Here is a 45,013-nt window from a genome sequence, read left to right on the forward strand (position 1 = left end):
GCTCGTAGTTGTTTTTAATAGACTGGTATGGCGACGCTGAAGATGGTGCCGGAGGAGAATGCCCCGGAGGAGGTGCGGGCGGCGTACGAGCTGATCAAGGCGGGCTTCGGGGCCGGGCGGGTGCCGGCGGTCTACCGGGTGCTGGCGAACAATCCCCGTTTGCTGGCGGCGGCAGTGGTCAACCGGGCGCGAATCATGGACGAGGGGGAGTTGGATCCGGTCCTGAAGGAGTGGCTGGCCTGGGCCACGGTCACGCTCGCGAACAACGTCTTCGGGGTGAAGGTGCACACCGCACGGTTGAAGAAGCTCGGGGTGACCGACGCGCAGATCATCGAGGGGCTGTCGGTGCTCCAGTATTTCACGGGCATCAGCGCTGTGATCAACGGGTTGGCGATGGATGATGACGTGGACCCGGAGGTGCTGGCGGCACTGGGGTAGGGAACCGGATTCGTCATCGCCCGCGTGCATGCAGCGGTGTCACCGGCGTCGGGGTCAGTCGCCTGGGTCGATCACGGTCTCGTCGGCGGCGATGTCGTCGTCGACCGATCCGGACATCGACTGCGAAAGCGGCAGGAAGCCGATCGCAAGCGACTGCTCGACGATGTCGCGCTTGACCAGCGCCTCGGCTCGCTGCAGCACGTCGCGCAGCGGGTGCTCGGGCATGGCGTGGGCGAGCATCTCCCGGACCTGTCGCATCAGGTCGAGCGTCTTGTTGAAGGTGAGCACGAGGTCGCCCTCGCTGAGCTCGATCTGCTCCAGGATGCGCGAGACCGTGGCGCCATGGCACCAGGCGCGAACCGCTCCGTAAAAGCCGTCGTTGTGACCGGTCGTGATGAAGAGGTTGTTCTGGCGCTCGGCCATCAGGATCTCGCGCTCGAGGTCGTCCAGGCGGCGCCGGAGCAGGACCAGGCGGTTCGGCAGCGAGTAGGTATTGGCGAAGCGGAAATCGCGGTCGTAGGCGAACCAGGAGAAGACCTCGGCGACGTCGGCCGGGTTGAGCTTGTCGAGGAAGCCGCGGTCGATCATCTCGCAAATGACCAGGCCGTTGGTGTCGAAGACGTTCGCGAGCGTGTCGGCCTTGGCTGTCGGGTAGCCGCGGTAGAGGTAGCCGAACCGGTGGAGCACGTCGCGGATGCCGCGGATGAGCCGGCGAACCCGCTCTTCCTCGTTGGTCAACTCGCGACCGAGATCGGCCTGAAGCGCTGCGCGTTCACGTTCGAGGTGCGCCACGCGCTTGAGGTTGTTCTGGTGCTCCTTGCGGCGCGGGCAGGTGTGGCACGGATGGTTGCGGCGCTCGGTGTTGATCGCCTGGAGCTGTTCGCGGTGGGCGCGTAGCTCCTGCTCCAGGCGGTTGCGCTCGGAAGCGAGCCGTGCCTCCTGCTGGGCGCGATGCTCGGCGAGCAGCGCGTCCAGGTCGGGAAGATCGAGGTCTCTGACCTGGCGCCAGATCTCGTCGAGGGCCGCCTGACCGATCAGCGGCCGAACATCCTCAACCGGCTCTTCGAGCTCAGTCAACTGGGAGGGCACCTCGACAGCCGGCTCTCCCGCCGCGAGGTAGTCGATCTGGCGGTACTCGGCGAGGAGTACCACCTCGTGGCCGGTGAGGAAGAGACCCACGCCGCCGCTCGCGGCGCGGCCGAGGTAGACGGCCCAGCCGCCTCGGCGGAGGTGAACGACGACCCCGGCCGGCAGTTCACGGAAAGCGCGGCGCAGGGCCTGCCGCCCCGGCTCGGGCCAGGGGCGCTGATCCAGGTTGAGCCGCAGCGCGTGCATATCGCGCTGGAGGCGCCGCTCGCGCCCACGAAGGGCGTTTATCGTGGCGTTGAGACCGCGGTATTCGTCGAGGAGCTCGTCCCCGCCGTCGAGGCCGATGAGGCAGCCCTGGGGCACTGCCTCGATCTCGCGGCCCACGTCGATGATGAGGTCTTCGATCTCGCGTACCCGCCGCGCCGTCTGGAACTGCGAGAGGCTCTGCTGGAGCATGTGCCGCACGCGGCTGCCGTGGGGCGGGTCCCACAGGTTGAGGACCGTGTTGTAGCGGATGGCGAACGCGCTCCGCACCGGCTCGAGCTCGCCGGTGGCGATCTCCAGCATCTCGCGGAAGCTCATCCAGGGACTGTAGGGAACGACGACCGAGCCGCGCTCGTCCATGCCACGGCGACCTGCGCGCCCCGCCATCTGCTGGAACTCGTTCGGGGTGAGCGGGCGGCGACGACGGCCGTCCCACTTGGTCATCCGGCCGATGACCACGCTGCGGGCCGGCATGTTGACGCCGAGGGCCAGGGTGTCCGTGGCGAAGACGACCTGCATCAATCCCCGGCTGAAGAGCACCTCGACGAGCTGCTTCAGGATCGGCAAGAGCCCGGCGTGGTGAAAGCCGATCCCGAGCTGCGCCAGCGATGCGATTTGCTGGACCTGCGCCAGCTCGCGGTCCTCCAGGCGCATCTGGCTGAGATAGTTCTCGACGACCGTGTTGATCTCCTGCCGGATCTTGTCGTCCTTGACGAGGTTCGGGCGCATCAAGGCGAAGCGCTGGGCATAGTCCTCGCAGTCACGCCGGCTGAAGAGGAAGTAGATCGCCGGAAGCATGTCCTCGGCCTGGAGCGCCCGGATGATCTCCCAGGGCGGCGGTTCGGCTTGTTCGGCCTGACGCCGCTGCTCAGAGGAGAGCCCCCCGCGCATCATCTGCCGCCGCACCTCGCCGCCGGTGTTGGGGAAGTCCGCCACCTGACGCCCGTGCTCGTCGATGACCAGATGCAACTTCTTGTCGAGGAAGTAGTAGAGCGAGAGCGGCACCGCGCGCTCGTAGTGGGTCACCAGGTGGATCGGGCGGTGGGTGCGGCTGATCCACTGGGCGATCTCGTCGGCGTTGGAGACGGTGGCGGAGAGGCAGATGAGCTGAATGTGCTCCGGGCAGAGGATGATCGCCTCTTCCCAGGTGGTGCCCCGTTCCGGGTCGGCGATGTAGTGGACCTCGTCGAAGATGATGCAGTCGACCGCGTCGAGCTCCCACGGGGTCTGCAGCAGCATGTTGCGCAGGACCTCGGTCGTCATCACAACGATCGGCGCGTCGGCGTTCTCGGTGATGTCGCCGGTGAGCAGCCCGACGTTGTCGCCGTAGATCACCCGGAGGTCGCGGAACTTCTGGTTGCTGAGCGCCTTGATGGGCGTGGTGTACATCACCCGGCCGCCGCGGCGGAACGCCTCGTAGACACCGAACTCCGCCACGACCGTCTTGCCGGTGCCGGTCGGGGCGGCGACCATCACGGAGTCGCCGGCCAGGAAGGTCTCGATGGCCTCGCGCTGGAAGGGGTCGAGCGTAAACGGGTAGAAGACGGAGAACTGCTCGATGATGGCGTCGACGTCGCTGGTTTGATGCATGCAGGTCCTGTCCTCGGTCCTTTCCCGCGTGCTGACAGCGCCTCTCCGAGACGCGGCCACCGGGTGATTATAACACCCGGCCTGCCCGTCCCAGCCGGGGAAAGCCGCGTGGGACCCGGCCCTGTGCTACGATTGCCGCGCGCCGGGCGGTCGGGCGAGACGACCACGGGGGACCGAGCAGAGTGGCGGGGACCGCCACCGTGGAGGCGCGGAGTGCGGGTTGGAGTCCTTGGACACCTCCTCTCGTTCGCCCCGGGTTACCGGCAGGCGGGCGTGAGCCGCTACATCGAGTTCCTGCTGCGAGCGCTTCCGGCCGCCGCGCCGGACATCGAGGCGGTGGTGTTCACCGGGCCGCAGGCGGGAGAATGCGGCGCGGACTTTCCCACGTCCTTACAGTGGAGACGGAGCCGTGTCCCGACCGGGCGGCCGGAGGTGCGTATCCTCTGGGAGCAGGTGGCCGGGCCGGTGGCGCTGCGGCGTGCGGGTGTCGATCTGGTGCACGGGCCGGTGAACGTGATGCCGTTGCTGGACGGTCTGCCGGGCGTGGTGACGGTGCACGACCTGGCATTCCGCATCTACCCGGAGCAGTACCCGCGGGCCAAGCAACGGTACCTTGACCTGCTCACCGGCCTGTCGGTGCGGCGAGCAGCGCGGGTCATCACCGTCTCTGAGAGCACCCGCCGCGATGTGCTGCGCTTCTACCGCGTGGATCCGGAGCGGGTCGTGACGGTTCCCAACGGCGTCGACCCGTCGCTCGCGCCGGTGACCGACCGGGAGCGGCTGGCCGCCTTCCGCAAGGAACATGGCCTGCCCGACGACTTCATCCTGTTTGTGGGCACACTCCAGCCGCGCAAGAATCTGGTGGGCCTGCTGCGTGCCTACGCGCGGATGGGCGCGCGGGTCGACGCGCCGCTGGTGGTGGCCGGCGGCAAGGGCTGGATGTACGAGCCGGTGTTCAACGAGGTCCGGGCGCTGGGCGTCGAAGATCGCGTGATCTTTGCCGGATACGCCGATCCGGAGGATCTGGCGCTCTGGTACAGCGCCGCCACGGTCTTCGTTTACCCTTCGCTGTATGAGGGCTTCGGACTGCCGGTGCTGGAGGCCATGGCCTGCGGCACACCGGTGATCACGTCGGACACGTCGTCGCTCCCCGAAGTGGCGGGGGACGCGGCCCTTCTGGTGAATCCGCGCGATGTCGATGCGATGGCGGCGGCCATCGCGCGGCTCATGGGCGACCCGGCGCTGCGGGCCGACCTGCGGGAGCGCGGACTGGCGCGGGCGCGGGCGTTTTCCTGGGAGCGGACGGCGCGGGAGACCGCGGCAGTGTACCGCGCCGCGTGCGACGCTGGTCGGGTGGAGGAGAGGAGCGAGGAGTAGGGATGCGCGTGCCGTCCGGCGGCCGGCCGGTCAAGGAGGTCGGCGAGTTTCCCCTCATCGACATGATCGACGGTGTCGTAGGCGCCGCGCTGCCGCGGCGGCTCCGGCTAGGCATCGGTGACGACGCCGCCGTCTGGCGCCCACGGCCGGGCCGCGACCTCGTCTTCACCACCGACGTGCTGGTGCAGAACGTTCACTTCCGCCTCGACTGGATGGACTGGCAGGCGCTTGGGCACAAGGCGCTGGCGGTCAACCTGAGTGATGTGGCGGCCATGGGTGCTCAGCCGCGGCTGGCGCTCGTCTCGCTCGCCCTGACCGGTTCGGAGCGCGACCGCGAGGTGACGGACCTGTTCCGGGGCATGAACGCGCTCGGACGGCGTTACGGCGTCGTGGTAGCGGGCGGTGACTTGAGCGCGTCACCCAACGGCGTGGTCGTGTCCGTCACCGTCGTCGGGGAGACCTTGGCGGGCCGTCGCGCGGTCATGACACGCGCCGCGGCGAAGCCCGGAGACGTGATTGGCGTGACCGGCCCGCTGGGAATGGCCGCGGCCGGGCTGCGGGTGTTCCAGCAGCAACTCCTCACGCTCGACGGTAGTCCGGCCATGCGTGAGGCGTACAGCCGTCCCCGCCCGCGCGTGCGTGAAGGGCGCCTTCTGACCCGCGCCGGTGTGCGCGCCGCGATGGACCTCAGCGACGGGCTGCTGGGCGACCTGCCGAAGATGTGCCAGGCGAGCGGCGTCTCGGCCGTGATCGACATCGCGCGCGTGCCCATCCCGAACTCGATCAAGTGGAACTTCGAGGATTGGTTCGACCTGGCCCTGCGCGGCGGAGAGGACTACGAGCTGCTCTTCACTGCGCCGCCGGCCGTGTTTGCGCGCGTTTGCCGGGCGTTCCGCCTCGCCGGGCTGCACGGACCGTGGCGCATCGGCGAGATCGTCAAGGCCGGGGCGAAGGGCCCCGAGGTAAAGATCCGCGAGGCGAGCGGCAAGCTCACCGAGGTTGAAACCGGGGCGTACACCCACTGGGGATAGCGGATGTCGGCCGTCTGATCGGCCGGCACCGCACCGGAACGACGATGCTGTCGCCTGTTACTACGGGGTAGTGGATTCGTCTTCCCGGCGGCGCATGACGAGCGCCACGACGATCTCTGCCACCGCGATCACGAGGATAAACAGGCCGATGCTGGGGAGCGCCGGGATCGCGAAGACGAACGCCAGCATGCCGGCGATCAGCATCATCGGCCAGGAGCGCTGGGCCGCCGCGACGAGGGCAAGCAAGATCGATACTCCCAGGATGGTCCAGAGGACCCCGGCGATCAACTCATCGGACACCCGCTGCCTCCCTCCACAGTGGGGATGACTTCACGCAGCTTCAACGCATGATGCCGATCGTAGCACAGATTCGTCGAATTCCGTGTTCGGCGTTCGAGAGCGTCAGCGGGGAGCGCGCCCGGGTGTGCTACCATGCCTCCAAGATCACAGAAGAACAAGCCAGTCGGCGCGCGGTGGCGCGTGGAAGGGATGTGCGACGGTGGATGCGATCGACCTGTGTTACCTGCCGGCCACGGAACTGCGACGGCTGTATGCGGAGCGGACGCTGTCACCGGTCGAGGTCACCCGAGCGGTGCTGGAGCGCATCGAACGACTCAACCCGACGCTCAACGCGTTCATAACCGTCACGGCCGATCTGGCGATGGATCAGGCACTGTCGGCCGAGCGAGACTACGCCGCCGGGCGGGCCGACCGGCCGCTCCTCGGCGTGCCGGTGTCGATCAAGGACCTTTCCGTCACCCGTGGGATCCGGACCACGCGCGGGTCCCTGATCTGGAAAGACTGGGTGCCCGACTTCGATGCCCCCTTCGTCGAGCGGCTCTACGCAGCCGGGTGCGTGATGCTTGGCAAGACCAACACGCCGGAGCTGGGATGGAAGGGAGACTCGGGGAACCGGGTCGTCGGCCCGACGCATAACCCGTGGCAGCACGGCCGGACGGCGGGAGGCTCGAGCGGCGGTGCCGGGGCGGCCGTCGCGGCAGGGATGGGTCCGCTGGCGCAGGGCAGCGACGGCGCCGGGTCGATCCGCATCCCCTCGGCGTTCTGCGGCATCTTCGGCTTCAAGCCATCGTTTGGGCTGGTTCCCTCCTACCCGCCCAGCGCGGTCGAGTCGCTGTCGCACGTCGGACCGATGACGCGCACCGTGCGCGACGCCGCGTTGATGCTCGACGTGATGGCGGGCTTCGATCCGCGTGACCGGCTGTCGCTCGATCCCACCACGCCCAGCTTCGTCGCGGCCTGCGACGGAGGTGTGGCCGGCCTGCGCGTCGCCTGGAGCCGGGATCTCGGGTACGCGGTAGTCGACCCAGAGGTCGGCGATATCGCTGCCCGCGCGGCGGCTGCCTTCGCGGACCTCGGCTGCGAGGTGGAGGAAGTCACACCCGGCTGGGAGGATCCATTCCAGATTCTCGACGCGATCTGGAGCACAGCCATGGCGGGCGTCTTCCGTGACAACTTCGAGCAGGTGCGCGACCAGCTAGACCCCGGTCTGGTACGGGTGATCGAAGATGGGCGCCAGATCAGCGGGGTCGATCTTGCCGCGGCGATGCAGCGGCGTAGCCAGTTCGCGGATCAGGTGCGGCAATTCATGGAGCGCTACGACCTGCTCCTGACGCCGACCATGCCGCTCGCCGCGTTCCGGGCCGGAGACGATCATCCGGGCGAGATCGCCGGCCAGCCGGTGACTCGTTTGAGCTGGACGCCGTTCACCTACCCCTTCAATCTCACGGGTCAGCCCGCGGCGACGGTGCCCGCCGGGTTTACCGACGCGGGGCTTCCGGTCGGGCTCCAGATCGTCGGTCGCCTGCGCGACGATGCGACCGTGCTGCGCGCGGCCGCGGCGTTCGAGGAGGCGCGCCCGTGGGCGGACCGGCGCCCGCCGGTGGACTGAGACCTAGCTTGTCGATCAAGAGCAACCCTGGTCGTCGCCGTCCCTCGCGACGACGACCAGGGCTCGCGTCTTGACCCATCCCCGTCATGCCCCGTGTTCCTGCTGAGCGGAATGTCCGTCTCGCGCAGAGTGGTCCCGTGTCGGCGGGTCCGGTGAGGACGGTTGCACCGTTCACATTTCCGTGACATTCCCGTCAAAGCTTCGTAGCGGCCTCCCCGTACCCTCGTGATGGTGGCTGGAGTCAGGGGTGCTCCGGCCCGCACGTTACGACGGTCTATCGGGGAGGTTCATCTATGGTGCAAGCAGTTGCGCCGACCCGCACGCACAGCCCGGCAACCGTTGCCGAGCGCCCCCCGGTGCTGCGCGCTGTTGGCCTCCGCAAGCGCTACGGGAATCACGACGCAGTGCGCGGCGTGAGCTTCACGGTTCATGCCGGAGAGGTCTACGGCTTCCTGGGACCGAACGGCTCGGGGAAGTCGACCACGATCGCGATGATCTTGGGGCTGGTCGAGCCGACCGAGGGCAGGATCGAACTGTTCGGTCTCGGGCCGGAGCGACGCGGCGAGGCGCTGTCGCGCGTCGGGGCGATCATCGAGCGGCCGACCTTCTATCCGTACCTGTCCGGGTTCGACAACCTGTCGGTGCTGGCTGCGCTGCGGGGCGGGATCCCGTCGAGGCGGATCCATGAGGTGCTGGAGCTCGTCGGCCTGGCGGAGGCGGGCAAGAAGCCGTTCGGGAAGTATTCCCTGGGCATGAAGCAGCGGCTCGGGATCGCCTGGACGCTGATTCACGATCCGGAGCTGATCATCCTCGACGAGCCGACCAACGGCCTCGATCCGGCCGGGATGATGGAGGTGCGTCACCTCATTCTCCGGCTCTCCGAGGCGGGGAAGACGATCTTCCTGTCGTCCCACCTGCTGAACGAAGTCGAGCAGGTGTGCGACCGCGTGGCGATTCTCCGCCGCGGCGAGGTGGTGCTGGAAGGCTCGGTGGCCGAGTTGACCGCACGGGGCCAGCAGACGCTGGTGCGGGTGGACGACATGCTGCGGGCAACGGAGATCCTGCGGAGCCTCCCCATGGTGCAACAGGTGGAGGAGCGGGATAGTGCGCTGATCGTGCAGGCGACGGATGGCGAGCGGGCCGCGTTGACGGCCGCGTTGGTGCAGGCCGGTGTCGCGGTTGAGGAGGTCCGGCCGGTCGGAAATACCCTCGAGGAAGCGTTCCTGGAGATTACAGGAGAACTGGGGAGCGAGGTGCGGCGTGACTAGTGGAACCAATACCCTGACCGCGGCGACGCTGAGCGCAAGCGACGCGATGCGAGCCCGGCCGGGCGTCGCCGCACTGACGCGGATGGAGCTAGGGAAGCTCCGGAAGCGTCCCATGACCAAGGTAACGTTCGGTCTCGGGATCCTGGCGGCGGTAGGCTTTATGGTGCTCGTGCTCGTCGCCGGGACCGACGGCTCGCGTGAGGCGTTCGTCTTCCCCAACATCGTTGAGGACAGCTTCCAACTGATTCAGCTCATGGGGAACATGACCCTCCCGGTGATCGGAGCAGCCATTGCCGGGTCCGAGTACGGCTGGGGCACGATGCGCCTTCTCCTGGCGACGGGCGTCGGACGCAGCACTCTGTTCACGGCGAAGTTGCTGGCGCTCCTGGTGGTCGACCTGCTCTTCGTCCTGATGATGGCGGTGCTCATTTCCGTGGAAGCCGCGTGCAGTGGGTGGCTCAGCGGCCAAGAGCAGGATCTGAGCGTCATCGACGGTGCCTGGGTGGCGGATGCCGTGCAACTTTACGCGACGACCGCCGGGCTGCTCTTCTTCCTCGTCATCGTGGCGTTTGGTGTGGCTATGCTCGGACGCTCCATGGCGGCCGGAATCGCGGTCGGAATCGGTTTGCCGATCGCGCAGCAGATCGCTGCGGTGATCGCCCCGGCGGTCTTCGGCCGATTGGGCGAGCTGATGGTCGACTTCTTTCCGAACACGAGCTTCCAGGCGCTAGCGATGCGGGCCGGATTTGATCCCGCGCCGGCGGAAGGCTTGCTCAGCCCCGAGCGGGCCATCGCGACGCTCGTCGGCTACAGCGTGTTGCTCCTCGGTGTTGCGGCACTCGTGTTCTGGCGGCGTGATGTCCCCTCCGGTGACTAGGGACGCGCGTTCGCGCGGGCGGGCCGGCACGCGACGACGCCGGCCCGTCTCATCGCCTCGGGGCGGGAGGGGCGTTGGTATACTGGCTCGGATGCGTTGTTTGCGCGTTGCACGGTTGTGAGATGCGAGGTTCTGAGGGGACGTGGCGGATATTGTCGTCGTCGAGGACGAGCGGGAGTTGGCGACCCTGGTTGAACAGGCGCTGCGCGAGGAGGGACACCGGGTCGAGGTCATCCGCGACGGGGCTGCGGCGCTCGAGCGGCTGACCGGTCCGGGCCAGCCGGAGCCGGACCTGATCGTGCTCGATCTGATGCTCCCTAACGTTGACGGGCTGGAGATTTGTCGCCGCGTGCGGCAATCCAAGATCACGCCGATCCTGATGCTCACGGCCCGGTCGACGGAGCTGGATCGCGTGCTCGGGCTGGAGCTGGGCGCGGACGACTATCTGACCAAGCCCTTCTCGCTGCGAGAACTCCAGGCGCGGGTCTCGGCGATCTTGCGGCGGGTGGAGATGATGCGGGCGCGCTCGCGCACCGAAGACGATACGACACCGATCGACCACGGCGACCTGACGATCGATCCGCTGTCGCGGGAAGTGACCTCGCGCGGGCAACCGGTGCACCTGACCGCCAAGGAGTTCGACCTGCTGCACCTTCTGGCGGCTAACCCCGGGCGGGTCTTCAGCCGGGATTATCTCCTGCACCGGGTGTGGGGCGAGGACTACGTCGGCGTGGATCGAACGGTGGACACGCACATCCTCCGGCTGCGCAAGAAGCTGGGTGGACCGGGCAGCCCGGCGGAGAGGATCGTGACCTTGTGGGGCATCGGATACAAGTACGAACGACCGCGTGACGGAGGGGCGTGATGCGGCGGGTGTTCACCGCGCCGTGGCGGGCGGTGCGGTGGTTCTTCCGAGCCTATCGCCGGCGGCTGAGCGTCCAGCTCATCGTCTCGCACGTCCTGGTGGTGTTGCTGACGGCGTTGGTGATCGAGCTTGCCGTGGCCGGGGTCTTCCTCGGTGCCTACAACGCCGGCTGGCTCCCCCTGAGCACCGGCATCGACTCGTTCGCGATCAACACCACCGTGATGGTGGCTCAGACGGCGGGTCCCGACGCGGTCAGCGCTGCGGCGCTCGGCGACACCGAACGCTTGAATTCCGTCCAGCAGCGGCTCGCGCTCGTAGCCGGCCAATACGACGTCGGCAGCCCCAAGCGCGGTGAGCGCCGGATCGCGATCACGGACGCTGGCGGCCGGATCGTGGCGACTTCGGACCCCACCTGGGCGCCGCCTGGGCAGACCGTCGACGTAATCCCGAACCCGCTCACGGTGCGCATCGCGCGACGTGGTCTGGAACTGGCGGGCGCCCCGTCGGGTCACGGGAACCTCTGGGTCACGGACGGCGATGAGAACGAGACGGTCGTGGTCCACCCCATTCTGTCGGTGGATGACGTCTTCCAGGGGCTGGTCGTGCTCGAGCGATTCGACCCGTCGTCGGGCCCGACGTCGTTGCCGGCGCCGACGGTCGCGGCAGGGCTGGTCTACATCATCGTCACGACGCTGGCGGTCCTCATTGCCCCCGCCCTCGTCGTGGCGGTGCCGGTTGGGATCCTCCGGGCCCGGCGCGTGTCGAAGCGCGTGTCGCACCTGGCCGAGGCGGCCGACGCCATGGCGGAGGGCGACCTCGGGCGCCGTGTCGCCGTCAAGGGGGAAGACGAGATCGCGCGGCTGGCCGAGCGCTTCAACGAGATGATCGCCAGCGTGGATCGGACCGACCGGGCGCGGAAGGCGTTCGTAGCCAATGTGTCGCACGACCTGCGAACGCCGGTCGCGATCGTGCGGGGCCACATCGAGCGGCTGCTGGCGAGGCGGGGCGCCGACCCGCTCTCCGGTTCGCTGGGGGAGCTGGACGACGAGGAGACGCGGTCGCTCGCGGTGATGCATCAGGAAGTGCTCACGCTGGAGCGCCTCATCAACGACCTGTTCACGCTGGCCCGAATCGAGGAAGCCGCGCTGCAGATCGAACCGGCTCCGGTGGCGATCGAGGAGGTGGCACGGGCCGCGGTCGAGGGCATCCGGCCCATGGCGTGGGACCAGCGGAAGGTCGCCGTCGAGGCGATGCTGCCGCCGGACCTGCCGCCGGTGCTGGCGGACCGCACTCGCCTGCAGCAGATCTTCGGCAATCTCCTCTACAACGCGCTGCGTCACACGCCGGAGGGAGGCCTGATCGTCGTCGGCGCCGAGCAGCGGGATGGGGTGGTCGAGGTGTCGGTCCGTGACACCGGCGGCGGCATCCCGGAGGAGGAGCTGGAGGCCGTGTTCCAGCGCCATTACCGATTGGGCGACGGTGCGGGTTTCGGCGAGTCGAGCGGGCTGGGACTCGCCATCGTCAAGCAACTGGTCGAGGCGCAGGACGGGTCGATCTGCGTGGAGAGCGTGCCCGGAGAGGGAACGGTGTTCCGCTTCACGTTGCCGGTGGCGACCAAGGGGCGCGGTTGACGACGGCGCTTGCCGGTTTCATTGAGCGCTGGCTATGATGGGGCCACGCCACAGCGACTCCGGCGCAGGCCTGCACGCTGCGGCGCGCACCATAACGGAGGACACGACCTCGATGCTGACCCAGCGCCCAGCGCTCGACGTGATCAGTCACAGCCCGGAACAGACGCGGTGGCTTGGCTCGCGGCTCGGCCGGCTCGCCCGGCCTGGCGACGTCATCCTGCTCACCGGCATCATTGGCTCGGGCAAGACGACGCTGGTGCAGGGCATTGCACGGGGATTGGGCGTGACCGGCTACGTGCAGAGCCCGACCTTCACCCTGGTCCACGAGCACCCTGGGCGAACCGCCGACGGCCGGCCGGTGACGCTCTACCACCTCGACCTCTACCGCCTGGAGGGAGATGAGGAGCTGGTCACGGTCGGCTACGAGGACTACTTCGCGGACCCGGCGGGGATCACGGTGGTGGAGTGGCCGGAGCGGCTCAGCGCCGAGCTGCCCGAGGAGTACCTGCTCGTAAACCTCGAATATATTGCCGATGCGAAGCGCCGGCTCGCCCTCTATCCACGGGGCGAGCGCTACGAGGCGCTGGTGGAGGCCTTTCGCGTGGAGGTGTTTGGTGCCCGCCGAGGACCGGCTGCTTCTGGCCATTGACACGTCGACCGAGGTCGCGGGGCTGGCGCTCTACGACGGCGCGACGGTCAGCGAGCTGACCTGGAATGCCGGGCGGAACCAAACCGCGTCCCTCCTCACCCAGATCCGGCACCTGCTAGATATCAACGGACGTGACCTGACGGAGGTCGGCGCCGTGGCCGTGGCGATCGGGCCGGGCACCTTCAACGGCCTGCGCGTGGGGATGAGCGTGGCCAAGGGCCTGTGCTACGGGCTGGGTTTGCCGCTCATCGGCATCGGCACACTGGATACCATTGCCTACCCGCATGTGCGGTCGCGCCACCCGATCCGCGCGGTTGTCCCGGCCGGTCGGGGACGGGTGGTGTACGCTGACTACCGGTACCGGAACGGACGGTGGGTGCGGCTGAGCGACCTGCGCAATGAGCGGATGGACCAGTTGGCGGACGAGCTGGTCGAGAAGACTATCATTGCGGGAGAGTTGCCGGCGGAGTTGGCGGCTCGCCTGGAGGAGTCCCCGCTCGTCATCGTGCCGCCGCCGGCTCTGCGGGTGCGGCGCCCGGCGTACCTGGCGGAGGTTGCGCACCGACGCTGGCTTGAAGGGGATACCGACCCCCTGGAGACGTTGGAGCCGGTCTACGTGCACGGCAGTGCGAGCACGGCCGCGGCGCCCGAGCCGCGCGCGTCCACGGGGTAATGCAGCGGGCGGGCTGGAGACGGTGTCCCGGGCACCGGTGGAGAGAGACAGGCATCGTGAACAACGAGATGACCGCTGGGCCTCGCCGGTACTATGTGCAGCCGATGCGCGTCGAGGACGTGCCCGAGGTGTCCCGGGTCGAGCGGCGCTGCTTCACCAACCCGTGGCCGGAGTCGGCCTACCGGCGTGAGTTGCGCAACCCGGCCAACAACTACTACATCGTGTTGCGCTGGCAGCGCGGTGACCAGGTGGAGGGTTCCGGAGCGCCCGAGCCGCGCGGGCGGCTGGCGCTGCTGCCCTTGATCCGGCGTTCGGAGCCGCAGGTGTCCGACCCGATCGTCGGGTTTGCGGGGATGTGGATCCTCTACGATGAGGCGCACATCACCACGATCGGGGTGGATCCCGACCATCGGGGCCGCGGGCTCGGTGAGTTGCTGCTCGTCAGCCTGTTCGACGAGGCGATCCGGCGGAGCGCCGAGTGGGTGACGCTTGAAGTCCGAGTCTCGAACCACACCGCGCAGGCGCTGTATGAGAAATACGGCTTCACGCGCCAGGGGCTGCGGAAACGCTACTACAGCGACAACGGCGAGGACGCCTACATCATGTGGTCACCGTCACTGCGTGACCAGGCGTCACGGCAGCGCTATGACGAACTCCGCGAGCGATTGTTCGCGCGCTTTGCGGCAGAAGGGATCGTGACAGGTCAGCATGGCGACGAGCACGGGCACCGTTATTCTGGGTATTGAAACCTCGTGCGACGAGACCTCCGCTGCCGTCGTTCGTGGCGGACGGGAGGTGCTCTCCAACGTCATCCACTCACAGATCGACCTGCACCAGCGCTACGGCGGGGTGGTGCCGGAGTTGGCATCGCGCCGGCACATCACGACGATCATCCCGGCCATCGACCTGGCGCTGGAGCAGGCGGGGGTGACGCGGGACGACATCGACGCCATCGCGGTGACCGAAGGCCCGGGTCTGGCAGGGGCGCTCCTCGTGGGAGTCAACGTGGCGAAGACGCTGGCGCTCACGTGGGGCCTGCCGGTGGTGCCGGTCAATCATCTCGAAGGCCATATCTACGCCAACTGGTTGTCGCTGCCTGGCGAGGATCCGGTTCCGCCGCCCGCCTTCCCGCTGGTGTGCCTGATCGTGTCGGGCGGGCACACGGAGCTCGTCTTCATGCGTGGACACGGGGAGTATGAGCTGCTGGGCCGCACGATCGACGACGCCGCCGGCGAGGCGTTCGACAAGGGCGCGCGCATCCTGGGTTTGGGTTACCCGGGCGGCCCGGCGATCCAGCGGGCGGCGGAGCAAGGGCGTATTGGACGATTCCACTTCCCGCGGGCGTGGCTCGGCGACAGCTACGACTTCAGCTTCAGCGGTCTCAAGACCGCGCTCCTGCGGGAGGTGGAGAAGTACCGGCGACCCGGCCCGCGCAAGCGCCGGCCGAAGGGTGACCAGCCGTTCCTCACCCACGAGCCGCCGGAGTACGCGCCCAACATGCCGGTCAACGACCTGGCGGCCGACTATCAGGATGCCATCGTCGACGTCCTGGCCGAAAAGACGATCCGCGCCGCCCGCGAGACGGGCGCGGCGACGGTGTTGATCGCCGGCGGCGTGGCCGCCAACAGCCTCCTGCGGCGCCGGCTTGCCGGTGCGCTCGACATCCCGGTCCGCTATCCGCCTCCAATCCTCTGCACCGACAACGCGGCGATGATCGCGGGCGCGGCCTACTATGTGCAGCGGCGCGGGGTGCAGGCGGGGTTGGACCTCGATGCCCACCCGCAGTTGCCGCTGGTCACCGCGACCGCATTCACGGACGACTGAGCGCAGTCCCGCCGCACGGCGGGGCGGGCGATGAGGAGCGCAGGGTGACAACAAAGACGTTGGAAGCGGCCCGGGCGGTAGCCACGGACGCGGCCCGTCGTGCCGGTGCGCTGCTGCGGAACATGGCCGGGCAGATCCACGACGTTCGTCACAAAGGTCCGGTCGACCTGGTCACCGAAGCCGACAAGGCCAGTGAGCGGCTGATTGTCGAGACGATCCGCGACCGGTTTCCCGACCACGCCATCCTCGCTGAAGAGAGCGGTGCCCTCCGCGGCGCTGACGATGCGCCGCGCTGGTTGATCGACCCGCTCGATGGCACGACGAACTATGCGCACGGGTATCCGCTGTACGCCGTCTCCATCGCCCTTGAGGTTGGGGCGGAGGTTGTCCTCGGGGTCGTCTACGTTCCAACGCTCGACGAGCTGTATGTTGCTGAGCGTGGGCGGGGCTCCTGGCTCAATGGCCGGCGCCTGCGCGTCTCTCGAACCGACACCTTGCTCGCGTCGCTTCTTGCCACGGGATTCCTGTATGATGTTGATACACGTGGGCGGAATCTTCCGCACTGGGAGAACTTCATTCATGCGACGCAGGGGGTGCGCCGCAGCGGTGCGGCCGCGATCGACCTGTGCCACGTCGCGGCGGGGCGGCTGGACGGCTACTGGGAAGAGGGACTGGCGCCCTGGGACTCGGCCGCCGGGTCGCTGATGGTCACAGAGGCGGGCGGTACCGTCACGGGCTACGGTGGCGAACCGTTCCGTGTGGACGGACCGAACTGCGTCGCGTCGAACGGACAGATTCACGCGGCGATGCTGCGGGTGTTGGCGCAGGGCATGGCGGCGCTGCCGGACTGACGGGCGCCGCTCGTGCGGTGGCATCGAGCTGGTTCGATGCCGGGCGTGGCCGGAGGTGCGTCGTGACCAAGGCGTATGTCCTTATCACCACCGAAATCGGCAAGGGCGACGACGTCTATGAGGCTCTGTCGCGCATCGAGGGCGTGACGGCGGTCAACATCGTGGCCGGTACCTACGATGTAGTCGCCGTCCTGGAGGCATCGGACGCGCGGGAGATCGGCCGGCTGGTCATGGGACCCATCCAAAAGGTCGACGGGGTCATGAGCACGGTCACACTGATGGCCATCCGCTAGGGCGGGCCGGCGCGCGTCGTTGCCGTCGCCTTGCCGGGCGGCATATACTGTGGCGCATGGACATCCCGACCGCCCTGATCCTTTCGGATCGGTTTCGCCTCCACGACACCGGGGCACATCCGGAAAATGCCCAGCGCCTGGTGGCGATCGAGCGTCACCTGCACGAGCGCGGGCTGATCAACCCGCGGACCGTGCTCGATCCGGAGCCGGCTACCCCTGACGATATCGCGCTGGTCCACGACCCGGAGTACATCCGGTTCATCGAGCAGATCTCCTACGCCGGCGGGGCCTACCTCGACAGCGACACCTACGTCTCCCCGCTGACCTACGAGACGGCGCTGCTCGCCGCCGGTGCCGCGAAGCAAGCGGTGGATGCCGTGCTCGACGGAGCGGCCTCGCGGGTGTTCGTCTTTCCCCGGCCGCCCGGCCACCACGCCCTGCGCCGGCAGGGCATGGGCTTCTGCATCTTCAACAACATCGCGGTGGCGGCTCGCCACGCGCTCGATCGCCGTGGTTTGCGCCGCGTGGCGATCATCGACTGGGATGTCCACCATGGGAACGGGACGCAGGAGGCCTTCTACGATACCGACGAAGTCTTGTTCTTCTCGGTGCATCAGTGGCCGCTTTTCCCGGGCACCGGGCACCGAGACGAAGAGGGAGTTGGATTCGGGCAAAGCTACACCGTCAACCTCCCCCTGCCCCCCGGCTCGGACGATGCCGACTACACCCGCGTGTTCGACGAGGTGATCGGGCCACGCCTCGTCGAGTACGCACCCGAGCTGATTCTGGTCTCGGCCGGTTTCGACGCGCACCGGGACGACCCGCTCGCTCTCATGGAGGTGACGGAGCGTGGTTTCTACGAGATGGCGCGGCGGGTGCGCGAGTGGGCGGATCAATTGAGCGAGGGGCGTTTGGTCCTGCTGCTGGAGGGCGGTTACAATCAACGCGCGCTGGTCCGGAGCGTGGAAGCGACGATCCGAGCGCTGGACGCGCTCCCAGCGCCGGAAGAGTGTGCAGAATGATCGCAGTCGTCGACTACGGCGCTGGCAATATCGCCAGCGTCGTCAATGCAATGGGCCGCCTCGGGGCGGATGCGTGCATCACGCGCGACCCGGACGTGATTCGGACCGCCGCGGGTGTCATCGTGCCGGGCGTCGGTGCGGCTGCGGACGTGATGGCGCACCTGTCGGCCAACGGACTGGTCGATGTGCTCCGGGAGACCATTGCCGCGGGCACCCCGTATCTCGGCATCTGCATGGGGATGCAGGTGCTCTTCAGCGTGAGCTACGAGGGTGGGGAGCATCCGTGCCTGGACGTGATCCCGGGGGCGGTGCGGCGCCTCCCCGGTGGTCAGCCGCTCCCACACGTCGGCTGGAACCAGGTGTCTCACCAGGGATCGAGCCCGCTCTTCGACGGCATCCCGGACGGCGCCGATTTCTACTTCGTCCACTCCTACTACGTCGACCCGGCGGTGGAGGGCTGGACCGCAGCGACCACGGACTACGGCGTGCGCTTCACCAGTGCGATCGCACGCGAAAACGTGATGGGAACACAGTTCCACCCCGAAAAGAGCGGCCGGTGGGGGCTGAAGCTGCTGCAGAACTTCACGCGGATGGCCGGCGCCGGTCGGTGAACGGTGGCCAGACATGCTGATTATCCCCGCGATCGACCTGCGCGGTGGGCGGTGCGTCCGCCTGGTGCAGGGAGACTTCGATCGCGAGACCGCGTATGACGACGACCCGGTACGAGTGGCTTGGCGGTGGGCGGACCTGGGTGCGCGCTGGATCCATGTGGTGGACCTGGACGGCGCGCGGGCCGGCAAGCCGGTGCAGCTCGATCTGGTGCGTGCGATCGCGGAGGTGGGGGTGCCGGTCGAGCTGGGTGGCGGTCTGCGCAGCCTGGCTGACCTGGAGGCGGCGTTCGCGGCCGGTGTCAGCCGCGCGGTGCTGGGAACCGCCGCGGTCGAGCGCCCGGCGCTGCTGGGTGAGGCGGTCGCGCGGTTCGGCGCCGAGCGGGTGGTGCTCGGGGTGGACGCCCGCGGCGGCCGGGTGGCGGTACGCGGGTGGGAGGAGACGTCCGATCTGGCCGCCGAGGATGTGATCGCCCAGGCGCGGGATGCGGGGGTCCCGCGGGTGATTTACACGGACATCGAGCGAGACGGCACGCTGACCGCGCCGAACTTCGCGGCGATCGCAGCGATCGCGCGGGTCGGTCTGCCGGTCATCGCGTCGGGCGGCGTGGCCTGCCGTGACCATGTCGAGCGTCTGGCCGCCATCGCGGGGGTGGAGGCCGCTATCGTCGGGCAGGCCCTGTACACCGGGGCGTTGACGATCCGGAGTGCCGAGGACTGGTGGGTGGAGCCTGCCACGTCGTTGCCGGGTATGGGGGAGGACCATGAGCGCGCGCACTGACCTGGCCGACAGCGTCCGCGAGGACGATCGGCGAAAGCGCGAAGAGGCCAAGATCCAGGGGCTGCAGGCACAGATCGACGAGTTGCGGCAGATCACCCGCGAGTTGCTGAGCCGCCAGCTCCGCGAGGAAGAGCAGATCAAGGCCACTGAGACCGCCCTGGCACAGCATCGTCTCGCCCTTGAGCAGCACCGCCACGAGGTCGCCCAGGCGGCCCAGGCGCGCCAGCTCGAGGAGGCGCGCTTCCGGCAGGCCCTGACTGATCTTAACCAGCGGATCGACGATGTCGCCCGTCCGATCCGTTCACTCCAGGCCCACGTGAGCGAGCTTCTGGAGACGGTCCGCCGCCAGCGGGAGGACGTAGGGCACGACACCAAGCGCTACGACGAACTGCGTGCCCTGATCGACCACCTCAGCGCCCACGGCGAGCGGCAGGTGGCGGTCTCCCAGGGCCTGCGCGACTCGCTGGACGCGCTGCGCACCGAGGTCGAACGGCTACAGCGAGACCTGATGCGCACGGACGACGCGGTCCGGATCGTCGAGCAAGAACTGCGGCGTCGGGTCGCGGAGATCGTTCAGGAGGTCTCCAATGTCGAAGCGCGGATCGAAGAGGAGGCGGCCGGGGTTGCCGCGGTGCAGGCGCAACTCCAGGAACTCCGCGAGGCGATGAAGGAGATCGACCCGCACTTCGAAGCGATCGGGCAGATCCTGGAGCGCCTGGAGAGCGAGATCGATCGGTTCCATACCCAGGCCGTGGAGCGCGACGAGCTCATGGCGGAGCGGATTGAAGAGCTTCGCCAGCAGTTCGACGCACAGGTCCGCGATCTCCAGCAGAGTAACGATATGCGCTTCGAGCGCGTCGTCCAGCGTGCCGACCAGATGGAGGAGGTCGACCGCGACCTGGCCTACCGGATGCAGATGATCGAGATCCGGCTGGAGGAGCTCCACCAGGTGGATCGCCGGCTGCGGCGCGAATTGTGGTACCTCCACGAACAGCGGGCGCGGATGCGGTTCGAGCAGGCGCAGCAGGAATTGGAAGCCGTCGTTGAGGCCCGGCGCGATGTCGAGCGGGAGGACGCGGGCGGCCGACCGCAGGACCGGACCGGGGAGTAGTTCCAGATGCTCACGCGGCGCATTATTCCCTGCCTCGACGTGAAGGCGGGGCGGGTGGTCAAGGGCGTCCAGTTCCAGGGGCTGCGCGACGCAGGCGACCCGGTCGAGCTGGCACGGCGCTACGACGAGGCCGGGGCGGACGAACTGGTCTTTCTCGACATAACAGCCAGCAGCGAGGATCGTGACACCATCGTCGACGTGGTGCGGGAGACGGCGCGTCAGGTCTTCATCCCGCTCACCGTCGGGGGTGGGGTGCGCAGCGCGGACGACATGCACAGGCTGCTCCGCGCGGGCGCGGACAAGGTCAGCGTGAACAGCGCGGCGGTGGCCAACCCGGAGCTGATCGCCACGTGCGCTCAGCGGTTCGGATGCCAGTGCGTGGTGCTGGCTATCGATGCCCGGCGGCGGCCGGACGGGGGCTGGGAGGTCTACACCCGGGGAGGTCAGGTTCCAACCGGCCTCGATGCCGTGGAATGGGCGCGGCGCGGCGTGGAGTTGGGCGCTGGCGAGATCCTGCTGACCAGTATGGACGCCGACGGCACCCAGGACGGGTATGACCTCGAGCTGACCCGCGCGGTGGCCGAGGCGACCGGCGTGCCGGTGATCGCCTCGGGAGGAGCGGGAACCCTCGAGCACCTGTATCAAGCATTGACGGAGGGCAAGGCGCAGGCCGTCCTTGCCGCGTCAATTTTTCATTACGGAACGTTCACGATCGCGGAGGCGAAAGCCTATCTGGCGGCTCGTGGCGTCCCGGTTCGACTGGGGCATTAATCACGAACAGTGCGTACGTTCGCGCCATTCGTTGCGTATTCGGTGCTGACGCGCTGTCACATGATTGACAGGAACAAGCGCATGTGCTAGCCTGCGACCTATACGGCAGTCTGTTGGTGGCACTCGGGGGAGCGCAACCAGCAACGTGACTGCCGGCGCCGACGCACGACATCCTGTCTGCAATGCTAATCCGGGCCGGGGATCCGGAAGCGCAGGCCCGCAGCCAGCGGGCCGGGCGGGGTGAAGTGCGTGAGGCCTGTGGCGGCGCACCGGTCCGGGCGCAGCGGGCGCATCGAGAGGGGACCTCGATGCATGACCACCCGCGGCGCACCGCGAGATTGGAGGAGGGTTCAGGCACTGGTTTCCCACCTCCAGTGGGACAACTGGTATTGCCGGCCACACGGACTCCAGGAGGGAAGGACGATTGGGTGTTCGAAAGAGACGCCACCTGCTCGGTGGTGTCGCTCTCGCTGCGGCGGTGGCTGTGACGGGGGTTTCGCCAGTCGCCGCGGATACCAACCTCGTCATCGGTGGACAGGCAATCGTAGCGAACACAGATGGTCTCGGCGTCAACCTGCGTGGCGCCGTCGGGTACGATGCCCCAATCCTGTTCACTGTCTCCGAATCCTCGACAATCAATGTCATCGGAGGGCCGAACACCGCACCGGACGGGTCCGTCTGGTACAACGTGGAAGTCAACGGCACTCTGGGCTGGATCGTCAGCGATTACCTGACCCTGCCGCCACTTTCGGCTGGCCAGGTCGTTGTCGTGTCCGGGACCGAGGGGAACGGGCTCCGGCTGCGTGAGGCCCCGAGCCTGAGCGCAGCGACCCTCACCGTGATGCCCGAAGGGGCGCACGTGAATGTGGCAGGTCCGGAGCAGACGGACGATCAGGGCATGACGTGGGCCCAGGTGAGCTACGGCGGGCTGACGGGGTATGCGGCCCGCAGCTACCTGTCGCTGGGTAACACCGGTGCTGCTCCCCAGGCGGTGCAGGTGTCGAACCCGGCGCCGGCGGCTTCGTCGAGCATCGTGGTCGGCGGGAACGCCGAGGTCGTGAACACCGGTGGCGCCGGCCTGAACCTGCGGAACGACGTGGGTTACGGCGCGGGCATTCAAACGGTGGCCGCCGAGGGCGAAGTGGTCCATGTCATCGACGGACCGCGCTACGACGGCGCGGGTGACGCTTGGTGGGGCGTCGATTACAAGGGCATTCGCGGCTGGATGATGGGCGCGTACCTGGCGCCGACCGACCGCCAGCCGACGCAGGCCCCGGCCCCCGCGTTGGCAGGCGGTAACGAGGAGCCGGCGGCTTCGGCTCCGGCCAGCGACATCGGCGCGGCTATCGTCGCCGAGGCGATGAAGTACCTGGGCTACCCGTACGTCTGGGGCGGCACGACGCCGGCCGGCTTCGACTGCTCCGGCTTCACCTACTACGTCGTCAACAAGGTACTGGGTGGCGGTTTCCCGCGGGCGATGGAGAGCCAGGTGGTGTCGGGGAGCTACGTCGACCCGAGCGATCTGCGACCGGGCGACATCGTGTTCCAGCAGAACACCTACCAGTGGGGGCTGTCGCATACCGGGATCTACATCGGCGACGGCAAGTTCATCCACGCGGCGGATGCCAGCACGGGCGTGATCATCAGCAACCTGTGGGACTCCTACTGGAGCCCCCGCTACTACACGGCGCGCCGCGTCGGCTAGCCGGAGCGACCATCCCAACGGAGAATGTAACGGACCCGCCCCGAGAGGCGGGTCCGTTCATGTCTGTGTGGAGTATGAAGGCTTCGCCCCCCGGGTGCCACCCGATTCAAGCATTCAGGTACACCTCTTGGTCTGACTCTGCTTGTGCTGTGGACGTCGGGGTGGGCGTGTCCGCGCTGGCCCGCACTGGTGGTCAGGACCCGGGGACGGACTCCTTTGGATGGGCGTGCTCGTGACCCTGGTGGGTGCGCTCTCTGGCCGTCCGGTGGCAGTCCTCCGGGGCACGACAGCGCCCGCCCGGGTAGCTACGGCTGAGCGGGAGTGTGCTCGCCATGATGGCTACCTGGGCGGGCGCTTGGACGGCCGCTCTTACGGTTGAGAGCGTTAGACGTGCCCGGCGTGGGCTAGGAGAGGACCTCGTCCTCGGCCAGCTCCTCGGCTTCGGCGGATGCGCCGTCGTAGTTGATGCGGGAACGCAGCTCCGGCGAGGCGGCCCGGATCTGCTGCTCGATGTCCCGCATGATGTCCGGGTTCGCCTTCAGGAACTCCTTGACGTTCTCACGGCCCTGGCCGAGTCGCTCCTCGCCCAGGTAGAACCAGGCGCCCGACTTCCGGATGATGCCGAGGTCGGTCCCGACGTCGATGATGCTGCCGATGGCCGAGATGCCCTCGTTGTACATGATGTCGAACTCGGCCTGGCGGAACGGGGGCGCGACCTTGTTCTTGACGACGCGGACCCGCGCCCGGATACCGATGCTCTCCTGACCCTGCTTGATCGTCTCGATCCGCCGGATGTCGAGCCGGACCGACGAATAGAACTTCAGCGCATTCCCGCCGGTCGTCGTCTCCGGGTTGCCGAACATCACGCCGATCTTCATCCGGAGCTGGTTGATGAAGATGACGGCGGTGCGCGACCGGCTGATGGCGCCGGTGAGCTTGCGCAGCGCCTGGCTCATGAGCCGAGCCTGCAGGCCGACGTGAGCGTCACCCATATCGCCGTCGATCTCCGCGCGCGGGACCAGGGCGGCGACCGAGTCGATGACGATCACGTCGAGGGCGCCGCTGCGCACCAGCGTCTCGCAGATCTCCAGCGCCTGCTCGCCGGTGTCGGGCTGAGAGATCAGGAGATCGTCGAGCTTGATGCCGCAGCGCTCGGCGTAGACCGGGTCGAAGGCATGCTCGGCGTCGATGTAGGCGGCGACACCACCCAGCTTTTGCGCCTCGGCGATGATGTGCTGTGCCAGCGTCGTCTTCCCGCTCGACTCTGGGCCATAGATCTCGGTGATGCGGCCGCGCGGGATACCGCCGACTCCCAGCGCGAGGTCGAGGGCGATCGAGCCGGTCGGGATGGCCTCAATTTGGAGGCGCGATTCTGCCTCGCCCATGCGCATGATCGACCCCTTGCCGAACTGGCGCTCGATCTGCGCCATGGCGAGTTCAATCGCTCGGTCTCGTTCGGACATTCGCCGCTGCCTCTCTTCTGCGTCGGACTGTGTGCTCGCCATCCTAGAAAAAATGTTCTATTCCGGCCCTAATCATACGAAACCGAAGGGACTCGCGTCAACGTCCGTACAGGGTCAGAGTCGCTCGAACCGCTCCACATCCAAGACGAAAACGACCGCGCCGCCGACCTCCACCTCGAAGCTGTCGCTGAGGAACAGGAGCCCCGGTTCCAGCGCAGGGGTGTACGGCACGGCGACCTGCGTGCGACGGCGACAGACCTGACTGATAATCCCCAGCACCCGCGGAACCTCGGCGTCCTCAACGCCGATCAGCAGGCTCGTATTTCCGGTGCGTAGCAGGCTGCCGGTACTGCTGATGCGGGTGACGCGATACTGGGACGCCACCAGTTCGCCGACGAGGTTGTCGGCGTCTTCGTCCTGGACGACCGCCACGATGAGCTTCATCTCGGCTCCCCTCGATCGGGCTGCGGGAGATTCGCCCTCAGCACGGCCTGCATGTCTCGGGGGCCAACTGCTCGCAGTATACGGGAGGCATCAACCACCGGCAACAGGCGGCGCGATGCGCTCCGAGGCGCTTGTGGCGTCCTCGTGAATTACGACGCCGGGGATGTCCTCAAGGACCAACGCACGGCCGCCGAAGACCCGATTGACCTGGGTGGCGTAGGTCAGGGAGCCGGTCAGCACCTGGCGCGGCGGGCCGTCCGCCACGACCTCCCCGTCGCCAAGGAGCAGCACGCGGTCGGCGCAGACAGCCGCCAGCTCCACATCGTGGGTGGCCATGACGATGCAGGTGCCGGTGCTGGCGAGGCGTCGCAGCAGCGCGATCAGGCGCTCCCGCGCCTCACCGTCGAGCCCGCGGGTTGGCTCGTCGAGCAGGAGAACCGCGGGCTTGGCGGCCAGCACAGCGGCCAGGGCCACACGCTGCCGTTCGCCGGTGCTGAGGTCGCGCGGGTTACGTGCGGCGAGGTGGGCTACCCCTGCCATCTCCAGGGCGGGGCCGACGTCTCCGGGCACACCGAGCGCCCGTAGGGTGAAGCGCACCTCGGCCGCAACGGTCTCGTTGAACAGCATCGCGCCGGGGTTCTGGGGCAGGTAGGCCACGGTGCGGGCCAGGTCGGGCGTGGCGGTGCCGGCGATGTCCTGAGCGCGCAAGAGGATGCGACCCGATTGCGGGCGCAGCAGGCCGTTCAGGTGCTTGAGCAGGGTGGTCTTCCCGGCGCCGTTCCGGCCCATCAGGGCGGTCACGGTTCCCTCGCGGAAGACGGTGGTGATGTCACGCAGCGTCGTTCTCTCGCCGTAGCGGAACGTGACTCCCTGCATTTCCAGGACGACATCGCCACCCGCGGGTGGGTCGCCCTGCGGGGCGACCGGGCGCGGCATGCCCTGCGCCATGCGGCGCGCCTCCTGCACCGTGAGCGGGAGCGGGTCCCAGCCGAGTGCCAGCCCCAGCCGCACGAGCGGGGGAGGATACGGCAGCGCAGCGGCCACAGCGCGAGGTGGGCCGCTCGTAACGACGCTCCCCTCCGAGCCGAGCAGCAGGACGCGCTCGGCCGCCGGGAGGACACGCTCCAGGCGGTGCTCGGCGATGACGATCGTCGTCCCGAGGTCTGCGTGCAGGCGGTCGAGCACGGAGAGGACCGCTTCGGCGCCCCAGGGGTCGAGCTGCGACGTCGGCTCGTCCAGTGCGAGCACGGGAGGGCGCATTGCCATCGCGGCGGCGATCACGACGCGCTGGCGCTCGCCGCCGGAGAGGGACGCGATTTCGCGGTCGCGGAGCGGCGCGATGCCGAGCAGGTCCAGCGCTTCCTCCACGCGCAGGCGGATCTCCTGGCGTGGCAGCCCGTAGTTCTCCGGCCCGAAGGCGATCTCGTCTTCAACTCGGTCCATCACCGTCTGTCGCTCGGGGTCCTGGGCCACGAAGCCGACGATTCGGCCAAGATCGGCCGGCTGTGCCTCGCGGGTGTCGATGCCCTGAACCAGAACCCGGCCGCCGAAGGCGCCGCCGTAGAAGTGGGGCACCAGCCCGTTGAGCGTGCGCAGCAGGGTCGACTTCCCCGCGCCGGAAGGGCCGGCCACGACGGTGTAGGCGCCGGGGGCCACCTCTTCGGTGATGGCGCTGAGCGCGGGCGTCGAGCGCCGTGGGTAGCGGTAGGTCAGCCGGTCGAGGTGGATCATGCCGGCCGCCGTCCGTGTGGGAGCAGCGCGGGCGCTGCGATCAGGAGCCCTGCCACACCGGGGGCCGGCGCGAACGACGGCCAGGTGAGGCGCGGATAGGGTGAGTAGCTCAGGGCGGCGCTTGCGATGGAGGCCACAACGAGGAGCGCGCCGAGCGTTGCCGTCGCCAGCACGGCGGCATCAGACCAGTCCCAGGTCAGGGCACGGTAGCGACTGCGCCCGTGTGCTCCCCGTCGCACTGCCACGATTAGCGCAACGACGGGGACGAGGAACACGGCGGCCGCGAACCGGTACCCCAGTCCGACCGCCACGGCTGCCACGGCGGCGACCGCAACCCCAACGATGGCCCAACGGGCCGGAATGCGCGCCAGGCGTCCGGCACCGAACGCGCGGCTCTCCATCGCCTCGGCCAGGTCAAAGGCGTGCTCAAGGCCGAGGGTCAGGACAGGAACCAGGAGCGGCGGCACGTCGCGGATCGAGCGGATGCGGAAGCCTCGGGCCATCTGGGCCTCGCGTACCTCCCGGACGGCGCGGAGCGTCTGCGGGAAGATGCTCAGGCCGATGATGGCTGCGACCCCGACGGCCGCCAGTGGGCCAGGGACCAGCCGGAGCAACGCCGCCCGGTCGACCGCCGCGCTGAAGGCTGCGGCCAGCAGCAGGAGATCGAAGATCGCTAGCGCAGAAACGAGGCCGTAGACCAGGGCGTTGAGCGTCACCGGCCCACCCACGATGGGGATCGCGTCGGGCAGGTGAGCGAGCACCCGGTCTCCGGTGTGGACGGTCAGCAGGTTGAACAGTACGCTGACCGCAGCGACTACCGCCCCGACGCGGAGCACGGTCCCCCAAGCGGCCTGGGCCACCGAGCGGCGGTCCAGCGAGAGCAGGACCGCCGTCAGGGCCGCCGTGGCGAGCAGGAGGTAAAGCGGGTTGCGGGTGGTGACGACCAGCAGCGCCGCCGCACCCGCCCAGGCGACCCAGGCAACCGGGTTCACGCGCTGGCTCATGACTCGCTCCCGCTTCGCCGCCGGAGCGCGGTGACCATCGCCACCCCTACAGCGGCTATCAGCAGCGCGCCGAAGGCCAGGTAGGACGTGGGCATCGACCCGTCGTCGTCCGGTGCTCCTGTGCGTGCGGTGACCTTGCCGCTCGGGTCCACCTCGACGGCCAGCACCGCCGGTGCGGCGCCGTCGCCACCCTGGCGGTCCGCGCCGGTGAGGCGAGCGATCTCGTCGAGCGTGATGGCTGGCAACTGGGGATCGTCCGCTGCCCAGGACCACCCATCCACATCGCGGTCGCGGACGACGCGGTTGTCCGGGCCGTTCATCTCGACGTTCCAATTGCCGTCCGGCGTCAGGCTGAGGTACTGCCAGTAGTTGGATGGGTTCTCGTCGCTGTGGCAGAAGCAATCGTCGGAGGGACAGCCCTCGCCGTCGAGTGAGCAGATGGCCGTGCCGAGCCCGCTGAAGGCGGTGACCTCCGTAGCCAGCCCGGATCGGTTCAGCAGCTCCGTACCAGTGATCTCCGGCTCGGTGAACTCGACGTAGACGTAAACCAGGCGGCCATCGCCGTGGCGGACCACCAGTCCCGCCGCGTTGGTGTCGGCGGCTCGGGCGCTGGGGGAGAACGTGAGTGCGGCGAGTAGGGCGAGCGCCGCCAGCGCGCCGAACACGCGGGTCGCAAGCAACACAGCCGGGCGTCCCGACCCGGAGCGGCCGGGAGGCAGAATGGTGTCGTTCTTCATCACTTCACCTCACGGGAGTGGGTCAGCAGCTCGTCACCCAGTCGCCCGACCAGAACGTCGTAGTGCGACCACGCGGTCCCTGGGTGCCACTCCAGCCGCGCCCGCTCGAAATACTGAACTGTGCGTCCGTTTTCGACGATTTCCTCGCTGATGGGATAGCCGTAGACCGAGAGCGCGCCGTAGCGCTGCCAGTACTCGTTGAACCCGCCACAGAGGTTGTGGTGGGTCTGGGGGAAGTAGAGGCAGTCCGGTCGCTGGATCGGCTCGGCGGGAGCGAAGGACGGCGACCCGGCACGGTCGGCCGCTTGCTCGGCGCCGATACGCCCGAGCAGCACGTCGAAGCGCTCCGGAGCCATACCGGGATACCACTCGAAGCGGGCGCGCTCGAAGTACTGGACCGTCCGGCCGTTTTCGACGAACTCCTCGGTGAGTGGATAGCCGTAGACGGCCAGACCGCCGTACGCGAGCCAGTACGAGAGGAACCCCGCGCATAGGTTGTGGCCCGTCGCCGCGTAGTAGGCACAACCCTCCTTGGGCGAGGCCGGCTGCATCGCGCGCTCCATGGCAGTGCGGCGCCCGAAATCCGGGCGCGCGGGTATCGGGAGCGGTTGGAGGGCCAGCGCCGGGACTGCCTGTGCCGTGGCGAGCAGGCTGTCGCTGGGCACGTCGTCCCGGGCCCGCAGCGCGCCGCTGTCGTTCTGCAGGCGCTCCAGCGCGGCGATTCCGGCCGCCACCGTGTCCGACGTGGCGCGCTCTCCCGCCGCGAGCATCGCCTGGGTTGCCAGCGCCGTCGAGGTCGCATCACCCACGGCCGGAACGTCGGCGCCGACCTGGGAGACGAATGAACCGTCGTCGGTCTGCGCAGCCAGGAGGTAGCCGATGCCGCGATCGACCGCGGTGGAGCCCCGTTTCCCGGCCGCGACAAGCGCCTGGATCGCGAGAGCCGTCGCGCGGCTGTCGCTCCGGCGAGCGGGTTGCTGTTGACCCGAGGACCAGCCGCCATCCATAGCCTGGGCCGCGATCAGCGCGTCGACCGCGGCGGCCGGGACCGGTTCCCGTGCAGCCTCCAGCGCCAGGATGGCAAAGGCATGGTTCGCAGGCTGCGGGTCGAACAGGCCGGTGGTCTGGTCCAGGTGCGCCAAGATGCGCGCGAGCAGGTCCACCCTGCCGAAGTCCCGCGGATTGACACCGCTGGCGACCGCAACCGGCGTCAACTTCGCGGCACCGACCACGGTACCGGCGTAGTCGCCGGCAGTGGTGCGCAGGTAGTCGATGATCGACGGACCGCCCGCAGCCACGAGGTCCGGGTCGATCCCGGACGCGGCGAAGGCGAGGGCGGCGTCGGCGGTGATCCCCGGCTCGCTGGCACCCGTCGCTCCGGCAAACCCGCCATCCGGCTGCTGCTGGGAACGCAGCCAGTCAACCGCGCGGGTCAACTCCGGGTTGGGGCTCCCGCGCGCGGCAGGCGCCATAACGAGCCAGAGCAGGCTCGCCAGCACCAGGGTCGTGATCGTTCGCTGCATGGAAGTCCCCCCAGTGTACGGCAGACAAAGAACCGTCTGCGTCCTCGTAATGAGGCCGCTCAGAGGTGAGCGATTGGGGGGCTAGGTTCGGCGTAGCGTGGGCACCTTGGTGTCCTCCCTCCTTGGCTCGAGGCGGTTCGGACACGGCAGCGGCGGGTAATCTGGCTTCGCCGCGCCTCGGCGCGGCGTCACAGTTGCGGCACAGCCCCGGACTTGCACCGGTGTTCCCCCGGGTGGACCGGCCGCGCTTCGGCCGGTACCCGCTGCCGTAGGGGATACTCCATTCCTGTCCACATTCCTGTCCACGGTGTGGACAAGCGTAATATGGCACCGTTTCGTGACCACGTCAAGCACCGCGCGGCGCTGACGGAGCAGGCCACGCGGACGGCGCAAACGGGGGCGACGGGCACCCGGTGCTATAATCGCGGCGAGAATAGAAAACATGTTCGTGTGCCCGACGCGGGGCACACCTGGGCCGGGAGGGGAGGCCGGTGCAGCAGGAGAGCGGGCTGGAAGCCGTCATCAAGCGGTTGCGGTTCGAATCGCGGTTCGCCGAATGTCTCACGGCCTGGCGAACGATCCCCGAACGCCCGGCGGAGATGGTACCGCTTCCGGAGGATCTGGAACCCCGCCTCGTCGCGGCGCTGCGCGCGCGGGGAATCGAGCAGCTCTATTCCCACCAGGCTGAGGCGTTTGCCAGCGTGCGTCAGGGGCGGCATACCGCCGTGGTCACCGGGACGGCCTCGGGCAAGACGCTGTGCTACACGCTGCCGGTGCTCGACGCGATCCTGCGGGACGCGACGGCGCGTGCGCTTTACCTCTTCCCGACCAAGGCCCTCGCCCAGGACCAATACGCCAACCTCCACGCGCTGATCGAGGCCGCCGGAGCGGACATCAAGACCCACACCTACGACGGCGACACCCCGGCGAACATCCGGCGGATCATCCGCACGGCGGGCCACGTGGTCATCACCAACCCCGACATGCTGCACTCCGGCATCCTGCCGCACCACACCAAGTGGCACAACCTCTTCGAGAACCTGCGATTTGTGGTGATCGACGAGATGCACGGCTACCGGGGTGTCTTCGGCTCGCACGTGGCCAACGTGATCCGGCGGCTGAAGCGCATCTGCCAGCACTACGGGTCAAGTCCGGTCTTCATCCTGGCGTCGGCGACGATCGCCAATCCGGAGGAGCTGGCGCGGCGGCTGATCGAGGAGGAGGTGCACGTCATCGATCGAGACGGTGCACCGCACGGTCCGCGGCACTTCGCCTTTTTCAACCCGCCGGTGGTGAACCAGCAGTTAGGCATCCGGCGGTCGGTCGTGCTCGAGGCGACGCGAATTGCCAGCGAGCTGGTGCGGGCTGGGGTCCCCACCATCGTCTTCGCCAGGGCGCGAGTGACGGCGGAGGTGTTGCTGACCTACCTGCGCCAGGCGCTGCCACCGGGGATCCGTAGCGAAGAGAGCGTGCGGGGCTACCGTGGCGGCTACCTGCCGCGTCAGCGGCGCGAGATCGAACGCGGCCTGCGGGAGGGGCGGGTCCGCGCCGTGGTGTCGACCAACGCACTCGAGCTGGGGGTCGACATCGGCTCGCTGGATGCCTGCGTCATGACCGGGTACCCCGGCACGGTGGCGAGCACCTGGCAGCAGGCCGGGCGCGCCGGGCGACGCGATGGGCCGTCGCTGGCGGTGTTGGTCGCGTCGTCCAACCCATTGGACCAGTTCATCGTGCAGAACCCGAACTACTTCTTCGAGCGCCCGCCCGAGCATGGGTTGATCAACCCGGACAACCTGCTGGTGCTGGTGGACCACCTCAAGTGCGCCGCGTTCGAGTTGCCGTTCAAGGACGGCCAGCAGTTTGGAACCGTTGACCCGACGGAGGTGCTGGAGTACCTCGAGGAGGAGCGGGTGCTCCACCACGCGGGCGATACCTGGTACTGGACGGCCGACACCTACCCCGCTGAAGAAGTGAGCCTACGCACGGCTGCGCGCGACAACGTCGTCATCATCGACACCGGGGAGCCGGGCAAGCCGCGGGTGATCGGCGAGGTCGACAGCTTCGCGGCGCCGATGCTTGTCCACACGGACGCCATCTACCTGCACGAGGGACAGCAGTATCACGTCGACCGCCTCGACTGGGACGAGAAGAAGGCCTACGTCCACCCCGTCGACGTGGACTACTACACCGACGCGAGCCTGTCGGTCCGGGTGCAGGTCATCGAGCAGTTCTCAGAGGGCGAGCCCTGGGCCGAGCGACACCACGGCGAGGTGCTGGTCGGCGCCATCGTGACCCAGTACAAGAAGATCAAGCTGTACACCCATGAGAACATCGGCTGGGGCCGGGTCCACCTGCCCGAACAGCAGATGCACACCTCTGCCTACTGGTTCTCGCTACCGGAGCACTGGACCCGGCGCATGCGCTCGGCCGACCTCCAAGGCGCGTTGATCGGCCTGGCGAACGTGATCGGGAACGTCGCGCCGCTCTTCCTCATGTGCGACCCGCGCGACATCGGTGTTTACCCGCAGGTGCGCTCGCCCTTCACGCAGCGGTCGACCATCTTCGTCTACGACCAGATCCCCGGCGGAATCGGCTTCAGCCAGAAGCTCTACGACCTGCATCATGAACTGCTCAGGGCAGCCTACGACCTGGTGCGTGCCTGCGGTTGCCCATCGGGCTGCCCGTCGTGTGTCGGGCCGATGACGGAGGTCGGAGCTTCCGGAAAGGCCAACACGATGGCGCTCCTCCGCGTCATGCGCGATACGCCGTCCAGCGCCAACGGGCGCGGGCGTGGCATCGAGCACACGGGCGACTACCAGTAGCGCATCGCGTCCCGGAAGATGCCGGCCAATGCATCGGCGTCGACCGGTCGGGGCGAGCCGACCAACAAGCGCTGCTGCTTCATCGCGCCTTCGACGAGGCCGGGGATGTCGCCCTCATCGTAACCCAGCTCCTCCAGCCCGTTGGGGATCCCTACGTCCCGCATCAGTTGCTGGATCGCGTCGGCGGCTGCCTCGGCGGCTTCCCGCACGGGCATTCCACTCGTGTCGACTCCGAGCAGCTCCGCCAACTCGGCGTGGCGTTCCGGCCACGCCGCCGCAGTGTAGCGGAAGGCGGCCGGTGCATTGATGATGACCGACAGCCCGTGGGGCACCAGCGGCTCATCGACGTCATAGTCCGGCGGCCAGTACTCCTTGACCATCCCCGCGACCGGGTAGGCCATGGCGTGCGGGATGTGGACGCCGGCGTTGCCGAAGCCGATCCCGGCGAAGGTGCTGGCGAGCAGCATGTAGCTCCGCGCCTCGATGTCGAGCGGGTTGTAGGTCGCCCGCCGCAGGTAGGTGGCACACCAGCGGATCGCCTGCTGGCTCCAGAGGTCGGCAATCGGGTTCGAGCCGATGTAGGCCGGGCGTTCCGCCGGGTTGGGAATCCGCGGCCGGGTGTCGTAGGGGCGGGCCGTGAACGACTCTGCCGCGTGGCAGATCACGTCGCAGCCGACCGAGGCGGTGACCAGCGGCGGGCAGTGCAGCGTGTTGAGCGGGTCGATCACCGCCACGGTCGGGCGAATGTAGCGGTGCGAGATGCCCGTCTTGACCTTCTGGTCGAGCAGGTCGAGGACGATGACCGGCGTCGTCTCGCTGCCGGTCCCGGCCGTCGTCGGGAGCGCGATGTGGGGCTTGAGGGGGCCGGGGACCGGTTTGCCGGCCCCGATCGGCTTGTTGATGTAGTCGAGCAGCTCCCCCTCGTGGGTACTGAAGAGGTTCATCGCCTTGGCGGTGTCGATCGTGCTGCCGCCCCCGAGCGAGATGAACGCCTCCGGCCGGCTCTTGCGCGCCACGGCAATGGCCTCGCGCAGCGAGACATCGGTCGGTTCGACGTGAACGTGGTCGAAGACCTCCAGCTCCACGCCGGCGTCGCGGGCGATGCTCTCCACCTTGTCGACGAGACCGAACTGCCGCAGGTTCCGGTCGGTGACGAGCATGGCGCGGCGGATGCCGAACCGGTCGAGTTCGAATCCCAGCTCCTCGGTCGCGCCGAGGCCAAAGCGGATCGGGACCGTGTCGAGCGCGATGATCGTCTCGGTGGGGATGAGACGCTCGGTCGCCACGGCGTGCCTCCTCTCTTGTTTGGCGTGTGGCGGGCGGCTACTCGTAGTATTCGGGCGCCTTCTTGAGCCGCTGGAATGCCTCCATGTCGTGCCCGAAGCCCATTGTGGCCTCGTACTTCCGCGCGATCTGCTTGATGGCGTACATCGAACGATAGTAGGCAACCGTGTCGTAGACGATACCCGACAGCCGCCACTCGTTGAGGTTGCGCTCCAGGTAGATGGCGTCCGAGGTGAAGATGAACGTGCCCGAGTGCTGCGTATGGGCGACCATGCCGATCAGGCCCGGCGTGTGGCCCGGCCAGTGGAACAGGTGCAGGTCCGGCGCCAGTTCGAGGTGGTTGCCCATCATGACGTCGTAGTTGAGGTTCGGCAGGTCAAACTCGATCTTGGCGTAGGCGCCGGCGAAGTCAAGTGGGCCGGTGTGGGTCACCTTCAAGGCGTGCGACAGTTCGTCCTCGTGGACGATGATCCCCCGGCTGCCGGCCTTGGTCCCGCGGAAGAAGTCGAGGCAGCCGCAGTGATCCACGTGGAGATGGGAGATAACGACGATGTCGATATCGCTCATTCGGAGACCGAGCTGTTCCAACTGCGCGGGCAGGAGCTGCTTGGGGTTGGCGCGGTACGGGAAGACGGGGCGCAGCGCCTCTGGCCAGCGCTGGTCCCACTCGGGGTGGCAGGTCGCGTCGTAGAGAACCCACCCGAGCTTCGGGTGCTCGATCAGGACGGTGTAGGTCGGGATGGTTACCCATTCCGCGGGCGGATTGGGGTTGTCGACGGTGCCGGTGTGCGGATTGAGCACCAGCCAGGCGAGGTCGAGGTCGAGCGTGCCGTTGTCGAGGACGAAGAGTTTCACGGCCGAGCTCCTTCCTGCACGGGTGCGATGTAGCGACAAGCAGGCGAGGCTCACGCGGTGCCGGCCTTCCGCTCTGCCTCCTTGCTGTTGGGTTGTGGTGTTGATCCCAGTATACGCTCGCGACACGGAAAGTAAAGCCTCGATGGGAATGGGAAGGGCCAGATGTGCCTTTTCGTCAGCGCAGGTCGTGGAGTGTCATCATGGTGGGCAGCGGTCCGAGACCGCCGCGCCGAGGGGCAGACTGCCTCCACCATGGCTTCCCGGTGCAGGCAGCCGTGGTCGTGGTAGTCTCCCGCCGGGACGGTGAGGAGGCCGTCGAACTGGGTGCCTGACCGTGCTTCGGCCTGTGAGCTGGGTGTAGGCCAGGATCAGGTGGTGAACAGGGAAGCGGGACGACGGTGACGGGTCTGAAGGCGAGGCCGGAGGAGCGGCTTCACACGTCGACCGAGCGAACCTCGCGGCGACGGGTCGAGGTGCTCATCGCGGTGGCGCTCGCGTGCGTCTACTTCGCGGTCATGGGCGGGCGACTGTACAGCATGGACGGCCTGTTTATGTACCGGCAGGCGTGGGCCATCGCCTTCGACCATTCGATCCGCTTCGAGACCCCTGTCTGGATCTGGAAGCCGGACCCCGTCTGGAACAGCAAGTACGGCATCGGGCTGTCGCTGCTGTACCTCCCCGGCATCCTGCTCTTCCGTCGCTGGTTCGGCGAGAGCACACCCGTCTCGCTCACCCGGCCGGAGCCGCTCGATCAGTTCTACTGGAGCGAGCTCTACCTCGACCGGCTCTACACCGTGGGCGGGGCCTGGGTGCATGCCGTCGTCGTCGCCGTGACTGCCTACCTCGTGGCGCGACTGGTCGCGGAATTGGGCGGCTCGCGCTGTGCCGGGCTCTGGGCGATGCTCTTCTATGGCCTGGGTTCTTCCGCGTTTGTCTACGCCAAGGGCGATTTCGCCCAGCCGCTGGAGGGGTTGTGCTGGGTTGCGGCGTTCCTAGCCGCGGCGCGGTTCAGGCGGACCGGGGCACGGCGGGACGTGTGGCTCGCGTCCCTTGCAGTCTGGTACGCGGTTCTGACGCGCCCCGTCGAGGGTAGCCTGCTGGTGCCGGCGGTGCTCGCCCTGGTTGCCCTGGACCGACGTCCGGGCGAGCGGCCTTCGATCCGCTTCCGGGCGGCACTGCCCGTAGTCGGGCTCTACGGCGTGGCGTTCGCCATCACCCTGCTGGTGAACTGGGCGCGCTTCGGCTCTCCCTTCGTGACTGGGTACGAGCCGCAGGAGGGCTGGCGGATGCCCGACCGGACGCGCGTCCTCGGGGTGCTGATTAGCCCGGCCCGAGGCATCATCTGGGAGTTCCCGGCGCTGGTGCTGGCCCCACTCGGATTCCGGGCTCTGTGGCGCACCCCTTCCCGGTGGGTTGCGCTGGCGATGGTCGCCCTGGCGGGCGTGCAGTTGGTCAACGTGGCGACCTGGCTGATGTGGTGGGGCGGTTGGAACTGGGGCCTGCGCCTCTTCGGCCCTGCCATTCCCCTGCTGGCCGTGCTCGCCGGGCTGGGCGCCTCAGAGCTCGGACCGCGGACGCGGCGGTGGCTCCCTGCGATCCTGTTATTCGCCGGGATCACCTGGGCGGCGCCCGGCGTCGTCACCGACCTATTGGGTGGCTACGGCCTGCTGGCCGACGGGCCGCAGGGGAGCTGGCGGCTTGACGCCTTCCCGCCCTACGGCGCCTGGCAGTTCCTGGAACGGTGGAGCCCGCGGGCTGAGATCGACTGGGGCTCCGTCGACATCCTCTGGGTGCGCCTGACCCGCACGCACGGGGACGTCGTGCTGGTCGTCCCCGCGCTCCTCCTTGGAATTGCCGCGGTGCTGGCCGTCCGCGCGTGGCAGTTCGCGCGGCAGGAGGGGTGAGACGTGATGCGTGATGCGTGATGCGTGATGCGTCATACGTCATGCGTCATGCGTGAAGCGGCTGTTGTCCGCTGGTAGGCCCGTGCCCGGGGCTAGAGCGGCCGGGCTGACAATACGCAGCCCCTTGACGGGGTTAGGCACGCAGTATCCGGTAGGTGGCCGAATTCGAATACGCCGGGTTGTAGCAATCGTAGCCCCTTCAGTGGGCTTACCCATGTTCAGCCCGGCGGCTTGAGGCCCGGGCGCACGCCGCGACGCGGGATCCTCACGCCAACCATCTTGAATCGGTCGGCAGCCGCCCGAGCCGGCGGCGGGCGGGGACGTGCGGCTGCCGCCTGTGCTTGACCAGGGGTGTGGGGCGCGGTATACTTCGCCGGATTGAGAACTGGCGGGGTTGTACGAACACAGGGAACGGTCAGATTGCGCCAGTCGGCAGAACAATTCGAGGGCGTCCAGCCATCCAACGTTGATCAGTCAAGGCCTTTGGGTTCCGGCCGAACCCAAAGGCTTTTTTCGTATGTGGAACACGGAGAACGTAGGAGCCGCCCGATCCTGATCCGGGGTGGCCGCGTGGTGGACCCCTCGCAGGGACTTGACGCGGTCGCGGACGTGCTGGTGATGGGCGATCAGGTCGCTGCGCTCGGGGTTGGTCTGCCTGAGCCGGAAGGCGCAGAGGTGGTCGATGCGAGCGGCCTGGTGGTGACGCCCGGCCTGGTCGACGTCCACGTTCACCTGCGCGATCCGGGTTTTCCCGAGAAGGAGACGCTGGAGACCGGAGCGGCCGCGGCGGTGCGGGGCGGTTTCACCACGGTCTGCTGCATGCCCAACACCAACCCGGCACTCGATACGCCGGAGCGGGTCGCCGACGTCGTCGAGCGGGCGGCCGGCCTGCCGGTGCGCGTCTATCCCATCGGCGCCATCTCGATCGGGCGTGCCGGGACGGAGCCGGCGGACTGGGCGGGCATGGCCGCGGCGGGGGCGATCGGGTTCTCCGACGACGGTGACAGCACACGGAGCAGTGCGGTCATGCGCCAGGCGCTGGCGTGGTCGGCCGAGTCCGGCTTGCCGATCATGGTGCACGCCGAGGACTGGACATTGGCGCCCGGCGGGGTGATGCACGAAGGCGACGTGTCGCGAGAGCTCGACCTGCCCGGTATCCCGGCCGCTGCCGAGGAGATCATCACCGGGCGCGACATCGAGATCGCGCGGCTGACCGGTGGCTGGCTGCACGTGCTCCATGTCAGCACCGCGAGGGCGCTCGGCATGGTTCGGGCGGCGAAGCGCGATGGGGTGCGGGTCACCGCTGAGGTGATGCCCCATCACTTGCTCTTGACCGACGAGTGGGTCGCCGGGCGGCGTCGCTTCGTCTGGGAGGACACTGTCGTGCCCGGTCCGCGTCCGGATCCGAACGCCAAGGTGAACCCGCCGCTCCGGCCGGAAGCCGATGCCCGGGCGCTGCTGGAGGGCGTGACCGATGGAACATTCGACGTGATCGCGACCGACCACGCGCCGCACGCCGCACCGGACAAGCCGACCGATCTGCGGCGCGCGGCGTCAGGCATGATTGGTCTCGACGTGGCACTGCCGCTGCTGTGGCGTCTCGTCGAGGCTGGGCGGCTGCCACTGATGACGGTGATCGACCGCCTCTCGACGGCTCCGGCGCGGCTCTTCGGTCTGCCGGGCGGGAGTCTCCGCCCGGGCAGCGTGGCTGACCTCACCGTCTTCGACCCGGCTGCCGAGTGGGTTGTCAGTCCGGAGACCATCGCGTCGAAGAGCAAGAACACCCCGCTGCTCGGGATGACGCTGCGGGGTGCGGTTCGCTTGACCATGATCGCAGGGGAGGTGCGGTATCGTGGCTGAGTTTCTCGCCTCCCGGGGGGCACTCGTGCTCGAAGACGGTCGGATCTTCCGTGGCGAGCCCTTCGGCGCCGAAGTCGACGCCGAGGGGGAGGCCGTCTTCACGACCAGCATGGTGGGGTACCAGGAGATCGCGACCGATCCGTCCTTCTACGGGCAGCTCGTCTGCCTCACGTACCCGCTCATCGGCAACTACGGCGTCAACGCGGAGGATGACCAATCGCGCCGGCCTTGGGTAGCCGGGCTCATTGTGCGCGAGTACTGCGACGAGCCGAGTCACTGGCGCGCCACCGGGACGCTCGCGGAGTATCTGCGACGGCACGGTATCCCGGCGCTCCACTCGGTCGACACCCGTGCCCTCACCCGGCACATCCGTCGGCACGGGGCGATGCGCGCGTTGCTCGTCTCCGACCGAGCGGGGCGGAGCGATGAAGAGTTGATCGAGCGGGCACGCCGGGCGTGGACGCCGGGTGAGCATGAGGTCGTCTCGACCGTCACCACGCCTGAGCCACAGGTGATCGACGGCCCCGGCCCGCATGTCGTCGTGCTCGACTGCGGGCTGAAGGCGGGGATCATCTCGTCGCTGAAGCGGCGTGGTGCTCGCATCACCGTCGTTCCCGTGACAACACCGGCTTCCGAGATTCTGGCACTGGCGCCGGACGGGGTGGTCACCTCGCCGGGGCCGGGCGATCCAGCACAGGCCGAGGCCGCGGTGGAGACGGTGCAGGGTATTCTTGCCGCGGGGGTCCCGTTCCTCGGGATCTGCCTGGGACACCAGTTGCTCGCCCGCGCGATCGGTGCCGAAACGCGGCGGCTCAAGTTCGGTCACCGGGGCGGCAACCACCCGGTGAAGGATCTCCAGACCGGAGCGGTGCGCATCACCTCGCAGAACCACGGCTACTACGTGGACGCCGCGAGCGTGCCGGTCGACTTGGGCTGGCGTGTGTCGCAGGTGAGCTTGAACGACGGGACAGTGGAGGGCCTGGAGCACGTCTCACAGCCGTTTTTCTCGATCCAGTACCATCCGGAGGGATCGCCCGGGCCGCTCGATAGTCAGGATGTCTTTGATCGATTTCTCGACCGCGTTCGCGCAGCGGGTCCCAAAGCGGAGGCGCCGGTGACGACGGGGACGCGGATCAGCGGGGTGCAGGAGTAGCGGACGACGTGCAATCGACCAAGCCAATCTCGAAGGTACTGGTGATCGGCTCCGGGCCGATCGTGATCGGCCAGGCGGCGGAGTTCGACTACGCCGGGACGCAGGCCTTGCGGGCGCTCCGCGAGGAGGGGATTCAATCCGTCCTGGTGAACTCCAACCCGGCCACGATCATGACCGACGAAGACGTAGCCGACGTCGTCTACATCGAGCCGTTGACGCTCGACGTCCTGCGGCGTGTGATCATCCGGGAACAGCCCGACGGCCTCCTGCCGACGCTGGGTGGACAGACCGGCCTGAACCTCGCGGTGGAGCTGGCTGAGGCGGGGATCCTGGATCGGTACGGCGTGCGGCTGCTCGGGACGCCCCTCGACGCCATCCGCAAGGCCGAGGATCGGGAACTGTTCAAGAAGCTCCTGATCGACATCGGCGAGCCGGTGGTCGAAAGCACGATCGTCCATAGCCTCACCGAGGCGCGCGAGTTCGCGCGCGAGGTTCCGCTGCCCCTGATCATCCGTCCCGCCTATACGCTGGGTGGCACCGGCGGCGGCATCGCCACCACGCCCGAGGAGTTAGACCGCATCGTCGTCGCAGGGCTGGCTGCCAGCCCGATCAACCAGGTGCTGCTTGAGCGCTCCCTGCTCGGCTGGAAAGAGATCGAGTACGAGGTGATGCGGGACGCGAGCGACACCTGCATCACCATCTGCAACATGGAGAACATGGACCCGATGGGGGTCCACACCGGCGACAGCATCGTCGTCGCGCCGAGCCAGACGCTCACCGACCGCGAGTACCAGATGCTCCGCAAGGCGGCGCTCAAGATCATCCGTGCCCTCGGGATCGAGGGCGGCTGCAACGTGCAGTTCGCGCTCGACCCGAACTCGGAGCAGTACTACGTCATCGAGGTCAACCCGCGCGTGAGCCGCAGCTCGGCGCTCGCCTCCAAGGCGACCGGATATCCAATTGCCCGCGTTGCTGCCAAGATCGCGGTCGGCCGGCGGCTCGATGAGCTGATGAACTCGGTGACCCGGCAGACGACGGCGGCGTTCGAGCCGGCGTTGGACTACTGCGTGGTGAAGATCCCGCGCTGGCCGTTCGATAAGTTCCGCCGGGCCGAGCGCACCATCGGCACGCAGATGAAGGCCACCGGCGAGGTCATGGCCATCGATCGGTCGTTCGAGGGGGCGCTGCAGAAAGCGGTGCGCTCGCTGGAGACCGATCAGGAGGATCTGGGCTGGGAAGATCCGCTCTGGTCCGAAAATGAGAGCGCGCTCGAGGACCAGATCCAGCGGCCGAACGACCTGCGCCTCTGGGCCATGATGGCAGCGCTGCGCCGCGGGTGGTCCCCAGAGAAGGTCAGCCGGTTGAGCGGCATCGACCCCTGGTTCACGCGGAAGCTGGCGGGTCTGGTGGAGATGGAGCGGCGCCTGGCTGAGGAGGAGTTGACTCCACAACTCCTCTGGACGGCCAAGCGGATGGCCTTCTCCGACGCGCGGATCGCCGCGCTCGCCAACCTGTCCCCGGATGAGGTAACGGCCCGCCGTCGCGAGGCTGGGATCGAGCCGGTGTACAAGATGGTCGATACCTGCGCGGCAGAGTTCGAGGCTGCCACGCCCTACTTCTACGGCACCTATGAGGAAGAGGATGAGGCCGAGCCGCTCCCGGGCGCCAAGGCGGTCGTGGTCGGGTCCGGCCCGATCCGGATCGGGCAGGGGATCGAGTTTGACTATTGCAGCGTCCAGGCGGCGACCTCGCTCGGGGAGTCCGGTCACGCCTCGATCATGATCAACAGCAACCCGGAGACGGTCTCGACTGACTTCGACACCTCGGACCGGCTCTACTTCGAGCCGTTGGACGAGGAGAGCGTCTTCGAGGTGCTGCGCCACGAGTCGGGCGGCAACGGGAGCGCTCCGGAGGTCCCGGTCATCCTCCAGTTCGGCGGGCAGACGGCGATCAACCTCTCCGAGCCGCTGGCCGCGCGTGGCGTGCCGATCCTCGGCAGCGCGCGGGAGGCCATCGACATCGCCGAGGACCGAAAACGGTTCGAGCGCTTCCTGTCCGACCTGGGGATCCCGCAGCCCCCGGGTGATGCCGTCACGTCGATGGACGCCGCGATGGAGGTGGCGGAGCGGATCGGCTACCCGGTGCTGGTCCGGCCGTCGTACGTGCTGGGTGGGCGCGCCATGGAGGTGGTCCACACCAGAGAGTACCTCGCTCGGTACCTGGAGACATCGGTCGCCTTCGACACCGGCCACCCCGTGCTGATCGACAAATACCTCCAGGGCAAGGAGGTCGAAGTCGACGCCATCTGCGACGGCAAGGAGGTCCTGATCCCCGGCATCATGGAGCACATCGAGCGCGCCGGGGTCCACTCGGGGGACAGCTTCGCTGTGTACCCGGGCCTCAACCTCTACCCGCGCGAGGTGGACAAGATCGTGGAGCACACCACCCAGATCGCGCTCGCGCTCGGGGCGGTGGGTCTGATCAACATCCAGTACGTGATCCATGCCGGGCGGATCTACGTGCTGGAGGTGAACCCGCGTGCGAGCCGCACGGTGCCGTTCCTGAGCAAGGCGACCGGTGTGCCGATGATCCGGCTGGCGACGAACGCGATGCTGGGCCGCAGCCTGCGCGAGCAGGGGTACGAGGGCGGGCTCTGGCCCCGACAGCCGCTGGTGGCCGTCAAGGCACCGGTTTTTTCAATGGCCAAGCTCCGCGGCGTCGAGGTGCACCTCGGCCCGGAGATGAAGTCCACCGGCGAGGCAATGGGAATCGACCGGTCGTTCGCCCCGGCGTTCTACAAGGCGTTGCTCGCTGCCGGGATGGCGCTGCCGCCGCGCGGGTCGATCCTGGTCAGCCTGGCCGACCAGGACAAGCCGGATTCGGTCGGGTGGCTGGAGGTGCTGGCGCGCCTGGGCTATCGCATCTACGCGACTGAGGGGACCGCAGCCATGATCGAGCGCAACGGCATTCCGGTCCAGATGGTCACCAAGCGCATCGGCGCCGGCTCGCCCGATATGCTCGACGTGATCCTGAACGGGACGGTGGACGCGGTGATCAACACGCCCGGCCCCGCGCAGCGCGAGGTGCTCGACGGCTTCCAGATCCGGCGCGCGGCGGTGGAGCGCGGCATCCCGTGCATCACCTCGACCGACACGGCCCGCGCCATCGTCCAGACACTGGAGAGCGCGCCGAACGGTTACGCCGTCCAGCCTCTAGGCACCTACCGGCAGCGGGTGCAAGTCGGGTACTGAGAGCGGATCGCGACGGAGGGGGAGCGGGTGACTGAGGCAGAGTTCGAAACGCTGCTTCGCGAGGTCGGGGCACTGAAAGAGGGCCACTTCCTGCTGGCGTCGGGGCGACACAGTGGTCAGTACATCGAGAAGTTCGACCTGTTGCGCCAGCCCCGCATGACCGAGCAGGCTTGCCGCGAGTTCGTGCGCCAGGTGCAGGACTGGGGCGTCGAGGTGGTCGCCGGGCCGACCACCGGCGGCATCCTGCTCGCCTTCGAGGTCGCGCGGCAGCTCGGCGTGGCGGCTGCCTACGCGGAGCGGGCAAGTGACGGCAGTTCGGCGCGGGAGTTCCGCCGCGGGACCCAGTTCCCGCCGGGGGCTCGGGTACTGGTGGTGGACGACATTCTCACGACCGGCGGGTCGGTCCGTGAGACGCTGGCTGCGCTGGAGCGGGAAGACGTCCAGGTGCTGGGAATCGCCGTGCTGGTGGATCGCAGCGGCGGTCGGGTGACCTTCGACGTGCCGCTTCTGGCACTGTCGCGCATGGATATCGCCACCTGGGAGCCGGACGACTGCCCCCTCTGCCGTGAAGGCGTGCCGCTGGTCAAGCCCGGGACCACGGCGTCCGGCGGGAGCGCGCCGACGTCCGCGTAGCACGGCGGAGTGTGTCGATGCATGACCTCCAGGCACTACAGGCATTCCTCGATGGCGCTCACGTCGACGATGCGGTCTTCGCGCTCCGGCCCGACTACCGCGCGCTGCTGATCGCCGTCGACGGGCTCGTTCCCGGGCCGAGCGACGAGACGAGTGAGGCCTTGCTCCGGGAGGCTGAGGCCGCGGCCTGTGCGTTGCTCCGCGACCGGACGGTGGCCGACATCCCGCACGTGGCCGCGTGGCGCGAGGCGTACCGGGCGTTCGGCGCCAAGCCGCAGCGCACCCGCAACAGCCTGGAAGCGCTGCTTCGCCGCGCGGCGTCGGGCCTGCCCCGGGTGAACCGGCTGACCGACGTTTACAATGCGGTGTCCATCCTGCATCAGGTTCCGGCCGGCGGCGAGGACCTCGACTGCTACCGCGGCTCACCCCGGTTGATCCGCGCCACCGGCGAGGAGCCGTTCGACACCGTGGCGGATGGCGAGGTGGTAATCGAATACCCCGAACCCGGGGAAGTCGTGTGGTGCGACGACGCCGGTGTGACCTGCCGGCGCTGGAACTGGCGCCAGGCGCGCCGCACCCAACTCCGGGACGAAACCACCGCGGCGCTCTTCGTCCTCGACGTGCTCAAGCCCATGACCGACGAGGCACTCCATGCGGCGGCCGATGACCTGATCAACCACCTGTCACGGTTCGCCCCCGACCTCCGCGTCGCCCGCCGAGTGATCAGCCCTGATCGCCGCTCCTGAAACCGGCCGTTGGGCGCCCCAGCCAGACGGGCAGACAGTCACACTCATACCGCGACATGGGATCATCGCCGGGTCACTTTCTCTCGTGACCGGATCGAGCTCAGTCACGCCCACATTTCCCGGACGCAGCACATCCGCCGTGTATGACGCAGCGGTGTCCGCTCGCTGTGGTGCTTGGCGCCTTGCCGGTCGCTGCCGAACTCTTGTACCGCAGCCAGGCCATCGATGAGGTGCCCCCGGCCCGCCAGTTAGTGGTAGCCGGCACGGGGCGTACTCAGCGCACTGCGCAAATGATCGTTCAAGTTTTTCCAGAAATAGGCATCAACACGATTGTTTGTCCGATACGTGGATTGACACTCTTCTGACGGCACCCCTATAATGCCGTCGCTCCGTTCAATCGAAAGGAGGGTCTATGTCCCGACTATCCCGGCGGGAACTGATCCGGCGCAGCGTACTGCTTACGGTTGGTACAGGGATCGGCAGTCTGCTGGCGGCCTGTGGCGGTGGAGGGGACCAGACACCGACTACGGCCCAGTCAACAACGCAGGCCGCGAGCGCAGCCACGCCCACGCCACAGCCTCAAGTATCCCCCACGGCAGCGACGGAAGCGGCGGCGACTCCGGCGGCGTCGCCTGAGACCGGGGCGTGGGACGACGTCATTGCACAGGCGAAACACGAGGGCGAGCTGGTCTTGTACGACGGCCATGGCGGTGCCTTGCCCAGCATTGGTTTCGCGGCCGAGGAGTTCAGCAAGGATTTCCAGATCCGCGTTGATGTCTCAACGATGCGGGCCAGTGAAGCCCTGGAGCGCGTGCGGGTCGAGCAGCAGTCGGGGCAGGCGGTCGCGGACGTGCTGACGGTAGGGCCGACAACCGTCTATCAAATGCTTCAAGACGATTTCGTCCAGCCGGTTGGGGACCTGCCGGGCCTCGAACGCGTATCGCAGGACGTCTGGGTCCATGTTGATGCCTTGGGT

At 68.1% G+C, this 45,013-nt stretch carries 37 protein-coding genes, 1 pseudogene and 1 riboswitch; of the genes and pseudogenes, 28 read left to right on the forward strand and 10 right to left on the reverse strand.

Going from position 1 to position 45,013, the window contains the following annotated elements; translation table 11 throughout:
• The first annotated feature begins 27 nt into the window (after positions 1-27).
• Positions 28-438 (forward strand): carboxymuconolactone decarboxylase family protein, encoded by a 411-nt coding sequence (locus tag IRZ30_RS02265; protein WP_294082487.1) that lies wholly within the window; start codon positions 28-30, stop codon positions 436-438.
• 54 nt (positions 439-492) lie between these two features.
• Here IRZ30_RS02265 and IRZ30_RS02270 read toward each other — a convergent pair whose 3' ends face one another.
• Positions 493-3,381, reverse strand: coding sequence for a DEAD/DEAH box helicase (locus IRZ30_RS02270; protein WP_294082489.1), 2,889 nt, complete (start codon positions 3,379-3,381; stop codon positions 493-495).
• 213 nt (positions 3,382-3,594) lie between these two features.
• On the opposite strand from IRZ30_RS02270, the gene IRZ30_RS02275 reads away from it, so the two are divergent.
• Positions 3,595-4,758, forward strand: a complete 1,164-nt coding sequence (locus tag IRZ30_RS02275) for a glycosyltransferase family 1 protein (RefSeq protein ID WP_294082491.1) — start codon at positions 3,595-3,597, stop codon at positions 4,756-4,758.
• 2 nt (positions 4,759-4,760) lie between these two features.
• Positions 4,761-5,789, forward strand: coding sequence for a thiamine-phosphate kinase (thiL, locus tag IRZ30_RS02280; RefSeq protein ID WP_294082493.1), 1,029 nt, complete (start codon positions 4,761-4,763; stop codon positions 5,787-5,789).
• Positions 5,790-5,849: 60 nt separating this feature from the next.
• Here thiL and IRZ30_RS02285 read toward each other — a convergent pair whose 3' ends face one another.
• Positions 5,850-6,089, reverse strand: coding sequence for a hypothetical protein (locus IRZ30_RS02285; protein ID WP_294082495.1), 240 nt, complete (start codon positions 6,087-6,089; stop codon positions 5,850-5,852).
• A 199-nt stretch (positions 6,090-6,288) separates the two neighbouring features.
• Between IRZ30_RS02285 and IRZ30_RS02290 the strand changes: the two genes are divergently transcribed.
• From IRZ30_RS02290 to IRZ30_RS02370, 17 genes are all read left to right on the forward strand, one after another.
• Positions 6,289-7,698 carry an amidase gene (locus tag IRZ30_RS02290; protein ID WP_294082496.1) on the forward strand — a complete coding sequence of 470 codons (1,410 nt, stop codon included), beginning with the start codon at positions 6,289-6,291 and terminating at the stop codon, positions 7,696-7,698.
• A 293-nt stretch (positions 7,699-7,991) separates the two neighbouring features.
• Positions 7,992-8,966: an ABC transporter ATP-binding protein gene (locus IRZ30_RS02295; protein WP_294082497.1), complete on the forward strand. Its 975-nt coding sequence runs from the start codon at positions 7,992-7,994 to the stop codon at positions 8,964-8,966.
• Entirely contained in the window at positions 8,959-9,843 is an 885-nt protein-coding gene (locus IRZ30_RS02300; protein WP_294082498.1) for an ABC transporter permease, read from the forward strand. Before IRZ30_RS02295 ends, IRZ30_RS02300 begins: the two co-directional genes overlap by 8 nt.
• 142 nt (positions 9,844-9,985) lie before the next feature.
• The gene (locus IRZ30_RS02305; RefSeq protein ID WP_294082499.1) at positions 9,986-10,708 is read left to right on the forward strand and encodes a response regulator transcription factor; all 723 of its coding nucleotides are present in this window, start codon (positions 9,986-9,988) and stop codon (positions 10,706-10,708) included.
• Positions 10,708-12,339: a HAMP domain-containing sensor histidine kinase gene (locus IRZ30_RS02310; protein WP_294082502.1), complete on the forward strand. Its 1,632-nt coding sequence runs from the start codon at positions 10,708-10,710 to the stop codon at positions 12,337-12,339. Before IRZ30_RS02305 ends, IRZ30_RS02310 begins: the two co-directional genes overlap by 1 nt.
• A 112-nt stretch (positions 12,340-12,451) precedes the next feature.
• A complete protein-coding gene (tsaE, locus tag IRZ30_RS02315) occupies positions 12,452-12,988 on the forward strand; it encodes a tRNA (adenosine(37)-N6)-threonylcarbamoyltransferase complex ATPase subunit type 1 TsaE (RefSeq protein WP_294082504.1) in 537 nt (178 codons plus the stop codon).
• A complete protein-coding gene (gene tsaB / locus IRZ30_RS02320) occupies positions 12,954-13,661 on the forward strand; it encodes a tRNA (adenosine(37)-N6)-threonylcarbamoyltransferase complex dimerization subunit type 1 TsaB (protein WP_294082506.1) in 708 nt (235 codons plus the stop codon). The genes tsaE and tsaB overlap by 35 nt, the downstream gene beginning before the upstream one ends.
• Positions 13,662-13,717: 56 nt before the next feature.
• Entirely contained in the window at positions 13,718-14,407 is a 690-nt protein-coding gene (rimI, locus tag IRZ30_RS02325) for a ribosomal protein S18-alanine N-acetyltransferase (RefSeq protein WP_294082508.1), read from the forward strand.
• Positions 14,370-15,485, forward strand: coding sequence for a tRNA (adenosine(37)-N6)-threonylcarbamoyltransferase complex transferase subunit TsaD (gene tsaD / locus IRZ30_RS02330; RefSeq protein ID WP_294082509.1), 1,116 nt, complete (start codon positions 14,370-14,372; stop codon positions 15,483-15,485). The genes rimI and tsaD overlap by 38 nt, the downstream gene beginning before the upstream one ends.
• Before the next feature lie 44 nt (positions 15,486-15,529).
• Positions 15,530-16,336: an inositol monophosphatase family protein gene (locus tag IRZ30_RS02335; protein ID WP_294082510.1), complete on the forward strand. Its 807-nt coding sequence runs from the start codon at positions 15,530-15,532 to the stop codon at positions 16,334-16,336.
• 62 nt (positions 16,337-16,398) lie between these two features.
• Positions 16,399-16,629, forward strand: a complete 231-nt coding sequence (locus IRZ30_RS02340; RefSeq protein WP_294082512.1) for an Lrp/AsnC ligand binding domain-containing protein — start codon at positions 16,399-16,401, stop codon at positions 16,627-16,629.
• Positions 16,630-16,685: 56 nt separating this feature from the next.
• On the forward strand, positions 16,686-17,651 hold the full coding sequence (locus tag IRZ30_RS02345; protein WP_294082514.1) for a histone deacetylase: 966 nt from the start codon (positions 16,686-16,688) through the stop codon (positions 17,649-17,651).
• Positions 17,648-18,262: an imidazole glycerol phosphate synthase subunit HisH gene (hisH, locus tag IRZ30_RS02350; protein WP_294082516.1), complete on the forward strand. Its 615-nt coding sequence runs from the start codon at positions 17,648-17,650 to the stop codon at positions 18,260-18,262. The genes IRZ30_RS02345 and hisH overlap by 4 nt, the downstream gene beginning before the upstream one ends.
• A gap of 13 nt (positions 18,263-18,275) precedes the next feature.
• Positions 18,276-19,040, forward strand: coding sequence for a 1-(5-phosphoribosyl)-5-[(5-phosphoribosylamino)methylideneamino]imidazole-4-carboxamide isomerase (gene hisA, locus IRZ30_RS02355; RefSeq protein WP_294082518.1), 765 nt, complete (start codon positions 18,276-18,278; stop codon positions 19,038-19,040).
• Positions 19,024-20,151 (forward strand): hypothetical protein, encoded by a 1,128-nt coding sequence (locus IRZ30_RS02360; RefSeq protein ID WP_294082520.1) that lies wholly within the window; start codon positions 19,024-19,026, stop codon positions 20,149-20,151. The genes hisA and IRZ30_RS02360 overlap by 17 nt, the downstream gene beginning before the upstream one ends.
• A gap of 6 nt (positions 20,152-20,157) precedes the next feature.
• Positions 20,158-20,922, forward strand: a complete 765-nt coding sequence (gene hisF, locus IRZ30_RS02365) for an imidazole glycerol phosphate synthase subunit HisF (protein WP_294082522.1) — start codon at positions 20,158-20,160, stop codon at positions 20,920-20,922.
• Positions 20,923-21,346: 424 nt separating this feature from the next.
• Complete coding sequence (locus IRZ30_RS02370; RefSeq protein WP_294082524.1) at positions 21,347-22,627, forward strand: C40 family peptidase; 1,281 nt, start codon at positions 21,347-21,349, stop codon at positions 22,625-22,627.
• 404 nt (positions 22,628-23,031) lie between these two features.
• Here the strand turns inward: IRZ30_RS02370 and recA are convergent, their stop codons facing one another.
• The 6 genes from recA to IRZ30_RS02400 all read right to left on the reverse strand — a co-directional run bounded on the left by recA (position 23,032) and on the right by IRZ30_RS02400 (position 29,529).
• Positions 23,032-24,090 carry a recombinase RecA gene (gene recA, locus IRZ30_RS02375; protein ID WP_294082526.1) on the reverse strand — a complete coding sequence of 353 codons (1,059 nt, stop codon included), beginning with the start codon at positions 24,088-24,090 and terminating at the stop codon, positions 23,032-23,034.
• Positions 24,091-24,204: 114 nt separating this feature from the next.
• The gene (locus IRZ30_RS02380) at positions 24,205-24,534 is read right to left on the reverse strand and encodes a cyclic-di-AMP receptor (RefSeq protein WP_294082527.1); all 330 of its coding nucleotides are present in this window, start codon (positions 24,532-24,534) and stop codon (positions 24,205-24,207) included.
• Positions 24,535-24,624: 90 nt separating this feature from the next.
• Positions 24,625-26,265 (reverse strand): ABC transporter ATP-binding protein, encoded by a 1,641-nt coding sequence (locus tag IRZ30_RS02385; protein WP_294082529.1) that lies wholly within the window; start codon positions 26,263-26,265, stop codon positions 24,625-24,627.
• Positions 26,262-27,269 carry an energy-coupling factor transporter transmembrane component T gene (locus IRZ30_RS02390; RefSeq protein ID WP_294082531.1) on the reverse strand — a complete coding sequence of 336 codons (1,008 nt, stop codon included), beginning with the start codon at positions 27,267-27,269 and terminating at the stop codon, positions 26,262-26,264. Before IRZ30_RS02390 ends, IRZ30_RS02385 begins: the two co-directional genes overlap by 4 nt.
• Positions 27,266-28,006 carry a hypothetical protein gene (locus IRZ30_RS02395; RefSeq protein ID WP_294082533.1) on the reverse strand — a complete coding sequence of 247 codons (741 nt, stop codon included), beginning with the start codon at positions 28,004-28,006 and terminating at the stop codon, positions 27,266-27,268. The genes IRZ30_RS02390 and IRZ30_RS02395 overlap by 4 nt, the downstream gene beginning before the upstream one ends.
• Positions 28,006-29,529 (reverse strand): prenyltransferase/squalene oxidase repeat-containing protein, encoded by a 1,524-nt coding sequence (locus IRZ30_RS02400; protein WP_294082535.1) that lies wholly within the window; start codon positions 29,527-29,529, stop codon positions 28,006-28,008. The genes IRZ30_RS02395 and IRZ30_RS02400 overlap by 1 nt, the downstream gene beginning before the upstream one ends.
• Positions 29,530-29,683: 154 nt before the next feature.
• Positions 29,684-29,759: riboswitch (cobalamin riboswitch) on the reverse strand.
• A gap of 261 nt (positions 29,760-30,020) precedes the next feature.
• Here IRZ30_RS02400 and IRZ30_RS02405 point away from each other — a divergent pair.
• The gene (locus IRZ30_RS02405; protein ID WP_294082537.1) at positions 30,021-32,351 is read left to right on the forward strand and encodes a DEAD/DEAH box helicase; all 2,331 of its coding nucleotides are present in this window, start codon (positions 30,021-30,023) and stop codon (positions 32,349-32,351) included.
• Here the strand turns inward: IRZ30_RS02405 and IRZ30_RS02410 are convergent.
• A complete protein-coding gene (locus tag IRZ30_RS02410; RefSeq protein WP_294082539.1) occupies positions 32,342-33,637 on the reverse strand; it encodes a hydroxyacid-oxoacid transhydrogenase in 1,296 nt (431 codons plus the stop codon). The two genes, IRZ30_RS02405 and IRZ30_RS02410, sit on opposite strands and share 10 nt — an antisense overlap.
• 37 nt (positions 33,638-33,674) lie before the next feature.
• Complete coding sequence (locus IRZ30_RS02415; RefSeq protein WP_294082541.1) at positions 33,675-34,490, reverse strand: N-acyl homoserine lactonase family protein; 816 nt, start codon at positions 34,488-34,490, stop codon at positions 33,675-33,677.
• 398 nt (positions 34,491-34,888) lie between these two features.
• Between IRZ30_RS02415 and IRZ30_RS02420 the strand changes: the two genes are divergently transcribed.
• From IRZ30_RS02420 to IRZ30_RS02450, 7 genes and pseudogenes are all read left to right on the forward strand, one after another.
• Positions 34,889-36,394 carry a hypothetical protein gene (locus IRZ30_RS02420; protein ID WP_294082543.1) on the forward strand — a complete coding sequence of 502 codons (1,506 nt, stop codon included), beginning with the start codon at positions 34,889-34,891 and terminating at the stop codon, positions 36,392-36,394.
• A gap of 570 nt (positions 36,395-36,964) precedes the next feature.
• A complete protein-coding gene (locus tag IRZ30_RS02425) occupies positions 36,965-38,254 on the forward strand; it encodes a dihydroorotase (RefSeq protein WP_294082545.1) in 1,290 nt (429 codons plus the stop codon).
• On the forward strand, positions 38,247-39,407 hold the full coding sequence (gene carA / locus IRZ30_RS02430; RefSeq protein WP_294082546.1) for a glutamine-hydrolyzing carbamoyl-phosphate synthase small subunit: 1,161 nt from the start codon (positions 38,247-38,249) through the stop codon (positions 39,405-39,407). Before IRZ30_RS02425 ends, carA begins: the two co-directional genes overlap by 8 nt.
• 8 nt (positions 39,408-39,415) lie before the next feature.
• Complete coding sequence (carB, locus tag IRZ30_RS02435; RefSeq protein WP_294082548.1) at positions 39,416-42,658, forward strand: carbamoyl-phosphate synthase large subunit; 3,243 nt, start codon at positions 39,416-39,418, stop codon at positions 42,656-42,658.
• Positions 42,659-42,685: 27 nt separating this feature from the next.
• Positions 42,686-43,291 (forward strand): orotate phosphoribosyltransferase, encoded by a 606-nt coding sequence (gene pyrE / locus IRZ30_RS02440; protein WP_294082550.1) that lies wholly within the window; start codon positions 42,686-42,688, stop codon positions 43,289-43,291.
• 17 nt (positions 43,292-43,308) lie between these two features.
• A complete protein-coding gene (locus tag IRZ30_RS02445; RefSeq protein WP_294082552.1) occupies positions 43,309-44,037 on the forward strand; it encodes a phenylalanine--tRNA ligase beta subunit-related protein in 729 nt (242 codons plus the stop codon).
• Positions 44,038-44,449: 412 nt separating this feature from the next.
• A pseudogene (locus tag IRZ30_RS02450) lies at positions 44,450-45,013 on the forward strand (hypothetical protein); the annotation flags it as partial.

The organism is Sphaerobacter sp. (assembly GCF_019683595.1).
GTDB lineage: Bacteria > Chloroflexota > Chloroflexia > Thermomicrobiales > Thermomicrobiaceae > Sphaerobacter.

What these genes read in the sequence shown, in the direction of transcription:
- IRZ30_RS02265 (WP_294082487.1), top strand. Translation starts at nt 28, where the DNA reads ATGGCGACGCTGAAGATGGTGCCGGAGGAGAATGCCCCGGAGGAGGTG.
- IRZ30_RS02270 (WP_294082489.1), bottom strand. Translation starts at nt 3,381, where the DNA reads ATGCATCAAACCAGCGACGTCGACGCCATCATCGAGCAGTTCTCCGTC.
- thiL (WP_294082493.1), top strand. Translation starts at nt 4,761, where the DNA reads ATGCGCGTGCCGTCCGGCGGCCGGCCGGTCAAGGAGGTCGGCGAGTTT.
- IRZ30_RS02295 (WP_294082497.1), top strand. Translation starts at nt 7,992, where the DNA reads ATGGTGCAAGCAGTTGCGCCGACCCGCACGCACAGCCCGGCAACCGTT.
- IRZ30_RS02310 (WP_294082502.1), top strand. Translation starts at nt 10,708, where the DNA reads ATGCGGCGGGTGTTCACCGCGCCGTGGCGGGCGGTGCGGTGGTTCTTC.
- tsaE (WP_294082504.1), top strand. Translation starts at nt 12,452, where the DNA reads ATGCTGACCCAGCGCCCAGCGCTCGACGTGATCAGTCACAGCCCGGAA.
- tsaD (WP_294082509.1), top strand. Translation starts at nt 14,370, where the DNA reads ATGGCGACGAGCACGGGCACCGTTATTCTGGGTATTGAAACCTCGTGC.
- IRZ30_RS02345 (WP_294082514.1), top strand. Translation starts at nt 16,686, where the DNA reads ATGGACATCCCGACCGCCCTGATCCTTTCGGATCGGTTTCGCCTCCAC.
- hisH (WP_294082516.1), top strand. Translation starts at nt 17,648, where the DNA reads ATGATCGCAGTCGTCGACTACGGCGCTGGCAATATCGCCAGCGTCGTC.
- hisA (WP_294082518.1), top strand. Translation starts at nt 18,276, where the DNA reads ATGCTGATTATCCCCGCGATCGACCTGCGCGGTGGGCGGTGCGTCCGC.
- IRZ30_RS02360 (WP_294082520.1), top strand. Translation starts at nt 19,024, where the DNA reads ATGAGCGCGCGCACTGACCTGGCCGACAGCGTCCGCGAGGACGATCGG.
- hisF (WP_294082522.1), top strand. Translation starts at nt 20,158, where the DNA reads ATGCTCACGCGGCGCATTATTCCCTGCCTCGACGTGAAGGCGGGGCGG.
- recA (WP_294082526.1), bottom strand. Translation starts at nt 24,090, where the DNA reads ATGTCCGAACGAGACCGAGCGATTGAACTCGCCATGGCGCAGATCGAG.
- IRZ30_RS02380 (WP_294082527.1), bottom strand. Translation starts at nt 24,534, where the DNA reads ATGAAGCTCATCGTGGCGGTCGTCCAGGACGAAGACGCCGACAACCTC.
- IRZ30_RS02385 (WP_294082529.1), bottom strand. Translation starts at nt 26,265, where the DNA reads ATGATCCACCTCGACCGGCTGACCTACCGCTACCCACGGCGCTCGACG.
- IRZ30_RS02390 (WP_294082531.1), bottom strand. Translation starts at nt 27,269, where the DNA reads ATGAGCCAGCGCGTGAACCCGGTTGCCTGGGTCGCCTGGGCGGGTGCG.
- IRZ30_RS02395 (WP_294082533.1), bottom strand. Translation starts at nt 28,006, where the DNA reads ATGAAGAACGACACCATTCTGCCTCCCGGCCGCTCCGGGTCGGGACGC.
- IRZ30_RS02400 (WP_294082535.1), bottom strand. Translation starts at nt 29,529, where the DNA reads ATGCAGCGAACGATCACGACCCTGGTGCTGGCGAGCCTGCTCTGGCTC.
- IRZ30_RS02445 (WP_294082552.1), top strand. Translation starts at nt 43,309, where the DNA reads ATGCATGACCTCCAGGCACTACAGGCATTCCTCGATGGCGCTCACGTC.